Consider the following 48,256-nt stretch of genomic DNA (forward strand, 5'->3'; position numbering starts at 1 on the left):
TTAGGCATGCCGCCAGCGTTCGTCCTGAGCCAGGATCAAACTCTCCAATAAAGTATTGAAAAGAGCGATTAGCTCATTTTGAATCTGACGAGATTGTTAATCTCATTGTTGATCTTGCAAGCAAGATCATTACTCACTCGTTGTTCAGTTTTCAAAGATCAAACTTCGTTTTTTGTCACCATTTTGTCTCAGCGGCGACTTTTATAATATATCATACTTCGTTTGTTTTGGTCAAGCTTTTTTTGAAATTATTTTTTGAAGTTCTTATTGAACTTCATTCATTTCAGTCAAAGCCTGAATCCAAGCAAGCAAAGCAACGAGATATAATGTACCATATAATTTCCCTAATAGTCAACTATGCAAACAAAGAAATTTTCAATCCTAATAAAAGCCCTACACCCGGCAGACCCAAAACCGTAACGGTACCTATCGTAGCAGGGTTTAAAGGTATATACATCCCTGTTATCCATCCTGAATAATTCACAACATATATGCCCGCAGCAGCCATCACTAGATGAACTCCAATTGACGTAAAGACCGATAAGCCCAACCTCTTCCTGAACAGGATAACAACAAGTGCCAGCAGAGACGCAACTAGTACACTCCCCAGAATTACAGTCTTCATAAAACCCACCTCCAGTTATAGTCGTCTGCTCCCAACTGCACAGTGTCACATGCTGACTTTCCGTTCGATGACCTCCTCCTGCACTCCACTCAATCGTTTCGCCTGCTTCAAATGAATCTGGTACTTTCGTTCTGCCGCTTCAAGTACATAGATTGCATAATCAATCTCATCTTTCCCAAGAGCATATTCGAACTGCTTCATCGCCCGCTCCCACTCCTGTCTCGCCTTCTCCACATCCGCATATACTTGAGACTGCTCCTCCTCAAGCTGCCGACTTTCCCTCTTCCCCTTTTCCCCTAGTCTCCGTACTTTTTGCCACATTAACATCAGTGTTCCCTCCCCCATATCATCCATATAGCACACTTTCATACATATCAAGGAAGGGACAAACTTAGAACTTGGACATCCGAATTAATAACAAAAAAAAGAGAGAGCACTTGGCCCTCTCTTGAAGATGATACTATGCTTTTTTTAAAAAAATAATACGAAGTTCTCTCATTTATACTGAAATCACGTAATGAACATCAGCGCATTTCCCTGCGCCCTTCCAACGCCTTCGAGAGTGTAACCTCATCCGCATACTCCAGATCTCCGCCCACAGGCAGTCCATGGGCAATACGGGTTACACTGATTTCAAACGGACGCACCAGACGGGAAATGTACATCGCCGTTGCTTCACCCTCGATATTCGGATTGGTTGCCAAAATCAACTCTTTGACACGCTCATCACTCAATCGGGTTAACAGCTCTTTCAAACGTATATCGTCCGGGCCAATCCCCTCCATCGGAGAGATTGCGCCCTGCAGCACGTGATAATACCCATCGAATTCCTTGGTGCGCTCCATAGCCACAAGATCCTTCGAGTCTTGAACTACACAGATTACCGATACATCTCTCGACTTATCCTGACAGATCCGGCAAGGGTCTGTATCCGTAATATTACAGCACACAGAACAGTAATGAAGATTACGCTTCACACTGACGAGTGCCTTGGCAAAATCAATAACGTCATCTTCCTTCATGTTAAGCACATGAAAAGCTAAACGCGCCGCTGTCTTCGGCCCCACACCCGGCAGACGGGTAAAGGCATCAATCAGCTTGGCTATCGGTTCAGGATAGTGCAATCGGTTGTGTCTCCTTTGGACAGGATCAGTTCAAATTAAAACAGTCCCGGAATTTTCATGCCGCCTGTGAATTTACCCATATCCTGATTTGCAATTTCATCAGCCTTGGTCAAAGCATCATTCACCGCAGTCATGACAAGGTCTTGAAGCATTTCAACATCATCCGGATCAACAGCTTCCGGCTTGATTGTAATAGAAAGCAATTTTTTATGGCCATTCACTTCAGCTGTTACCACACCGCCGCCAGAAGTCCCTTGAACTGTTTTGTCTGCGAGTTCTTCTTGAGCCTTCAGCATTTGCTCCTGCATTTTCTTCACTTGCTTCATCATTTGGTTCATGTTATTCATATCCGTCATCTCCTTTAATATAGTTATCTCAAATTATACACACTGCATTCAGACGTACTACTCTTTAATAACTACAAGATCCTCACCAAATAGCTGGATCGCCTCATCAATCCAAGGTTGCTTATCGCCTGAACCCCCGTCTTCATGCTCAGGTTCAAGCTTAAAGTCCTCCTTTGGCGCATCAGTAGCTCCTTCCATCGCTCCCGTCCAATCCCTGAGCATCATCGTCACAAGCCGTGCCGGACGCCCAAGTTGCTCAGAAAGCACACGCTCAATAACATCACGATTGGCCTGCTTCTCCGTTGTTTCACGGTGGATGTTGTTTTTAAAAGCAACCAGCACATTGTCATCAAGCAGTGATACCGGCTCTCCATCCATAAACCAGGCATGCACCGTGACCTTTTCCTCTTTGACACGCTGCAGAATTTGACTCCACTTTTTGCTGATCTCCGCGAACTCGGGAGACCCCTTGCGCGCAACATATTGATCCAGATGTGCCGGCAGCTTCGCCGGAGCATTAGATCTGGACATTGGCGCACGCGATGCCGGCCTGGAGGGAGCACTTGATGCAGCCTCTCCACCAGACAGACCGCTTTTGAGTGCCCGATCCAGCTTTTTCTCAAGCTCGGCCAACTGCTGCTTGAGTCGGTTAATCTCTCCGCTATCCACCGCTGTCGATGGAGAGGATGCTCCTGCCGCTGCGGCTGCCCCGCCCGAAGGCGGGATACTACACAGTTTAAGCAGCGCGACCTCAAATAATGTCTGCGGCTGAACTGCATATTTCATCTCGCTTTGATACCGATTCAGCGTATCAATCATCTGGAACAGCTGTTCCTTGGTGAATGATTCCGCCATATCTCGAAATGATTCAGGATTCAGCACCCGATCCGTCAGCTTGTCCGCATCCGGCACCATCTTGATCATCAGCAAATCCCGGAAATAATACAGCAGGTTCTCCATACATTTGTCTGCACTTTTGCCTTCATGCATAAAGCCTTCGATCATCTGCAGGATATGGCCGACATCCCCTTTAAGCAAGGAAGCGGCCAGCTTGGCGAATTGCTCCGAAGCAATGCCACCGGTCATATCCATAACCTGTTGATATGTCACTCGTCCATCGGTGAATGAAGAGATTTGATCAAGCACGCTTAGCGCGTCCCTCATCCCCCCATCCGATAACCGAGCAATGTACTGCAGTGCATCATGATCCGCTTCCATGCCTTCCTGTTCACAGATCAAAGCCAGTCTGGCTGTCTGCTCCTCCAAAGATACACGGCGAAAATCAAATCGCTGACACCGTGATATAATGGTCGCTGGCAGACGATGCGGTTCAGTTGTTGCCAAAATAAACATCACATGCGGCGGCGGCTCTTCCAATGTTTTGAGCAAAGCATTGAACGCTTCTGTCGTCAACATATGCACTTCATCAATAATATAAACCTTCTGCCGCACTTCGGTCGGGGCATATTTCACCTTTTCCCGAAGATCACGGATTTCCTCAACACCCCGATTGGATGCAGCATCAATCTCCTGCACATCCATCACAGCGCCGCTCGTTATTCGGCGGCAAGCCTCACATTCGTTACAAGGCTCCGTTGCAGGTCCACGCTCACAGTTTACAGCTTTGGCCAATATTTTGGCGGCACTTGTCTTGCCCGTTCCTCTGGGCCCGCTAAACAAATAGGCATGGGAAGTTCGCTGTTCACGAATCGCATTCTGCAAAGTCTGAATAATGTGCTGTTGTCCCACCATATCCTGGAACGACTGAGGACGCCACGCCCGGTATAACGCGATATGCTCCATGATGCGTTACCTTCCTTCCACTTCGCATTCGAGTCCGTTGTCGTCACCCCATTATACTATATTCCAGAGTGATTCCAAACTCTATCTGACTGATTTCATACGCATTTTAACATTAACATATCAAAAAAGACCCCTGCATTCATACGCTGCAAAGGTCTCTACATTTAAAAGATTAAGCCGTGCACCTGTTATCGATAATTGCGATCCAAGCGGCACCCCTGAACAACAGCTCGGGCTAGGCAACCCTCCGGCACAAGAGTGGTCTCACTTATGGCTGCTTCCTTCCGGACCTGACCAGGTTCATGAGTACTCATTGCGGAGGACCCAACCGTCAACACCGCGTTCAGGGACCAAACCTCACATCGACAAAACCTCTAACAGGAATTCAACCTCGCTATAGCGGATTGCGAGTTACAGGGCACCGCTACCTCCCCATCTAGCACGGTAAGAAATAGTATAACGTAAGCTTGTCATAATTGCAACCGGCAGCAAATGGAACACGTTTTACTCCAAAAATTTATAAAAAATAAAAAACCCCCGCCATAAGGCAGAGGTCGTTGGATGCAATAATTAGACAATCCGTTAGGATTGATTCTATTAGATGCCGTATTTCTTTTTGAAACGATCCACACGGCCGCCAGCATCGATAAACTTCTGTTTACCTGTGAAGAACGGATGGCACGCGGAGCAAATCTCTACACGAAGTCCGTCTTTAACGGAACCAGTCTCAAACGTATTACCGCATGCGCAGGATACTTGACCGATCGTGAATTTAGGATGAATTGCTTCTTTCATTACCTTTCACCTCTTTCCGCCCTGAGCCTCAAGCGGACCCAGAGTAAATGGCACAACACAGCAGATTATAACACGGCATAAAGCTGGTTGCAATCTAATTCATTCAAGAGGTGATCAGCTTTTTGGGACGAGCCATCCCTGCTGGTGGAACATGAGTGTACGAGCCAATCACGACATCTGGCAGTTCTTCTGCAAAGATCTCCAGCATCTGCTTCATCCCCAGAATGTCACCCTGTGCCGGCGGAATCAACTCCAGATAACTCTCCGGATCAATATTCAGATTGCGCATCTGAATCAGGCGCAGGTTGGTGCGGCGCGCAAATTCAATCATCGCTTCAATCTCTTCCTCCCGGTCCGTTACACCCGGGAAGATCAAATAGTTGATGGATGTATACACGCCTTGCTCCGCTGCATATTTCATGGACTTCTCTACATTAGCCAGCGTGTAACCACGAGGTTTGTAGTACGCATTATAATGATCGTCCAGCGCACTGATTGTACTTACACGCATCAGATCAAGACCCGCATCTACAATGCCACGGATATGATCGTTCAGTCCGGCATTGGTATTAATGTTGATATACCCCATATCGGTAATCGAGCGCACTTCCCGAATTGCCTCAATAATGAGCTTGGCCTGCGTGGAAGGTTCGCCTTCACATCCCTGTCCAAAGCTGATAATCGACTCAGGGGTTTTCAGATGCTCCAGCATAACCTCTACAATCTCATCTACACGCGGGCGGAAGTTCATACGTGTCTGCGGGGATACAAAGCCGCTGTCATCCGGTTGCTCTGAAATACAGCCGAAGCAGCCAGCGTTACAGGAGTAAGATACCGGCACGCCACCTTCCCAGCGATTCAAGAACGTATTGGAAGAAGTCAGACATTCATAACCTAGTGCACAGTTCGACAAGTGGGTATACAGACGATTCTCCGGGTATTGTTCGGTCAAACGCTTCACGCCAGAACGCACATCATCACGATCACAGTTCATCGGATTCCATTTGTCCGGAGTATCTGACTGCGAAGCTGTAACGTAGAAGCCTCCATCTTTCCATACGACAGCCGAATATCCAAACAGCGGCAGCTTGTACTCTTTATCCGTCTTTACATAACCAGGCAGACATAAACGGGTAAAGCCTTGCGGAAGCAAAGCTCCAACCGCCTGTGTACCACTCGGCATCGGCATCATCTCACCCGTGTCGGGGTCCATACCAATGGGACGGGTACTTGGAAGACCAACCAACGTTGCACCATCCGGCAGAGGAATCAACTCATCCTCCATAATCTCGACGATCATATCTCCACTACGAGCAAGCCCGTACAGGGAAGGATGATCAAATACATTACCTTTTTCATCTGCGTATACTAAATACATGATGTTCTCCTCACATCTATTAGGTTAAACCTGACGACAAGTGTTCTATTCAACGTTAATTCGATGTTCCTGAAGTAGCAGTTTGTCTTGGCGAGAGGCGAGTTGTTGTTGTTCCCGAGTTGCTGGAGGGACTGTTGCCAGCCGCATCAAAAGCTGCAAGGAACTCGGCATTTGTTTTGCTATTGCGCAGCTTTTTCAGGAATCCTTCAACGAAATCGTGGGAATCATTCATATTTTTGCGAATCGCCCAGATGGTATCCAGTTCTTCCTTACTCAGCAGCACCTCTTCACGACGCGTACCGGAACGGCGAATATCTATCGCAGGGAAGATACGACGTTCAGCCAGCTTACGATCCAGATGAAGCTCCATATTTCCCGTACCTTTAAATTCTTCATAGATAATGTCATCCATACGTGAGCCCGTATCAATCAGCGCTGTAGCCAAAATAGTCAAGCTGCCGCCTTCCTCCACATTACGGGCGGAGCCGAAGAAACGCTTCGGACGGTGGAATGCCGCCGGATCAATACCACCACTCAGCGTACGACCGGATGGCGGAATAACCAGGTTATACGCACGGGCCAAACGAGTAATGCTATCGAGCAGAATAACAACATCCTTCTTTGCCTCAACCAAACGCAGCGCACGTTCCAATACCAGTTCCGCAACCTTGATATGATTCTCAGGCAGCTCATCAAATGTGGAAGCCACAACTTCCCCTTTTACCGAACGAGACATATCCGTTACTTCCTCTGGGCGTTCATCAATCAACAGGACAAATAGTTCAATTTCTGGATTGTTAGTTGAGATGCTGTTGGCAATTTCTTTGAGGAGAAGCGTTTTACCCGCTTTGGGAGGTGCTACGATCAATCCACGCTGTCCCAGCCCTACCGGGGCAAGCACATCCATAATACGTGTGGACAAGTGGCTCGGGGATGTTTCAAGAATCAGTTTCTTCTGCGGATACAGTGGGGTTAATGCCGGGAAGTGAAGTCTCTCCGCAGCTGCTGATGGATTCTCACCATTCACAGCATTGACTTGCAATAAACCGAAATATCTTTCGTTTTCTTTAGGCGTTCTGCATTTGCCTGACACCAGGTCACCCGTTCTAAGATCGAACTTGCGAATCTGTGAAGCCGAGATATAGATGTCTTCTGTACTTGGCAGATAATTGATCGGCCTCAGGAAACCGTACCCTTCAGGTAAAATCTCAAGCACGCCTTCCATAAACATCAGACCGCTTTGTTCCGCTTGTGCACGGAGGATGGCAAAGATTAATTCTTTCTTTTTGAGGGTACCGTAATAAGGAATCTGGTATTTTTTCGCCAGCTTATAGAGGTCCGTTAGTTTCATTTCTTCCAAATCGGAAATTTGTAGATCCATATAATAACCACCTATTCAATTAATGAGTCCGTGAAATGGATAGTTTCGTCAGTTATTTCAGCTAGAGAGCGATTCTGACCCCAATCTCTTCTGTCCATTGTACGGAATGTAACCGTTATAATGCAAATACTTGTCTTTATGTGTAAGTTTCCGGGTGGAATGGCCATAACATGGCATGATCCTGTAATGAGTGAACTCCTAACATGGGGCGATCGATCCGGGAAGACCGGCTATGGAGCGCAGGTTCAAACAAATCCGGGGATTGGAGAAAAGGAATGATTTTCATAAACTTATATAAGGAAATGATGTTCTTAAAGCCATATGATGTTTATTTCAAAAAAAGACCCTCGGAACAAGATATCCATCAAGTTCTATCCTATCCGAAAGAGACTTCAAAATCTATTAGAATAGTTTACCCCATTCGATTACAGGTTATGCAGCACCGCTAAAAAACACGCCTCTGGCGTATGATAAACGATGCTGCCCCATAAAAAAACGTTATTCGGTTTCCCGCCATACGTCCGCACCAAGCAGACGCAGATTGGTTACCAGATGATCGTAACCACGATCAATAAATTCAACACCTGTAACCTCCGTAACACCTTCATTCACGGTAAGTCCCGCAATGACCAGTGCCGCGCCCGCACGAAGATCAGACGCTTTGACTTTGGCCGCATTCAGGGAACTGCCTTCAATAATCGCTGAACGGCCTTCCACACGAATTTTGGCACCCATCCGTACAAGCTCTGGCACATGTTTGAACCGATTGCTGTATACAAAATCACTCAGTACACTTACACCCGTTGCCTGTGTCAGTACACTAGTCATCGGTGATTGCAGATCGGTTGGAAACCCCGGATATACAAGTGCCTTTACATCCACATGGTTATATTTAGGCTGTCCGATTACACGAATGCTTTCATCCAGCTCCTCAATACCTACACCCATCTCCAGCAGCTTGGCTGTTAAAGCCTCCAGATGTTTGGGAATGACATTATCAATCAGGACATCTCCGCGCGTTGCCGCAGCAGCAATCATATACGTGCCTGCCTGAATTCTGTCAGGGATAATAGAATGGCGGCACCCCTTGAGCTCCGACACCCCTTCAATGCGAATGGTTTCTGTTCCTGCACCCTTGATGCTCGCACCCATAGAGTTCAGGAGTGTTGCTACATCTATAATCTCAGGCTCTTTAGCCGCGTTTTCAATAATTGTAGAGCCTTTGGCACGTGTGGCCGCCAGCATAATGTTAATCGTTGCACCGACACTGCTTACATCCAGATATATTTTAGCTCCCCGCAGCTCTTTGGCATGCAGGTGGATAGAGCCATGTTCATTGGTTACCGTTGCGCCAAGCGCTTCAAACCCTTTGATATGCTGATCAATCGGACGAGGCTCAAAATTACAGCCCCCGGGCAAACCTATTGTTGCTTCCTTAAAACGCCCAAGCAGTGCGCCCATCATATAATACGAAGCACGCAGCTTCTTCACCGGGCCATTTGGCATCGGAATGGATTTGATATCGGAAGGATCAATTTTCATCTGACTGCCTTCCCAGGTTACACGTGCTCCGAGTTCCTCCAAAATTTCCGCATATACTGCCACGTCACTAAGTAACGGCAAGTTATCCAACACGACCTCAGACTCGGCAAGCAATGCTGCAGGAATAAGCGCGATGGCGCTGTTTTTGGCGCCGCTTATGGTTACAGTTCCCTGTAACGGACGTCCGCCGCTAATCATTAGTTTTTCCATAAAGCTTAATGTCCCCCTACGTGTTTTGCAGCCGATGAACGGCAATACGTGCTGATGGCTAACGATGTAGAAATAAGGTGTGAAAATGGAAAGACACCGGCTAGGCGGTGTTCTTCCATTTCACAGTATGGAACTGGTAAAGATAAATTACGCTTTGTTGTTGGAACCAAACTCACGGATTTTACCTTTAACGGTTTCTTTGATCGCTTCACGGCCTGGTACGATGAACGTACGTGGATCGTAAGCGTCTGGTTTTGCTGCAAGCACTTCACGAACTGCTTTGGTGAACGAGATTTGGTTCTCTGTGTTCACGTTAATTTTGGAAGTACCCAGGGAGATTGCTTTATCGATATCGTGCTTAGGAATACCAGTACCACCGTGCAGTACGAGTGGAACTTGAACCGCGTCACGAACTTCTTCCATTTCTTTGAAGCCCAGGTTAGGCTCGCCGTGGTAAGGACCATGCACGGAACCAAGAGCTGGCGCCAATGTGTCGATACCTGTTTCTTTAACGATACGGATACACTCGTTCAGGTCAGCATACATGATACCGCCGATAACGTCGTCTTCCTGTCCGCCTACAGTTCCTACTTCAGCTTCTACGGAAACACCTTTAGCGTGTGCATACTCAACCACTTTTTTAGTCATTTCGATGTTCTCATCAATCGGGTGGTGGGAACCGTCGATCATAACGGAAGTAAAGCCAGCATCGATCGCTTCTTTACATTTGTCGAAGCTTGAACCGTGGTCCAGGTGAATGGCAACTGGTACAGTAATTTTCATGTCATGCAAGAGTCCTTCTACCATTTTAACAACAGTAGTAAAGCCGCCCATGTGACGCGCTGCACCTTCGGATACGCCCAGGATTACCGGGGATTTCTCTTCTTCAGCGGCAGCAAGAATCGCTTGAGTCCACTCAAGGTTGTTAATGTTGTATTGACCAACTGCGTATTTTCCTTCAAGTGCTTTGTTCAACATGTCTGTCATAGATACTAATGGCATGGTTTCAATCCTCCTAGGGGTTTGGGTTGTGTCTATGGTTTTTAGCCGAAATCACATACGGGCTTATTATACCACATCCCATGTCAAATACTAAACAAGCATTTGCAAAAATGCTGTGCTTTGCAGCACAGTTTTCAGAGACACAGCAGGATTTCGGTCCCATTTCCAATATTCCCCGCAAAAACAGGTGAAATACCCCAGTTTTCTATGATTCGACACAAAACGAAACATCATTAATAATTGACGCAAAAAAATCCTGTATCTACAGGATTTAGCTGCACTTGTTGGCAGCACCATTGCGAAGCTGCATATTGACGGCTACACGCATCTCATCAATATCAAACGGTTTCGTAAAATGCATGAGCGCACCCAGATCGGTAGCTTCCTTGATCATATCCAGTTCTCCATACGCCGTCATCATAATGACTTTGATCTCCGGGTCAATCTCCTTGATATGTTTCAGAATTTCAAGCCCGTCCATCCCCGGAATTTTCATGTCCAGCAGAACCAGATCCGGCTTGTCCCTGTTAACGATCTCAAGTGCAATTTTGCCATTCGCCGCCTGAAATGTGTTGTATCCTTCGCTGCTGAACACTTCCATGAGTAGAATTCGAATACCATTTTGGTCATCGACAATCAGAACTTTTTTATCTTCCACGCTGTAACCTCCTAGAATTAGGAAAGCATATACACATAACATCTGGATAACTATCCCATAGTCGTCATGATAAGTATTCTACCTCTTCCATTGAAATCCTTCTATTATCTCAAATCATTTCCATAAAAATCCTGTTGTCACATAAAACCTCTTCCTCTAAAATCCTCCCATTCAAACCTCTTCTTCTAAAATCCTCTCATTCAAACCTCTTCTTCTAAAATCCACTCATTCAAGCCTCTTCTTCTAAAATCCTCTCATTATCTAAAAAATAACAACTAAGCAATTTAAGACACGTTTATGCCATAAAACAAAAAGATGCTTCCGCCGCCGCTGCTGGCGGCTGAAAGCATCCTTCTTCGCTTGATTTTCCAATAAAACAAAACAATTATTTCTCCGCATTCTCCAGAGAAGCTTTCACGAACTCACGGAACAACGGTTGCGGACGGTTTGGACGGGAAGTAAATTCCGGGTGGAATTGTACAGCCAGGAACCATGGGTGTCCTGGAAGTTCCACGATCTCAACCAGACGTCCATCCGGTGATGTACCGGAAATAACGAGGCCGGCTTTTTCAATCGCTTCACGATATTCGTTGTTGAACTCGTACCGGTGACGATGTCTCTCATACACCAGTTCATCATCATAACAAGCCATCGCGAGCGAACCTTCCTGAAGCTTGCAAGGGTACAGACCCAGACGCATCGTTCCGCCCAGATTTTCGATATCTTTCTGCTCAGGCAGCAGATCGATTACCGGGAATTCCGTAGCCGGGTTGATCTCGGAGCTGTTAGCACCGTTCAAGCCCACGATGGAGCGTGCATATTCAATAACGGAAACCTGCATCCCCAGACAGATACCGAAGAATGGAATGTTTTTCTCACGAGCATAACGAATTGCCGATACTTTACCTTCAATACCACGGTCACCGAAGCCGCCTGGTACGAGAATACCGCCAACGCCATGCAGCATGTCGCCTACGTTCTCATCCGTAATATCCTCAGAAGGAACCCAGCGGATTTTCACATCTGCATTGGATGCAAATCCCGCATGTGAAAGCGACTCGACAACGCTCAGATACGCGTCATGCAGCGCTACATATTTACCAACGATTGCAATCTCAACCGTACGCTCCAGCTTGCTGATCCGGTTCACCAGACCTTCCCACTCGCTCATATCCGGCGCAGGAGTGGTCAGCTTCAGGTGGTTAACCACGATCTCATCCAGACCTTCTTCACGAAGGTTAAGCGGCACTTCATACAGCGTGCTTGCATCACGGCATTCCACTACAGCATTCTCGTCGATGTCACAGAAGAGTGCAATTTTGGCTTTCATATCTTTGGACAATTCGTATTCCGTACGGCACACGATCACATTAGGCTGAATACCGATGCTGCGTAGTTCCTTAACGCTGTGCTGTGTCGGTTTTGTTTTTACTTCGCCAGCAGCCTTGATATATGGAATCAATGTAACGTGGATGTACATTACGTTGTCACGGCCTACATCGCTCTTGATCTGACGAATAGCTTCAAGGAATGGCAAGCTTTCGATATCGCCTACGGTACCGCCGATCTCTGTAATAACGACATCCGAACCCGCTTCACGTCCAGCGCGGAATACACGCTCTTTGATCTCGTTGGTGATGTGCGGAATAACTTGAACCGTACCGCCCAGGTACTCTCCACGGCGCTCTTTGCTGATTACGGAAGAGTACACTTTACCTGTCGTGACGTTGCTGTTTTTGGAGAGGTTGATGTCGATAAAACGCTCGTAGTGACCCAGATCCAGGTCCGTCTCTGCGCCATCATCGGTTACAAACACCTCACCATGCTGATAAGGACTCATCGTTCCCGGGTCAATGTTGATGTATGGATCGAATTTCTGAATTGTTACTTTGAGTCCTCTGTTCTTCAGCAATCTGCCCAGCGAGGCTGCTGTAATCCCTTTGCCCAGGGAGGACACAACTCCGCCCGTCACGAAAATATACTTTGTCACTGTTATTACCCTCCTAATATAAGTACAGAAATTCAGGCGATATATGGTGTTATCGTAACCCGTTTCTCAGGTAATCATCGTGAAAAAGAGCAATGGCAGAAATTAACTGCATCTGCGGACTACCCTTTCCAGCGAAGACGGTTTAACTACACACATTCCTTGGCATAAATAACGCAAACTTTCCGGGAGCCTTCATCCTTGCTTGTCCTCAAGCCGGGTCTCTTCGGCAGGTTCCATTTCCTTGTTTGAACATACAAAAAAAACAGGCCCAAAAGATTTGGCCGGGAGCAGTCGGAAAAGTAATCGTTTGGCATCATTCTGCCTCTAAAAATACAAAAAGAAAGTACTCCCGCAGGACGGGGCACTTTCTCTAAAAAACATAAATATATTCTCGCTCATTCATAAGCCCATGCAATAGTTTACCCGTTACCCCGTCCGCTGTCAAGGCTGACTGTTCGGGAAAAAACGGGTAACCATTGGTCATCAAAAAGGACTAGCGAACATCGGAATCGTCGTCAAATTCATCCTCGTCTTCAGACTCTTCATCGTCTTCGTCCAGGTCTTCATCTTCCAGATCATCATCTTCAACCAGCACTTCTTCTTCGCTGTCGTCTTCATCAAAGATGTCATCATCATCGTCATCGTCTTCATCTTCGTCCTGATCATCATCTGTGCTGTCGAAGTCTTCGTCACTGTTGTAGCTGTCGTCCTCTTCACCGAAGTCTTCGTCTTCCAGATCATCATCTTCATCGTTGATGATACGTGGACGCTTCGCACCCGTCATGGAATCTTCTGTTCCAGCAACCGGATACCAGCGTTTCAATCCCCAAAGACTTGTACCGACGCAAGCAAAACGGCCATCGATATTAATTTCGGTATACAGCTGGGCGATATACTCGTTGATCTCTTCATCCGTCATTCCGCGCTGCTTTGCTACCTCATTCATCAAATCCCGGTAGTAATACGGCGTATTAGCCGCTTTCAGCACCATAAAGGCCAGATCCACCAAAGGAATCTCTCTTACCTTTTCTTTATCAATTTTCAAATTGAGCGAGGTACTCACTGAAGACACTTCCTCTCACACATAATTCACTTTATATCCCTGCAAACTGGAACGTTACGTATAACATATCCATTAACAAACCTAAGTAAAACCTATTTAGCGTTAAAAAGCAAGTTTTTCTGTAAGCATGTCCCATATTTGCAGAGCTATGCTTCCCCCCTCTTTTGCACGCTGCTCATTTTAAAGGCCGGAATGCATGAATTGCCATATGTTTCTCAACCATGATTGGAGCATAGAACCGTTATTTCAACGTGATTCATATGTAAAAGACGGAGTCCCCTCCGCCTTCTGACTGTATACCCTCGTAGGATTGCTCCTCACCAGGTTCCCCGCAAGAGCCCTCTAGCTCTCCATCCATCATATGTCCCTGCGCCCGTTTTGACACGAAGAGAATGTCTTTTTGTAAAAAAAGGGCAAGTTCCCCATGCGGCGGGATGAACGCATTCATAGAATACCTCAGCATGTTCATCCCGAAGGGGGCCGCCCATAATGGACTATACCGGTTTATTACATCAATTGATTGACGGAATGAGATGCCCCGCGTCTGAACAAGGGGCACGTTATCTGATCCGGTTTGCCAAACCGCAGCAGTACGAGGCCTGTCTTGCTGAATTATCCCGAATGCGAAATGAATTCACCGATCTGGGAGGCGTTCAGGCCTCCAGACTTGCCAGAACCCTCATCGCCCCCGTACCGAACCCGGATATGTTATATCGCTACGGGGACGACATTACAATAGAGGAAGACACTCCAATCTCGCTTCATTCTTCGGCACTTCACAATAAACCGAGCACCGCTCAGGGTATACCTTGGGGAGTGAAGCACATCCGCGCTCCCAAAGTATGGTCTGTATCAACAGGACACCGGATCAAAATCGGCGTCATTGATACAGGGGCAGACTACCATCACCCCGATCTGCGATATTCCCTGGCTCGCGGAATTAATCTATTGAACCGAAGCATGCTTCCCTATGATGACAACGGACATGGCACACATATTGCGGGAACCATCGCTGCAGCGAACAGCACCGCAGGTATGATCGGTGTTGCTCCGCGCTCCGTGATCTATCCGGTTAAAGCATTTGACCATAACGGCTCGGCGTACGTCTCTGACATCGTGCTTGGCATTGACTGGTGTGTGCGCAATAAGGTCGATATCATTAATATGAGCTTTGGCATGAAAACACGCAGTAAATCCTTGCTGGATGTCGTTAACCGCGCATATCATGCCGGCATTGTCATCGTGGCCTCATCAGGAAACGACGGCAAGCGTCGCAGCATTGATTATCCTGCCCGTTATCCGCAAACGATCTCTGTCGGAGCTACTGACAAAAATCGGCGTATTGCGTCATTCAGCAATCGCGGGGCTTATGTGGATGTCTACGCCCCAGGCGACAAAATTGTGTCCTGCTGGGTACAAGGCAAGCATCACGAGATGAGCGGAACATCTATGGCAACCTCTCACGTCAGCGGGGCCATTGCCCTGCTGTTAGCTAAACATCCCGGCCTGTCTCCGGCCGAGATCAAGGCTCTTGTGAAGCGCGCGACCGTTCCACTGCGCGCCCGCAAAAGCGCCACCGCGAAAAGCAAAATTCGCGGTGGAGAAATTGACGCCCTCAAGCTGATGCAGGAGGGCGGGGGGTAACCCGGCGGCAGGCGCTGCTAAGCCGCCGACAGCTGTGCTGCGCAGCAATGGATGCCGGCTGAGGCCGGGCATGCCTTGCGCAGCAAGCACAAGCAAGAGCAGGCGCGAGTGTGCCTGCTCTTGAAGCAGTGCCCTGCGGCTATGCCAGCGCAGGGCACAAAAAAGTCTCCATGCCCGCGCGCAAGCAGAGCTGCTCGCGCGGGCATGGAGACTTTGTGCCTTCGGCCAGGCGGCTGCATGCTGCCCGCCGCTTGGCCGAAGGGATTACATTTTGTCTGGTGCGGATACGCCCACCAGACGCAGCGCTGTCGCGATGACGGTGCGAACGGCACCGATCAGCGCCAGACGCGCCTGGGTCTGCTGCGCGTCTTCGGTAATGACGCGCTCAGCCCGGTAGTAACTATGGAACAGGGATGCCAGTTCGTAGACATAACGAATGATGCGGTGCGGCGCATAACCGGTCGCCGCTGCTGCAATCTCTTCAGGCAGCTCACCCATTTTGCGAAGAAGGTCATATTCGTGCTCGGTTGTCAGCTTGGACAGATCAATCTGAGCCAGCGGCAATAGCTCGATGCCTTGCTCTTCGGCTTGACGATATACACTGCATACACGTGCATGCGCATATTGTACGTAGAACACCGGATTTTCATTGGATGTCGAAATCGCCAGATCCATGTCAAAGTCCAGGTGGGAATCCATGCTGCGCATCGTAAAGAAATAACGGATGGCATCAATGCCGACTTCATCCATCAGATCTTCCATCGTTACCGCTTTGCCCGTACGCTTGGACATTTTCACTTTCTCGCCATTCTGGAACAGGCTGACCATCTGCGCAATCAAGACAACCAGCTTATCCGGGTCATTGCCCAGTGCTTGCATCGCTGCTTTCATGCGTGGAATATATCCATGGTGGTCGGCACCCCAGATGTTGATCATCGTATCGTAACCACGGGAATATTTATCACGGTGATACGCAATATCCGGTGTCAGATAGGTATACGTACCGTCGTTTTTGATTAGTACCCGTTCCTTGTCGTCACCATACTGCATCGTTTTCAGCCAGGTTGCGCCATCTTTTTCATAAATTTCGTTGCGGTCACGCAGCTCGTCCAGCACGCGAAGCACTTCACCGTTATCATAGAGCGACGTTTCACTGAACCAGATGTCAAACTTCACGCGGAAGCGATTGAGGTCACGTTTGATCTTGTCGAGTTCTTTCTCCAGACCATAATCACGGAAATAAGCCGCGCGATCCCCTGGGTGCATGGACAGCAGGCTGTCTCCCTTTTCAGCAACAAGCTCCTTTGCAAAACCTTTGATGTCCTCGCCATGGTAGCCATCTTCCGGCATCTCGGCATCCTGACCAAGCTCCTGCAAATAACGCGCTTCAATGGAACGTGCCAGGTTGAACACCTGATTGCCCGCGTCATTGATATAGTATTCACGAGTTACTTCATATCCTGCATAATCGAGAATGTTGCACAGGGCATCCCCTACAGCTGCTCCCCGGGCATGACCCAGATGCAGACTGCCTGTTGGATTGGCACTGACAAATTCCATCTCAACCTTTTTCCCCGCTCCGGCATCAATTCTTCCGTAATTCTCGCCTTGCTCATGTACCAGTTGAAGCACGGGATAGAGATAACTTTTGTCCAATTTGAAGTTGATGAATCCCGGTCCCGCAATCTCGGCCTTCTCTATGCCCGCATCAGCAAGATTCAGGTTAGCGATAATCTCCTCGGCGATCTGGCGCGGATTGCGCTTGGCGATTTTGGTCAATTGCATCGCCGCATTGGTGGCAAGGTCACCGTGAGATTTGTCGCGCGGCACCTCCAGCGTAATGGCAGGAAGCTGTTCCTGTGTTACGATGCCAGCCGCCACAATGGCGCTGCCAATCGCTGTACTTACCCGTTCGTTAATTGTGTCTAGTGGATTACGTGTCATGAATTTGGTTCCTCCTGTATATGCAAACTAATCGCAAAATGTCCGGCTTCTTCATCAAAGCGGTAAAAGTCGTAGCTCCACGCGGCGCGTGCGCTCAATCCCTGAATGGAAAGTTCCAGCTTTTGTGTATAAGTGGACAGGGCAAACGACATATATGGCGAACGGTAGAAACCCGGCAGCTTTCGGTTTAATTCGAACGTCTGCTCCGACTCCACCTCACCATGACGTATAATCTTGATGGATTGTCCGCCCAGCTTCAATGTTGTACGGGTCATGCCTCCCTCGGGTCCGGCCTGCGGCTCTTCGTAACGGACATACAGATATGCCCCTTTTACCACAGCTTCTCCCTGCATTTCCTGCAGTACATCTTCCCCTTCATAACGGCTGTGCAGCCGGATCTGAACCGGTCGCATCTTCGACATGAATGTTAACCTCCATTATATTCGAGGCGACGCAAAACAGGACGGCTGGTGAGATCAGCCCTTCCTGTATCATTGTGCCGCTATACACGCTTATATTCCGAATAACTTGCTCTCCTACACTCTACTGTATAACTATATCCAGTTCACCCGCTCAATTCAAATCCAAATTCAGAGTTTTTTTCTCTCAGCATCAAAAAGAAGAGCCGCACCCTTATCGGCGGCCCTCCTTTATTTCGCATTTATTTCATCACCTGCATTAATCATCTTTCCTTCTTACTTCTATCATTCCTGCCCTGTTACTTCTATCATTCCTGGCCCTTTTAATTAAATCTTCCTGTCCTCTTGCTTCATTATAATGAAACAGATTCATCCTGCTTCAGGCCAAAAGAGGGAGCTGATTATTATGCCCACTGCGATGCATAAGGATAAGGACACGTAGACTCGGCCAGCTTGGCGCGCACCTGTACAAGACAGCCGCAATGACGGCATGTCGTCCCGTACTGCAGATCAGGACAGGCAGAGCAGATCGCAAGCCGCCGTCCATACTCCTCATCCTCTACTGTGGCGCGGGAGCGTGAAGCGATCTCCACCAGCCGGGCCATTTTGGCATCACTGATATGAATATCATATTGACTGTCACACCCTTTACAAGGGGCATTTCTCCCCTCGTTTGACCGCTGTTGTTCATAGCTGAAGGACTTCATGCCTTAACCCTTAACAGCAATTACACCAACGGAAGCCGGAGGAAGTACGAAGCGTAATGTATTTTTTTCCAGAACAAGCCCTTCCCAAGCTGCAGGTTTCACCTCTTCTGGCTGTTCAAACGTATTAAACGCCCCAAAGTCAGTGTGATGAAGAACCTGCCCCGACACACTCGCCGCCTGACCTGCCTCAAGCTGGCATACCACTTCAAGCTCATCTGTATGACTCAGATTACATGCTGTCACATGAATAACTCCGTCTTTGTTGCGTGATGCAGACAAGCTAAGCTGAGGGATCGTTTCGTCTCCGAACGTATATCCCGGGCTCTCATAGCTGAGATCCAGACGCTGTGCATCCATATGAACCTGATACATGTCGAACACATGATACGTAGGCGTCAGGAGCATTTTATCTCCTTCGGTGAGTACCAGTGACTGCAGCACATTCACGATCTGAGCCAGATTCGCCATATGCACCCGTTTGTTATGCTGATTGAAAATATTCAGGTTCACCGCAGCCAGTACGGCATCCCGCATCGTATTTTGCTGGTAAAGGAAGCCCGGATTCGTTCCCGGCTCAACGTTGTACCACGTCCCCCACTCATCTACGATAATGCCGACCCGGCCCTCAGGATCATATTTGTCCATGATCTCAGAGTGCTTCACTAGTAATTCATCCATAAACAAGGTCTTCTTCAGCGTGGTAAACCATTCTGCTTCTCCAAAACCGGTTGCGTTCCCCTTATCTTCCCATACGCCTGTCGGAATGGTGTAATAATGCAGACTGATGCCATCCATGAAACGAGCCGCTTCACGCATCAGCACTTCCATCCACTCATAGTTGCTATCGTTCGGTCCACATGCGATTTTGTAGACCTGATTCCCTGAATAATTACGTACATATGTAGCATAACGTCTGTATTCATCCGCATAATACTCTGGACGCATGTTGCCACCACAGCCCCAGTTCTCGTTACCCACACCAAAATATTTCAGCTTCCACGGCTCTTCGCGGCCGTTCTGCTTCCGCCAGTTCGCCATAGGGGACTCGCCGTCAAACGTAATGTACTCTACCCATTCCTGCATCTCCTGGACGGTTCCACTGCCAAGGTTGCCGCTGATGTACGGCTCTGCACCAAGCAGTTCACACAGTCTCATAAATTCATGTGTGCCAAAATGATTGTTCTCCTCTACGCCGCCCCAGTGCGTATTAATCATACGTGCACGCTGACTCTTTGGCCCTACCCCATCTTTCCAGTGATACTCATCGGCAAAGCATCCTCCCGGCCAGCGAAGTACAGGAATGTTCAGCTTCTGGAGCGCGCCAAGCACATCGTTACGAATACCTTCCGTGTTCGGAATAAGCGATTCCTCCCCTACCCACAACCCTTCATAGATACAACGTCCAAGATGCTCGGAGAAATGACCATAAATATTGCGATTTATTAATCCATTGTCTGAATCAGCCTTTAAAATAACATTAACCATAATTTCAACCTCCCTGAATGATGTTGTTATCGCTTACAATACCCTGTTTCAAGGAAGGTTTCAACTCTTTTATTTCCGAAACAAAAGACCCTTTTCCATTTCAACATTCAGGAAAAGAGCCTGTTTATCACCATAATGACGCCAATAGACGCCATAACGCATGTGAAACCATCTTTCTTTGGAATCATAATCTTATTAATTCATAATCAAATTTATTAATTCTGTTCTCATTAAAATGAAATTTTTGGTGACCATGTATTGCCCCCGTCTGTCGTCTCATAGATGCAGCGCTGGCATCAGATAATGTATGCGCTGGCCCCAGTCCCCACATCAGGGTGAGAGATAGCGCCATTGCACCGATCCGTTTCCATGTTTTAAGCATCTTGTTATTCTTGATGTTTCTGGTGTTCTTCGTTGATGGATTTGCCATTCGCTAAACACCTTCTGTTATCGTTTTACCCTATTTTGTGCATCTTTACGTAACAATCCGATAAAACCGGATGACAATTTCGCAAGAAAAAAACCACTTTTACCCATGATGTCGTTCATCAGGATAAAGGTGGTTTCACACCATAGAGTAATAGGAACGTATGTGCTATAATCAGAGGTATGGGCTTATGATTGAGTGTGGATGTTTTCTGACCACGGCGTTGCTGTCCGAGAGGGGGTGACGTCGATGGTCAAACTTGTGGCGTTGCTTGATGTAATCCGGTGGATTGCTGCGATCCTCAGCATTGTGCTGAGTGGACGAAGGCTTTACCGTTGGTTGCGCAAAAAGTTTCGTAACAAGCAAAAACCCACCTCATAAGGTTGAGCGCCTGACGGTGGGTTCGCTTGAATAGCATTATTTAATTCTTGCACGCCGTGGCAATCCACAGCCTTTCAGGTCCTAAGAGTCATTATCGTTGGCGCGATGATGACTCTTTATTTAGTATATGGTCGAACCTGCAAACCCTATACTTCACGGCTGTAATATATTAATTCATATATTACTAAACTCTTATGTTCCCAGTATAACATAGCCCAAATCATAAGTTAAGTTAACTTGATTTAACTTTTTCAGCCACCATCGTCTATAAAAACAAAAACTCGTCTGTACAGATCTTCACATCTGCACAGACGAGGATTTCATAATCGCTTTATACGTTTAGATACATCAGCATTGCACAACGTTTACTTCACGAACCCAAGCAGCATTTCACGAATCAACTTCGCAGCTACGATCTGTGTCTGTTGCGTCGGGTCATAGATCGGTGCTACTTCAACCAAGTCACAGCCTACAACATTCACATCGGATCCTGCGATCATATGAACGGCTTCAAGCAGCTCCTTAGATGTAATGCCACCCGCTTCTGCTGTTCCTGTCCCCGGTGCAGCAGATGGATCAAGCACGTCAATATCAATGGTTACATAAACTGGACGGTTGCCCATTTTCGGCAGTGCTTCCTTCATTGGAGCCGCTACTTCAAACGGGTAGAAGTTAATATTCTCGCGTCCATACTGGAATTCCTCACGGGAGCCGGAACGGATACCGAATTGATAAATATTTTGACCGCCCATCAGTTCAGCCGCTTTGCGCACAGGTGTAGAGTGGGACAACGGCTCGCCTTCATAGCTTTCGCGAAGGTCAGCATGTGCATCAATGTGGATCAAAATCAGATCGGGATACTTCTTGTACATCTGTTGAATAACAGGCCAAGTCACCAGATGCTCGCCGCCAAGACCGATCGGGAATTTGTCATCGGCCAGCAGACTTCCGATGTACTCATGGATGACCTCAAGGCTGCGTCCTGCGTTACCGAACGGCAGAAGCAGATCTCCCGCATCAAAATACGTCATATCCACGATGCTTTTATCAAGGTATGGGCTGTACTCTTCAAGCCCAACCGATGCCTGACGGATATGAGCCGGACCGAAACGGGAACCCGGACGGAAGCTGACGGTGTAGTCCATTGGCATACCGTAGATAACGGCTTTTGAATTTTCATAATCTTCAGAGCTGCAAATAAATACGTTTCCTGAATAAGCTTGATCCAGTTTCATCTTGATATCCCCTTTTATTTCGTTAAATCTTCCACGAATTTCGGAAGTACAAATGCCGCTTTGTGCAGACGCGGAGAATAATACTTGGTATCCATCTCCGGAATTTGAGTCTCATCCACCGCAAGTGGATCATACGTTTTGCTGCCCATGGTAAATGTCCACAGACCACTTGGGTAGGTTGGAATATTACAGCCGTACACATGTACGATCGGGAAGATTTCTTTGACGTCTTTGTTCACCTTCTGGATCAGATCCGCCTTGAACCAAGGGTTGTCCGTCTGGGCGACGAAGATGCCGTCTTCTTTGAGCGCTTCATAAATGCCCTGATAGAAACCGCGCTCGAAGAGCGGAGCAGCCGGGCCTACAGGTTCTGTAGAGTCTACGATAATGACGTCGTATTCATCTTTATGTTCAATAATATGCATATAGCCATCGTTAACGAGCACCTCAACGTTAGGCTCGTCCAGCTTGCCTGCAATTTCAGGCAAATATTGTTTGGAGTATTCAATCACTTTACCGTCGATTTCAACGAGAACTGCTTTTTCCACGGCATCATGTTTGATGACTTCACGGATTACGCCACCGTCGCCGCCGCCAACCACCAGTACTTTTTTCGGATCAGGGTGAGTGTTCAAGGCAGGATGTGCTGCCATTTCATGATATACAAACTCGTCCTTCACCGTTGTCATCACCATGCCGTCCAATACCAGCATGTTGCCAAACTCCTCGGTTTCAATCATTGCAAGGTCCTGAAAATCCGTTTGCTCCGTGACGTAAGTCTGCTTGATCTTTGCGGTAATTCCGAATACAGGGGTCTGTTTCTCCGTAAACCACAGTTCCATGATCGCTACCTTCTCTCCGTAAAAGTAATTAGTGATCACATGACAATGCATAATCACTGGTATGTTCGTCCATACACGCTTTAGTATGTTGTGCCGAACCCTACCTTTTCATTACCCTTTTGCATTATACGCGATAGACGAATCAACTGCAAAACGGTTTTCACGCTGAAATGGGCTACAATTTGTTTACTTCGAAGGCAGATTGAATATCCCTGTTAATCACGTCCCATACTGGAAAGAAAAGAGAGGAGCCCGTTCCATGAACAAGCAGAATACCAAGACCCGCAAAAGCGGGTTCCGTGTACGCACATTATTTAAAAATCTGTCCATCCTTACCGCTCTCGGTCTGATTGCCAGCGCTGCGATTTTGGTATATCTATACGCAACCAGCCTGCCTCTGGCCGACTCGGATCGCAACTCCAGATTGCTGGACAGCAAGGGCGAAGTCATTGCTACCTTCTCTGCTGGCGGCAAGGATTCCATCCCGGTCCAGCTTCAGAATATCGCGCCTGATCTGGTGAACGCCACACTCGCTGTAGAGGATCGCAAGTTCCGGGATCATCTCGGCTTTGACATTCAGGGCATGGGAAGAGCGGTCCTTGTAAATATACAGCATATGCGCATGTCTCAGGGAGCAAGCACTTTGACGCAGCAGCTGGCGCGAAATCTCTATCTATCTCACGAAAAAACATGGACGCGCAAAGCCAAGGAAGCGATGTACACCGCACAACTGGAGATGAAGTACAGTAAGGATGAGATTTTACAGATGTACCTGAACGAAATTTACTATGGACATGGCGCTTATGGTATTGAAGCTGCGGCTCAGATGTATTTTGGCAAATCGGCCAAACAGCTCGATCTGGCGGAAAGCGCCATGCTGGCAGGTATCCCGAAGGGCCCCACTTATTATTCGCCATACAATCATATGAAAAATGCCAAGGACCGACAGCGCATTGTACTCAAAGCGATGATCGAAACCGGGAATATTACACAAAAGCAGGCCGATGCTGCCTATGAGGAATTGCTCCATTTCAAACCGGAGAGCGAACGCAAAACGGTGGAAAGTGCGCCTTATTTTCGCGATTATATTCGAAACATCGCTGTGAAGGAACTGGGCATCAGTGAAGCGATGCTGGATCACGGCGGGCTGAACATTTATACCACACTGGATCTGCGTGTACAAAAGGCTGCGGAACAGGCTGTTGCGCAAGGAATGGACGCAAAAAGCGAGCTGGAAACGGCTCTCGTGTCCATCGACCCACGCACAGGCTATATTAAAGCGATGGTTGGCGGCAAAAATTATCGCACCAATCAGATTAACCACGTGCTGGCTACAACACGCCAGCCGGGATCGGCTTTTAAACCCATCATGTATCTGGCTGCGCTGGAGTCGAAGCAGCTTACCAGTGCATCCATTTTCAATAGCCAGCCTACGCTGTTCCATTATGACAATGACCGCAAAACTTACAAACCCGGCAATTTCGGGGATAAATATCTGGGTGAGATTGATCTGCGGCAAGCCATTGCGGCTTCTGATAATATCTACGCGGTAAACACCATAATGAAGATTGGTCCTGAGAAAGTGGTCAGCATGGCCCAGAATCTCGGCATCACAAGCAAGCTCAGCCCGGTGCCTTCACTCGCGCTTGGTACCTCACCTGTAAGTCCGCTGGAGATGGCCTCGGCCTTCTCGGTCATCGCAGCCGGGGGACAGCGGATACCACCGATTGCCATTTTGCAAATCACCGATGCTGCCGGGCATGTAATATACGAATCCCCTCAGACCAAGGCCGAAACGGTCGTAGAGCCGGCAGCAGCTTATGTACTGACTCGTTTAATGGAAAGTGTGTTTGAGAACGGGGGCACCGGCAATCGGGTATCCGCTGCGATCAAGCGTCCGGTGGCAGGCAAGACCGGGACCACAAACACCGACGGCTGGATGGTTGGCTTCACACCTGAGCTATCCACAGCTGTATGGGTTGGATATGATCAGGGCAAGGCGATATCCACATCAGACGGTCGCCGGGCGGCTCCTATATTCGCCCAATTCACGGAACAGGCTCTGGCAAGTGTGCCGCCCAAAATCTTTTCCGTGCCGGATCAGGTCGTGAGTGTCTACATTAACCCGGAGACGGGCAAGCTGGCCGGCAACGGCTGTGAAGACAAACGCCTGGAAGTGTTTATTGAGGGCACCGAGCCTACGGAAGTCTGCTATGGAAATACAGAAATGCAGGATTCACCGCAGGATAAAAAAGCACTTGAGGTACAGAATCAAAAAGGAATACAGGAGCAGAAACATTCCTGGTGGAGTGATTTCAAACGCTGGTGGGTAGAGTGATGCATCTTTAAACACCAAATGAATAAAGAAGCCCCGAGTCCAGATTATCCGGTTCGGGGCTTCTTTGCATTGTTCTTTTTCCAGGCAGTCTAGGCAAGTGCCTCTTTCAACTCATCCGGGGATGCGTTCCACCACTCTTCATTGTGTGAGATGAGAAGTGTCTTCAACGCTGCTTTCTCTTCCGGGCCCAGCTCATCCAGCATAAAGCGGCGTTTCATGGCGTAATCCATCCGATTGACGTGATCCGCGAGCAGCTTCCAGCCCCGCTTTGCTTCTGTATCAATCCACATCTCGCAAGCCGTTGCTCCGCCATACAGCTGTCCTTGCTCGGTACGGTCTACCGCAACCCAAACCAGCCACACCTGACGTCCATTCGGAACATCTTCACGATTCGTTGAAAATTTGATGCCGCGCTCCACTTTACTCTTCGCATGCATTGCCCCAATGTCAATCTTCGCTTCGCCCTGATCAATGATGACCGGGGAAAGGTTGTTCAGATCAATGGAGCCTGCGCCAAAGCCTTTATGTTTGCTTTTTGAACTCACGATATTCAAGGCAATCTGTTTCTTGCCGTTTTGCTCATTTTGGTCCATGTTTCCAGCCTCCAAGAGTTGATACAAATATTTTAACTAATAATTGGCCCATTGCAAACATATACATGCTGTAGATGCTTGTCAACGGGAGGTATTTATCGATGATTCCACGACGCGCCAAGAGCTGGCTCACCGCATCCCTGGCCTTTTGTTTGCTTGCCGGAGGATTATGGATCACGCTCGGTTATAATCGCACCACTTCATCTGAATTGCCTGTGCTCGCTCCGGAATCGGGCAAGCCCCAGACCAATGCCGCAGCGCCCGCTCCCCCGGAAAGCGTACAGTCTCCTACGGCTGAGGTATACAGTAACCGTGTGGTGGAATACCACATGGATGTGAAGCTGACCGATGGAAACTTGCTGCAAGGCGCTCAGACGATCACCTGGACCCATCCAGGCAAAAAAACGGTGAACGAGCTATATTTTCATATGTACCCTAACGCATTCTCCTCAGCAGATTCTACATTTATGAAGGAATCCGGCGGAAAGCTCCGCGGGGATGTGATGCCAGCGAACGGTTATGGCTCCATGAAAATAGTGGATATGCAAACGGAGGACGGGCTCTCCCTGCTGCACCGGATGCAGTATGTACAGCCTGACGACGGAAACATCAAAGACAAAACACTGATTAAGGTTCGGCTGCCGAAACCGGTCAAAGGTGGGGAAAGCATCACGATCCGCACCAAATTCGAAGTTACTTTGCCGAAAATTTTTGCACGCATGGGCAAAACGGATGATTTTGTGATGGCAGGCCAGTGGTTCCCCAAGCTCAGTGCGTATGAACCGGCAGGCAGACGGGGCCGTACAACCGAAGGCTGGAACCTGCACCAGTATCATGGCAATTCCGAATTTTATGCTGACTTTGGCATCTATAGTGTGCGTATTCGGGTACCTGAAACATACAAGGTGGCCTCAACCGGCTTCCCGACCCAACAGGCAATCTTGAAAAACGGCGAGAAAATCTATCAATTTTATGCCGATGATGTGCATGACTTCGCTTGGGCAGCCTCACCCGACTTCGTCTATGCCGAAGAGCCCTTCTCCGCCCCCAACGTACCAGGTGTTCGCATTAAACTGTATCTCGACCCGGCACACCAGGATTTGAAGGAACGTTATCTCTTTGCCGCCAAGGCGGCATTGTCCAATTACAGCAAGTGGTTCGGTCCCTATCCGTATGCCACCTTGTCCATCGTTGTCCCGCCCAAAGCGGCAAACGGCGCAGGCGGGATGGAGTATCCGACCTTGATTACAGCCTTTGGCGCGGATGATTCAACACCGGGTTATGATCTGGAGCGCACGGTTGTACATGAAATCGGGCATCAATACTTCTATGGCATGGTTGCGAGCAATGAATTCGAAGAGGCCTGGCTGGACGAAGGCTTCACTTCGTACGCAGAAGACAAGTTGATGGAGCAAGAATACGGGCTGATTCCGAACCTGCCTGTACAATCGGGGTTGATCACTTCTCCCGCTCCCTTAACGCAGCCTTCCTGGCAATTCGACTCCCAGAATCAATACGCTTCCAACGTCTATACCCGAGGCAAGCTTGTGCTGCTTGGTATTGAACAGCAAGTCGGAACCAAAAAAATGGAACGCATCCTCTCCACCTATGTCAAAAAATATCGTTTTAAACATCCTTCAACAGCTGATTTCCAAAAGGTAGTCGAGCAAGTCACTGCCACCTCTTGGGCAGATTACTTTGACCAATACATCTATAACAACGGCATGGCTGACTTCGCCGTGGAGAGAATTCAGGTGGCCCCTCTTCAGAAAGACGGCAAGACACTGTATGAGTCGGCAGTCACTATCGCCAAAAAAGGCAGTGATTATCCAGACATCCCGATTCGAATCACCTTTGAAGACGGTCATACCCTAACCAAGCAGTGGGACGGCAAGGAGGAACGTATCACCTATAAGCTTACGTATACCTATCCTGTCAGCTGGGCGATGACTGACCCTTTGTACGACATCGTGCTGGAGAATCGACACATGAACAATTTTTTGAGAGCCGGACTGGACGAGAAAACCAAATCCCGCTGGAGCATGAGCGCTGCGAAATTCATTGAAGTTATATTCGGAGGTCTGTCATGGTGAGGTGGAGAGATGAAAGGTAAAATTCGTGAAGGCTGGTTTCTCGTCCGTCAGCATATGTTCATTGCCGCGCTTCTATTTATCTATCAGCTCATATGGGGTTACTTTATTTACCGGCTGATTCAATCAGCGATGGTTCCTCTCCTGCTGCGTTATCCTACAGAGGATGCGGGGGAACTGAGCACACTTTTGTTCAAAATGGAGAGTCAGTTGAGCCTGTCCGGCCCCGAGGTTCAGCGCTATCTGTGGATTCTGGGCGGTATGCTGCTGCTTCGCATGCTGGTCAGTCCCCTCTTCCAGGCTGGTTTGCTCTATTCCCTGCAGCATTTTAATGCATCAGAAGAACGAATTCCTTTTATCCGTGGCATTAAACAGTTATGGAAACCGATGCTGCTCCTGCACACCGTACGTACGTTGCTGTTATTTCTTCCGGCATACTGGCTCATACCGAAGCTGTATTCCATACTAATGGACAGCTTTCATTCTCTTCATTTACTTCTGCCAGCACTTCCTTATGCAGCGGGGTGGATCATCTATGGCTGGATTGTACATCATACGATGCTCTATATGCAGTTTGGCGCTTCGGCTCCGGAAGGGGAGGGCGGTATTCATGGAACGTTCAAGGGCCTATGGGTTGCTGTACGCCGCACCTTAACGATTATCGGGATTGCACTGATGCTGGGACTCATTCATCTACTCATCTTTGGTGCATTCACATCGGCGTCATGGTTCCTGACCGGTCTTACCGGGCTGATCCTGCAGCAGTCTTATCCACTTGCCCGCAGCCTGCTCAGCTTATGGAAAGTATGTACCCACTTCCGCGTATGGCAGTCCACATTTTCCAAGGATGAACGATAAACCGTTTACAAAATGAAAAATTGTTACCATCTCATGTTAAACTACTCATGCTTTATTTCGTATAAATACGCAAACCTCGACCTTTCCCCGTCAAAGGTCGAGGTTTTTTTTGCTAATTTTACTGCTAAACGTTGCCAAAGCCCCACTCCTCTGGTACAATAAGCGCAGTGAGTTTTTAGTAACAACTTTGTAATCTTTAAATCCTTATTTGTAACAACTTAAAATTAAATCCTTAAAATTAAATTATCGTTCGTTTTTTCAGGTGCATAACTAGCATAGCCAAATTCCTGGCACCTGGGAAGCGGGGGAACCAGTTATGGGTGAATTGATCTTGATACAGAGGGATCATAGGGGACCTTCAACCGAATCCTTAAGCTAACCTCGCAGGCGTTGGAAGGGGTATATCACTTGTTTAAGAAGAAATTGACCGCAGCAGTACTTAGCCTCACATTTGCATTATCACTTGGTGCAGGCAGCGCATTTGCAGATTCTAAGATGGATAAAGTTATTGATTCAGCAATGGGAACTACATACAAAAGCGGAGGCACAACGCTTGACGGTTTTGACTGCTCCGGATTTACACGGTATGTATTCGACAAACTAGGTATTGATTTGGCTCGCCAATCCAGCTCTCAATATGACATGGGTGATTCCGTATCCCGCATGGAGATGAGACCTGGTGATCTGGTATTCTTCAACACAACAGGTAAAGGCGTATCTCACGTAGGTATTTTCGTAGGGAATGGTAAATTTGCACATTCTTCTTCTTCTAAAGGTGTAACCATCAGCTCTTTAAGTGAAAATTACTGGGCTAACCGTTACATTGGCGCTAAACGGATTATGAGCACGGACGCATATGAGTCACTGGCCCTCGAATAGGGACAAGCTGTAATCAACATGATGCTGGAATCATGAACTATACTGGAACGAAATACGAAACAACCAATCGAACCGCCCGGTACATTCTCCACAGGAATGTATCCGGCGGTTTTTTTGTGCTTCCTGATCCTGTGTGGTAGCTGATGCAGCAACTCATGTGCGCTCTTGAACCAACACATTCATTTTATTTCGTCTGTCCGTGCCCTTATGATGTTTTTACCCATCCCGTTATAATATAAACGGAATGAGTCTGACTTTTGTTTCACTTTTTTTTGGTCTGAACGTGAGTCTTGTCAAATGAAGCGCTCTTTTGTAGAGTGAACAGAGAATGAGTAACAACGGAAGGAGTGTGCATTGTTATATGAATGGAACCCCTGTGGCGTTTCATGTCGTACCTATGGAGGAGACACACGCAGAACTTATATGTGGATGGCAATACGATCCGCCTTACAATATTTACAGCTGGCTTCCCTGGGAGCAGATGAAAGCGTTGGAAGTCGAATTTGGAGATGCACAACTTCGTCAGGAGCAGTATGCCATCGTTCTGGATGAACAAGAGCAGGTCTGTGGATTCACGCAATTTTTCCCTCTCCAGGGCGTGACACGTATCGGCCTCGGCATGCATCCTGAGAAGTGCGGTCAAGGTCTAGGGAGCGCTTTTGTCGCTGCAATAGTACAGGAAGCTATACGCCGGAATCCGTCCAATGAGATCGATCTTGAAGTGCTAACCTGGAACAATCGTGCCATCCGTGTTTATCAGAAGAGCGGCTTTGTCATCCATGATACATATGAACGTCAAACACCAAGTGGTCTAAAGCCCTTTCACTGCATGGTATATGAGGGTCCGAGGACGCAAATGAATAACTAAAATCGTTTCAATTTATCTCTCTTTTGTGATTCGTTCAAAAAATTACCACAAAATGCTATGATGTATCGACAGCTTCCGTTATAATGATAGGGATAGTTTGGGTTAGATGATCTTACATTCTGGAGGGGACATAAGGGATGCACAAATGGATCATGAGCGGGGTATTTTTTGCAGCATGTGCTTTAGCTATTGTTTTAATGTTTACGCTTCCAGGTAAAGAGGAAGTGGCTCAAGAAGCCAAGCCCACCATGCCTGAAGTCACTATGGACGCTGGACAGGCCGAGACACTGGTGAAAGCCAACTGTATTTCCTGTCATGGTGACCAGCTTCAAGGTGGCGTAGGCCCGGCTCTTGCAAACATTGGCAGTAAAGACGATGTAGAGAAAATCTATTCTACTATTGTCAAAGGTAAAGGCGGCATGCCTTCCTTCAAAGGCCGACTGCAGGATGAGGAAATTGCCCACATCGCCATGTGGCTCGCAGAGAAGAAATAAACCCGTCCTTCATACGGGTAGCCCAAAGGCCCTCATTTCCCAACCGGGAGACAAGGGCCTTTGGGCTGTTTGCTCTGAACATCTTCCCGCAGATCGATGCTGCGGCAGCTTATTCTGTTCTCATTTTTTCAAAAGCTTCATTGTATTGCTCTGCTTCTTTAATGTCGACCGATGTAATGCCGCCTTCATCCCATGAAGTCAGACGCAGCGTAACGGTTGTATAATCAATGGTGATAAAAGGATGATGATTGAATGCTTCCGAGATCGCTGCGACCTCGTCTACAAATGCAATCCCTTTCATATAGTTAGAGAACACGAATTTACGGACAATCCACCGTCCCTCTTCCAGTTCCCAGCCTTCCAGCCTTCCCAGATGAGCTTCGACTTCCTCTTGCGAAAAAACCATGCGTTATCTTCCTCCCCATATGATGAGACATCGCGGATTTGCATCCACATGACCATCGACACCTTTTCTGCTGCTGATGCAGCCCTAAAGGCAGGCTCCGCCCTGCGAAAGCCTTTTTTCATGAGTATCATCTTATCACGTCAAAGCGTCAAAATCCATAGAACAGACGGCTCAGAGCCTTGAAGTATAAGGCATGTTGTAAATCCGTTACGATATTCAGATCAAAGGTACAAACGTAAGCTCTTCTTCTCCAATCAAAATATGAATCCGGTGCTGGTCCTTATCATAAATTACGACACCGCTCCCCACTGGAATAACTGACTCTTCACCGAGCGCATAGAATAAATCTTCGGCCAGTGCCTCATCCACTTCAAGCTGCTCTGGCTCCCCCAGCCTTCCCCACTCTTCTGCATCCATCTCGAAGAAAACATAGCGATCCGGTATACGTCCGATGGCCGCTGTTAAATCTGTCAATATTCCTTCATAATCACGTCCATGCTTTACGCCCATTGACTTTTCACTCCTACTGGCTCCCGAAGGTGCGGATTTGATCTTATTATACCTGAAAATAACCCTTAAAAAAAAAGGCCATTTGGTCGATAAATACTATACATGACCGTTTCAATCGTTTTGGCTGCCCTAAGGGGCGTCAGACATGCAGCGGATTGCGGCGTTTGCGTTCGTCCGGAAGCCCGAATTCAGCCGCTTGAAAGGATTCAATTTTATCTCATGGATGAGGTGTATGATGGAAATTTCAACGATTATCGGACTAGTTTTGGGTTTGGTCTCCCTTGTACTTGGTATGTTCCTGAAAGGAGCACCCCTGATCAACCTGGTTAATAACCCTGCTGCTTACGTCATTATCTTTGTTGGTACAGCAGGAACCATCTTTATGGCGTTCCCTATGTCTGAGGTTAAGAAGATCCCGAAGCTTTTCGGTATCCTTTTCAAAAAGCAACAACTGATTGATCGCGTCTCTTTGATTGGCACATTTATGGATTGGGCTTCCACCACCCGTCGTGAAGGCTTGCTTGCACTGGAATCAAAAGTAGAAGAGATCGATGATCAGTTCCTTCGCAGCGGTATGCGTATGATCATTGATGGTAACGACCAGGAATTCGTCAGTGATGTACTGATGGAAGATATTCATGCAACGGAAGAAAGGCACCGCGGCGGTGCACTGATCTTCGCCCAGGCGGGGATGTATGCACCAACACTAGGGGTTCTCGGGGCCGTCGTTGGTCTCATTGCCGCACTGGCCGACCTGAGTGACATGGAGAAGCTCTCTCATGCAATTGCGGCTGCCTTTATCGCAACCCTTCTCGGTATCTTTAGTGGTTATGTATTGTGGCACCCGATGTCCAACAAGCTGAAGCGGATGTCCAAGAAAGAGATGGAGATCAAGCTAATGATGGTTGAGGGACTTTTGTCTATCCAATCCGGTGTGTCTACCATCGCCATTAATCAGAAGTTATCTGTATTCCTGACACCTTCCGAACGTAAACAACTGGAAGAGAAGGAGGGATCATCAGGTGAAAAAGGCTAAAAAGCATGAACCACATGAGGAGCATATTGACGAAAGTTGGCTGCTTCCCTACTCTGACTTGATGACTCTGCTGCTGGCTTTGTTTATTACCCTGTTCTCCATGAGTTCGCTTGATGCGGCCAAATTTGAGCAGATGGCATCGGCATTAAGCAGCGCACTGAACGGCGGCTCTGGCGTTCTGGATCATACTTCGATGAATCCGACGGACTCCAGTACCGATCTCGGCAAGAACAAGGAAATCCCGAAGGAAATTACAAAGAAAACACCTGCTCAGATTACAGATGCCCAGATGGCTCAGAAGGAACAGGAAGATCTGGAGAAGCTAAAGAAGCAGCTCGACAAGTATATTGCTTCCAATGGACTTTCAGACCAGCTGAACACCAAGCTTAATCAGTCTGAGCTGAAAATCACCATCAGTGACAAGGCCCTGTTCTCCTCAGGTCGAGCAGATGTAAAGCCTGAATCACGTTCCCTTGCCAAGGCGATCTCCAGCATGTTGCAGGAGTTCCCGGAATATGAGGTTGTCGTATCGGGTCATACAGATAATGTACCCATTTCGAATAACCAATATAAGGATAACTGGGACCTGAGTGCAGATCGAGCGCTGAATTTCCTGAAAATTTTGCTGCTTAACCCTCAGTTGGACCCCTCCAAGTTCACACCTAGTGGATATGGAGAGTATCATCCGGTTGCAAGTAATGACACAAATGCCGGAAGATCACAGAATCGCCGTGTAGAAGTGTCTATCATCCGGAAGTATCAAAGTAACAATACCAATGTAAAATCCGTTGGAGGCGCCAATTAGACGCTCTCAGCACGTATGGCATGGCAAACCGTTCTCCTTGGGTACAAGGGAGAGCGGTTTTTTTGTTTTCACATGATGAGATGACGCTCCCTCCATTGAGGGTGTTCAACCACATGGTGCCGCCAAACCAAAAAGCACCGTCCCTTTAAGGGAACAGTGCTTCGTCTTTGAATTCATTCCGAGCTCGACGAGCCAGAAATCATATTTCCATATGCTCTACATTTCTTTATTCCAGCTTATAGTTCAGCAAACCGCCCAGCTCAGACTTCTCCGCAGCAGTAAGCTCTCTCCATGATCCTGTTGCCTGTTCTCCAAGATGAATATTCATAATACGCACCCGCTTCAGCTTGCGAACCTCATAGCCAAATGCACTGCACATGCGCCTGATCTGTCGATTCTTTCCTTCTGTCAAAATAATGCGAAATACCCGGTCTGTCATTCGGGTCACCGTACAAGGCAGAGTCATCTCGCCTAAAATCTTGACTCCTGTACTCATACCTCGCAGGAAGCTCGGCGTAATGGTTCGATCCACCGTAACGATATATTCCTTCTCGTGTCGGCCCTCTGCTCTCAGAATCCGATTAACGATGTCCCCGTCATTGGTCATTAGAATTAAACCTTCTGAATCCTTGTCCAAACGGCCTATAGGAAAAATTCGTTCATCGTGACCCACAAAATCAACGATATTCCCTTGAATATGCTGCTCTGTTGTACTTGTAATGCCTACTGGTTTGTTCAACGCAATATATACATGTTTTTTCTTCTCGCTGATCGGCTTGCCATTGATACGTACATCATCGCCTTCTTCTGCCTGACTGCCAAGCTCTGCCTGGATGCCGTTAATGGTCACCTGACCGCTTTCGATCAGCTTATCAGCTGCTCTCCTGGAGCAGTAGCCTGTCTCACTAATAAATTTATTAATACGCAAAAGGTCATCTCACCTCATCTAGTTCTCTTCATCTGATTGTTGTTCTTCCGCAGGCTGATCTGCCTCCGGTAATGATGTCTGCTGCTCGGAGGCCGGCAGTTCAATAATAACAGTTGTACCCCTGTTAAGGGCGCTCTTAATATCCATCATGCCCTTATGGGATTGAATAATGCGCTGGCTCACCATAAGACCAAGCCCTGTACCTGATTCCTTGTTGGTGAAAAACGGCTCTCCCAGCTTTGGCATCATTTCTTCCGGGATACCGATTCCTTCATCTCTGATTTCGATTCGCACCCGTTTCGCCTGCTCATCGAGCTTCAGTTTGATATAGATGCTTCCTCCGTTAGGCATAGCCTCCATACCATTTTTCAGCACATTGATAAATACTTGCTTGAGCTGATTCTCTTCACAGTGTACCATAGCCGAATCCGATGAAGCACGCAGTACAAACTCCACCCCATGCAGATGGGCCTGACTGTCCAGCAGCGAGATAACATCTCCTAGAATAAAGCGAACATCCCTGTCCTGAAAATGAACCGCCTGTGGCTTCGCCAGAATCAGAAACTCGCCCACAATCAGGTTGATCCGGTCAAGCTCGGATAACATCAGATCCAGATGACGGTGATTCAGCTTGTTGCTTTGCTGTTGGAGCTGCAAGAAACCACGCAGCGTTGTAAGCGGGTTGCGAATCTCATGGGCTACTCCAGCAGCAAGCTGACCCACAGTGGTCAACTTCTCCGACCGTCTCAGCAGCTCTTCCATGCGATTGCGGTTAGTAATATCCCTTGAGACACTGATGAGCGCTGTAATCTCCCCTGCCTCATCACGAACAGGGGCTGTACTTACACTCACCTCTACTCGTGTCCCGTCTTTTTTCATCCAGACGGTTTCATTCGACGTAATCGATAGCCCCTCAATCAGTTGAGCATGCTGACGTGCCATCTCTTCCGCAGCCTCTGGTGGAATGATCTTCAGCAGGCGTCCTTCCACTTCGCGGCTCCGAAAGCCGTATAGTTGTTCAAATGCGCGGTTGACCCTGAGCACTTTTCCTTCAAGATCCGTAATATGAATCGCATCTGCCGTTTGATTAATGATAGACTCCAGATGTTCCTTGACCGCCCGATTCTCTTCATACATCTGTTTCAGACGGCTTGTATAGTGGCCCAGGTTTCGAATCATCGCGTTAATCCGATTGGCGAGCTGACCCAGCTCGTCCTTGCGCTTGATTTTCAGACGGAAATCAAAATGTCCATCCGCCACATCGTTAACCTTGCCCAGAATGGACTGGATCGGACGTGTAATGTACCCTGCGAGCAAGTAGCTACCAAAGATCACAATCTCCAGCAAAACAAGTGATATCGACGCATGGCTGACCAATTGCTCCGACACCATGGAGGATATTTGTTTGTAGTCCATGACAATACTGATGACATAAGAGGGCTTATTCGGTGTGAAAATCGGAATGAAATTCTTCAGCACCTTCTGGTCATGAGTTTCACTAACAAATGATACATTCTGCCCGGTGCGAACAGCACGTACCACAGCCCGATGGTCTTCGTCTACCGAGCCATACTGATACGTACCAAAACGAATCGGTCTGTTATTCAGCTTGCTAAAGTTTGTATCTCTCCCGTCTTCACTCATATCCGGGCTGGCAAAAGTGAGCGGATTAATGCCTGTAATCTCCAGTATGGAAGGATTGACTTCACGAATTTTGTTCAATATCTCATCCGGACTTGAGATTTTCACATAGTCATCAACTTCAGTATTATTATAGAAGGGATTGATTATGTAGTTCCTCTTTCCATCATGGTAATATCCCCAGATGTCAATATCTGTCGGACTGGAAGTCGAATACTCGAAACCGTCTGACCAGAAATGATCCAGCTTCTGCCCTTCAGGAATCGTCACCTGCTGCTTGTCAAATAACTGCTTAAAAGCCTGATACCAGTATGACATCGATTTTGTAGACAATCCGATCTCTCTTGGGTCAGAAGAACGGCTAACAACGATGTCATCATCTGTCTGTTCCAGAAGTGATATATGGGAGACTCCTACCTTGTGACTTAAACGCACCAAATCTTCATTCGTAATATTTTGGATGTCGGGATCCAGTTCATTTGCTGCCATCATGGAAGCAAGCCACAGATTGTTGCCAATCTGTCGTTTGACATAATCCGAGCTGTATTGATTCTGTTCTACAGAAATAGCGATTTGCTTCGCGGTAAGCACCATCTTGTTCTCGCTATCCTGCCTCAGATTCTCTTCTGTAGTATAATAACTCAGTGCAATATTTAATATCAAAATAACAAGCACCGAGCACGACATAATCATGGATAATTTCGTTTTAATAGACAAATTCGCTGTTCACCTCTTGGCTTATGCCCTCTGGCGATATATGGCAAAACCTATATCCATCATAACGCTTGTATGACTATTTGAAAAGGAGAATCGCCCTTTGTCCAGAAGTTACCGCTCCAGCGGCAACATCGAATTTCGTAGTATTTTGCGATTGTTATAATCTACAAAGAAATAAATCACTGATTTTGTACACAAATCCACAGGCTTGTGGATAGTATGTTTATAACTATGTGTGCAACTACTCAGTTATCCACAGTTCTATGCACAGTATGTTAACAACCCGAATATTTGTTCGTTGTATAAACGTTATTAGAAGGAGTTTTTTATCCATGAATGACCCATTTTTCCAGTCTAAGCTTACAGAACAAGAACAGCACGAGCATTGGATGAGGCAGGCTATTGCAGAAGCGCAGAAAGCGGAAGCGCTTGGTGAGGTGCCCATCGGTGCTGTCATCGTGCGAAACAATGAAATTATCGGCCGCGGCTATAATCTGCGGGAAACAACACTGGATTCAACCGCCCATGCCGAGATGGTAGCAATCCGTCAAGCCAGCGAAGCCATTGGTGCCTGGCGGTTATTAGATTGCTCTCTCTATGTTACTCTTGAACCTTGCCCGATGTGTGCCGGAGCGATTGTCCAGTCCAGAGTCCCCCGTGTTATCTTCGGTACAGCTGATCCCAAGGCGGGTTGTGCAGGAACGTTAATGAATCTGCTCCAGGAACCGCGGTTTAACCACCGTACCGAAGTCATCCCGGACGTACTTAAGCCGGAATGCTCAACGATGCTCACTCAATTTTTTAGAAAGTTGCGAAAAAAAGTATAACCTTGTAACATAAGAAAACACTATGCACAAGAAAGGATGTTTACTGCAATGGCCATCACACTGTATGATACCGCCCACGGCATAAGCCTTCGGCTGCTTGATGTTCAGGATGCACAAGCCTATCTCGAGTTGGTTCAGCATACACGTATCCCTTATCAGCCGGTTGAACCGGTTCGGGATGATGAGTTTTATACGCTGGATGCACAGATGCGGCGGATTAAGGATCGGATGAAAGCTGCTGACGAGGGTACGGGTTATCAGTTCGGCATTTTCACAATTAAGGATGATCTGCTTATAGGGCAAGTCAGTCTGAACAATGTGGTACTTGGTGTTGCCAACTACGCAGACATGGGATATTTCATCCATCCAGATTATCAGGGCGGTGGACGCATGACAGCTGCTGTTAAGCTCGCGGTGGCGTACGGCTTTCGTGCCTTGAAGCTGAACCGGATTCAGGCCGCAGTATTGCCTGCCAATAAAGGCTCTCAGCGTGTTCTGGAGAAGAACGGATTCCAGCCTGAAGGAATCGCTCGTAAATATCTGAAAATTAATGGCATGTATCAGGATCACCAAGTCTATGCTGTGCTTGCAGAGGATTTGGAAGAGGTGCAGCAGCCGTAATGGCTGAAACAGTTGTTCAAGTTAGGGTTCTACATATTAAAACCGCACCATTCCTCGGTAGAGGGACCGTGCGGTTTTTAAATACGAAAAAACCGCCTGGATACCAGGCGGGAGAAATGCATTTCTCCGCTTGAATATCCGGGCGGTTTCGCCAAGAGTTCAGATATTAATATCCGTAGGAGGAATTCAACAGCTCCTCGAACTCTTCCATTGTAATTACATCGTCACCCGTTGGGATGTTGATTTTAAATTCCGGCTTTTGGTTGATCTTCGTGTATGTGTTGGAACCTGTAAAAGCCAGCTTCATTTCGTCTTTGGTATCTTCCGGTTTGATCAGCATGTCAGCGACCATTTTTTGATATACCGGGAAATCATTTTTATCCAAAGCAAAATCAATGTTAAATTTGTTAATCGTGAGAACGTTGTTCAGCTTATCCAGATCTTTGGTCATTTCAGCTTGATCCGCTGCGTTCATCTTCAGATCTTCTTTCGCTTTGTCGATGTCCTCTTGGCTCAGCTGCAGCATATCCCGATATTCTTCTTTGGATACAATGTCCATTACCTTAGGCATCGCTTTAGTTACCAGTACAGTAATAGCTTCCTTCACATTGTCATTGTTCACCGAGAATTGTACAACCTGTTTGGCATCTACACCCTCAGGCAATTTTGCATCTTTGGTATCCAGGTTTTTGAAAAATTTAGCTTGATCATACTCACCCAATACCGCATCCATTAGCTCATTGCTCAGCTTCTGAGTTTTGGCTGCATCCAGTGCATCCGGGTTCCATTCTGTACCCTCTTGCTCAGCAAGTTTTTTCAGATCAAATTCAATGAATTTGTTAACGATATTTTCCGGAATCGGGAAGAACGGAATGTTTGGTACTTTGACGTACAATTTCTCTTTGGTCAGAACCATAGGAATGTTAAACGTCATACCCATATCGCCTTTAAGCTCGATGCCAACGGTCATCTCTGTCTGCATTGGCTCGCTTTGATATACACCCGTTACGTTCAACTGTGCATCCTTCAACATACTCATAAATTGAGTCATGCTTGGATCTGTCTGAGATGCATCACCAGGTTTATAGCTCAATTCATTAATTGTAAAATTGGAACTCATCTCATACGACGTTAATTTGGAAGCATTCGCTGCTGCTGTCTTCAATGCTTCCTTTGGTTCCTGCTTGCTGCTACATGCTGTTAAAGCCAAAGATACAGTTAACAACAATGTAAGAAGAAGCGCCCCCATGCGTTTAGTCATTTGTTTCTCTCCTCTCGTGATAACCCCAAAAAAGTAACTCAATATCAATGATATACCATCCGGGCAGATACTGAAACCTAATTTGGGAAAATTGTGATTGTTCCTCTTTAAAATGGCTATAAAGACCTATGTCAGGTACGGGATGATCTGACTGCTAGTCTTTCCATTATGTATGAATACGCAAAAGCCCCCTGTTTGGTAACAAGGGACTTTCAGATTTGTTCAATTCTGTTATGTCATGCCACCGTATTCGGCAGCAATGAATGGAATTACCCTTGTGGATTCAGGTGATCCACATGGTTCTGATTTTTGACCTTTTTGGAGCCAGACAAGGGTTCCTGCATCGAGGAGCGTTTGGATGAATGACGATGCTGCTGGTTATCCTGAGCTTCCGGTACAGGGACTGCTTTCGGTTTACTCATATAGAAGCCTCCTCATCATAGTATTTAGGAATGGGATGGGTCCCGGTCTTCCGTCTTATCGTGATTTAACTCATCCTGATGGCGACGATCATTGGTATCTTGCTGAATTTGCTGGGTATGATGGCTGTTCACACCCGTCTGTTCAAGATCTTCAACGACATTTTGCAAATTTTTATCTACGCCTGCCTTCGCTTTGGTCAATGTACTTCCAACTCCTTCAGGTTCCATTAGGAATTTGTTATGGATTGCAGGGACTGAGCACATTCATGAATATGTCTGGTGTAGTCATGGGCGAGCTCTTGAATAGGCTCTGTGCGTTCATCTGTTGTCCGCCCATCCCGTTCCACATCAACCAGCTCAACACTAACCTCGCGAGAATCAACATATTGGCATTTAAAATCAAAAGAGTACATCTCGTGCCCTGCTGTTGCAATGTGTATCCGAATCGCTTGTTCATCGGCCTCATCGGCCATCACCTGCGCCTGATCTCCTGCATTCAGGACTTGTGGCAAACGATCCTGCCATGCACCTACAAGTTCGTTCTGATCTATGTTTAGCTCGCGGTTCATCTTAACCACCTCCACTTCTATAACGTGCGGCAATAAAGCCGTTTTTATGCATGCTGCAAGCTCTTGATCGGAGCGGTACTGAACTGCTTCTATGTTTAACCATTGTTTTGGAAAAATCAAAAAAGGACCCGAGCATGATCGCTCGAATCCTTGTTATAAGTGTAGTATGGCGGAGAGGGTGGGATTCGAACCCACGTGGGCTTGCACCCTAACGGTTTTCAAGACCGCCCCGTTATGACCGCTTCGGTACCTCTCCATATATTCATTTTATAAACTTGCCACGAAAATTATCATACCATAGATTAATGATGTAATGCAAGTTTTTTATTTAATTTTATGTTAGTACCTGATTTTAACAGCCGTCAGCACTGTAACACATCATCCGTTCCACCCGCCACCCTCAAATGGCGAATGGAGTTAAGATGATTCGTTGATTATGCTATCTCAAACATCGACTATTTACGGCGAGCGATGACTTCAAGTCCGCCCATATATGGACGCAATGCTTCTGGAATAATCACCGTACCGTCTTCTTGCTGATAGTTCTCCAGAATGGCTGCTACCGTACGTCCTACTGCCAATCCTGAACCGTTCAGTGTATGCACAAATTCAGGCTTCGCCTTAGGCTCTCTGCGGAAACGAATATTGGCACGACGTGCCTGGAAATCTTCACAGTTGGAGCAGGAAGAAATTTCACGGTACGTGTTGCTCTCTGGCAACCATACCTCGATATCATACGTTTTAGCTGAAGTGAAGCCTATATCTGCTGTACAGAGCGTCAACACACGGTATGGCAATCCCAGCAGCTGCAATACACGCTCTGCATTCTGTGTCATTTTCTCCAGCTCATCATACGATGTCTCCGGTGTAGACAGCTTAAGCAGCTCTACCTTGTTGAACTGATGCTGACGAATTAAGCCGCGAGTATCACGTCCTGCCGAACCGGCCTCCGAGCGGAAGCATGAGCTGTACGCCACAAAATGCTTCGGCAAATCATCCGCATTCAAAATCTCTTCGCGATGGTAGTTCGTTACCGGCACTTCTGCTGTAGGAATCAGATAATACTCCGTATCTCTCAGCTTGAACAGATCCTCTTCAAACTTCGGCAGCTGCCCTGTGCCAAACAGGCTGTCCCGATTGACGATATATGGAGGCAGAATCTCTTCATACCCATGCTGGTCACTGTGCAAATCCATCATAAAGTTAATCAGTGCACGCTCCAGACGCGCCCCAAGTCCTTTGTAAAAGGTAAAGCGAGACCCCGTGACTTTAGCGGCTGCTTCAAAATCAAGGATATCCAGCTCCTGTGCAATCTCCCAATGCGCCTTGGGAGTGAAGGCAAACGACCTTGGCTCTTCCCAGCGACGAATTTCGACATTGTCCTCTTCAGATGCTCCCACAGGTACACTCTCATTAGGAATGTTGGGGATCGCCATTGTCAGATCGTTAATCTTCACTTCAAGCTCACGGACTTCTTCGTCCATCGCTTTGATGCGATCGGAAACTTCGCGCATTTCAACAATAAGGTCATCCGCGTTCTCACGATTTTTTTTCAATCTGGCTACTTCTGCTGACACTGTATTACGACGGCTCTTCAGGTTCTCACTCTCCTGCAGCAATTCCCGGCGCTTAGCGTCCAATTCGGTAAATCCTGCAATCAGATCAACTGATTTACCGCGGTTATTCAATGCTTCTTCTACTCGTGCATACTCATTCCGCAATATTTTTACATCAAGCACTACGTACCCCTCCTAGATAAGCCCTCATATCAGGCCTCATGTCAAACCTATAAGTAGAACTCTTATTAAATATACAATATATCTATTATAACCTAATCCGTGCCAATAACCGAAAAAACAACCTATGTCCCCGGTGTCGCCTTCCGCTGCGATTCCCGCTATGCAGCAGTTACAAGCAACATGAGGCATCCGTCCAGATTCAGCTGCCGCAGCGGCCTTGAACAGACGGCTGAGGAGTGATCCGAGGACCGGGAGATCATAGGTTGTACATCATACTTTATTTTGCTTCTACAGATTGTTTGTAAGCTCTAGCCATGTCTACAAAATAAGCATGCAAACGATAGTCGTCTGTTAACTCGGGATGATATGAGCACGCAAGCAAGTGACCCTGGCGCGCTGTCACAATCTCATCGTTATATGTTGACAGCACCTCTACTCCATCGCCAACACTCTCAATCAACGGTGCGCGTATAAATACAGCACGTACCGTCTCATCAATGCCTTTGACGGGCAGATCGGTCTCAAAGCTCTCTCTCTGTCTTCCAAACGCATTGCGGGACACGGTCATATCCATGAGCTCCAGATGAGCCTCATCCTGCCCCTGAATATGCTTAGCCATAACAATCAAACCCGCACAGGTTCCGAATACCGGCTTGCCTTCTGCGGCAAAAGCACGAATCGCTTCCATAAATCCGTACTTGCGCATCAGCTTGCCGATTGTTGTGCTCTCGCCACCTGGCAGAATCAGGCCATCCAGTTCTTCTAACTGCTGAATTTGCTTGATAGCTATACCTTCTGCCCCAGCACGTTCAATACTTCTGATATGCTCCGTAACAGCACCCTGAAGTGCCAAAACACCGATCTTCATCTGTGAATTCCCCTTCTCTTACCAGCCGCGATCCTGCATACGCTCGGAAGGTGCAAGTTTGGAAATTTCGATGCCTTTCATTGGCGCTCCAAGATTTTTGGAAACTTCTGCAATCAATTTGTAGTCTGTGTAATGAGTCGTTGCTTCTACAATCGCACGAGCGAACTTCTCAGGGCTGTCGGATTTGAAAATACCGGAACCTACGAACACCCCATCCGCTCCAAGGTGCATCATAAGTGCAGCATCTGCCGGAGTGGCTACGCCACCCGCTGCAAAGTTAACCACTGGCAATTTTCCATTCTCATGCACATCCAGCAAAAGCTCGTAAGCTACGCCCAGGTTTTTCGCTTCCGCATACAGCTCGTCCTTAGACATATTCGTCACTTTACGAATCTGGCTGTTAATGAAACGCATGTGGCGTACCGCTTCAACAATGTTACCTGTTCCCGGCTCACCTTTGGTACGAATCATGGACGCACCTTCACCAATACGACGAAGGGCTTCACCCAAGTCTTTCGCTCCACATACAAACGGTACAGTGAACTCATGTTTATCAATATGGAATACTTCATCCGCAGGAGTAAGTACCTCACTCTCATCGAGGTAATCCACACCCAGCGACTCAAGCACTTTAGCTTCTACATAGTGACCGATACGAGCTTTAGCCATAACAGGAATCGTTACAACCTTCATTACTTCTTCCACAATTGTTGGATCGGCCATACGAGCCACTCCACCTGCTGCACGAATATCGGAAGGAACACGCTCAAGTGCCATTACTGCTGTTGCACCTGCAGCTTCCGCAATTTTAGCTTGCTCAGCGTTCATGACGTCCATGATAACGCCGCCTTTTTGCATTTCAGCCATACCTCTTTTAACGCGTGATGTTCCCGTTTCCATATTCCAAGCCCCCCGTAGTGTATGTGTTGTCTCCCATTTTCAATAAGCATTGAACTGCTTGTTTCCTTATGAAAGAACCTTAGACTTTTTTACTTTAATACGTCGAATTCTAACTTGATATTTTACCGTAAAAAACGTAAATATACAATCCATTCATTCGGTAATAGTTTGTATTTTTCGGTTAGAACAGGTTTTTGATTCCGTCAAACAGATCAACGAAGAAATCTTTAATGGCACGGAAGAACAAACGGAACCAGCCGCCCTTTTCCGCCTCTTCAGCAGTAATCAGGTTCACCGTTTTCTCCTGCGGTTCCATTCCCTCTGCTTTGTAAGTGTACGTTACCGTACCAACCTTGGTGCCCGCTTTGATCGGTGCCACCAGTTTGTCCGCTTCAGTTACACTTGCTTTGAATGTAACCTCCAGGTTCTGAGTTCCTTTAGGCACGACAAAACTTACCGCATTATCTGTAACAACCGGGACGGAGGTCTCTTTCCCTTTTTTCAAAGGTACTGATTCCCAGCCTGTTACTTTTGTTTTACCTGCAACGGCTTGTTTAACCTCGAAATTGTCGAATCCATAGTCCAGCACCTTTTTAGTCTCTCTAAAACGAGCAGATTCCGAATCGGTGCCCATAACTACGCTGATCAGACGCATGCCGTTACGTTCAGCCGTACCTGTAAAGTTATTACCTGCGTTGCTTGTATGACCTGTTTTCATGCCATCCAGACCTTCGTAGGCGTAGCTTTTGAAGTTGGTTATATTTTTATTCGCTTCCAGCATCCAGTTATAGTTGATAATCGGCGCTTTATCGTTAGGACGGAATTTGTAGGATTGAATTGTTGTGAAATCCTTGTAGTCCGGGTGATCTCTTACAATATATCTGCACAGAATCGCTGCATCCATCGCAGACATCACCGTTTCCTTGTCTTCTGCTGGACGAAATTCAGCTGGCATATCTTTTCGGTCCAGGCCGGTGGAATTAATGAAGTGAGTATCCTTCATCCCCATGCGCTGAGCTTCTTCATTCATCATTTTCACGAACTCTTGCTCCGAACCTGCAACATACTCAGCGAGCGCAACAGTAGCGTCATTTGCTGAACCAACCGCCATCGCGATATACAGATCCTTCACTGTGTGCTTGTCACCTTCAGCCAGGAAAATACGTGACCCGATACTTTCCGCTGCGTTCTTACCAACTGTAACTACAGTATCCCAGCCAAACTTACCCTGCTTAACCTGTTCAGCAACGATATATTCTGTCATCATTTTGGTCATACTCGCTGGCGGCATTGCTTTATCTGCATTAACCGACAAAAGGATCTCGCCTGTGGAAGCTTCCATCAGGACTGCTGACCTCACATCAAGTCCAAGCGAATCGACTGACGGAATGCTCACAGCCTTTGCTGATGTTTTTGTAGTAGTTGCCGCTGCCGTCAGAACCTGACCAGAGTTGTTTGCTGCCGCCATCACAGGCATTACCGCAGACATACACAGCATGTTAAGCAGCATAACGGAGGCTACGCTCTTTTTGAGGATTTGACGTTTCTTCTTATTCATGTGTTTGGCTTTCAATTGATGAATACTCCCTTCGATCCGAAGCTTCTGAATGAGATGCCTCAGTGCAGCTGAAGCTGCCCATTTTCTTAATCCCTGTCCATGTGTAATTGGATGTGTATCTGTGTTATATGCGCTGTATCGAAATGAGCAAGTTCTTTGCTCTAACGTCCAGATCTATTATCACTTCGTTCGCATCTTGCCGATTGCTTATGTACCTTAATCAGACATCGGCTCTTCTTGTCGTGGATATGTCAAACCGGACTCCACTTAGATATAAATAGTACAGCAATGAATCACATCAAAAAATCGCCGCATCGCCCATATCCATCCTTGGACGGTCACCGCTTGTTCTATTCTATCACAGGGGTATCCGCAAAAAAAGACAAGCCCGGCGAAAATCGCCGGGCTTGTCATGGAAATGATTAACTCTCTTCGGATTACAACGAATAGTTGGGTGCTTCTTTGGTAATCTGTACATCATGCGGATGGCTCTCACGAAGACCAGCGCCTGTAATACGGATAAAGCTTGTATCGTTGCGCAATTGATCCAGGTTGCTTGTTCCGCAATATCCCATACCCGAACGCAGACCGCCGATCAATTGATGAATCGTATCAGACAAAGGTCCTTTGTAAGCTACACGACCCTCAATGCCTTCAGGAACCAGTTTTTTGTCGTCGTCCTGGAAGTAACGGTCTTTACTGCCTTGTTTCATTGCAGCCATCGAACCCATACCACGATATACTTTGTAACTGCGTCCCTGGAAGATTTCCGTTTCTCCCGGACTTTCTGCTGTTCCTGCGAACAGGCTTCCCAGCATGACTGCATGAGCGCCCGCTGCAAGAGCCTTGGTGATCTCACCAGAGTATTTAATACCGCCGTCAGCGATAATAGGTACACCGTACTCACGTGCTACGGTAGCACAGTCATATACTGCTGTAACTTGCGGAACCCCGATACCTGCAATAACACGAGTTGTACAGATGGAGCCTGGTCCAATACCGACTTTAACGACAGATGCACCCGCTTCAATCAGATCACGTGTTGCTTCCCCTGTAGCAACGTTACCTGCAACGATGGTCAGATCAGGGAAACGTTCACGCAGCTGACGAACCGCGTCGATGATGTTAATGTGATGTCCATGTGCCGAGTCAACCGTAATCAGATCCACACCCGCTTTAACAAGAGCGTCTGCACGTTCAAAAGTATCTTTCGAGATACCAATCGCTGCACCAACCAGAAGACGACCTTGCGCATCCTTGGCAGCTTGCGGGAACTGAATTGCTTTCTCAATATCTTTAATGGTGATAAGACCCTTCAATGTGTTGGACTCATCCACCAATGGAAGTTTTTCGATTTTATGCTTCTGCAAAATAACTTCAGCCTCTTGCAAAGTCGTACCAACTGGCGCTGTTACCAGATTTTCATGCGTCATAACTTCACTGATCTTGATATTGAAATCATGAATAAAACGCAAGTCACGGTTCGTCAGGATACCTACAAGCTTCTGGTCGCCTTCAACAATAGGCACACCAGAAATCCGGTATTTTGCCATAACTGCTTCAGCATCAGATACCAGATGGTCCGCAGTCAATGAAAATGGATTAGTAATAACTCCGCTTTCTGAGCGTTTAACCCGATCTACCTCTTCCGCTTGTTGTTCAACAGACATATTTTTATGAATAATACCAATACCGCCCTCGCGTGCAATTGCAATTGCCAACGTCGCTTCTGTAACAGTATCCATCCCTGCGCTAATCAATGGAATGTTCAATTTGACGTTATCGCTCAAACGAACGGATACGTCTACTTCTTTTGGCAGTGTCTCGGATTTCCGCGGCACTAGCAATACATCATCAAAGGTGAAGCCTTCCTTACCAAATTTATCTTCCCACACGCAAGTGTTCCTCCTTATGTTTGCTCAGCTTTACGGACCAAAACCCGAAGATTCCAGGCTGTATTTTATGCCGAAAATACGTTTTCTGAAAATATATTATTGTCCATCTTAGCAAAGCGATATTTAGAATGTCAAGGGAAACTCCTTGGATATATCAGGTGTAGTATCCCATGTACACAACTGTGTTCCTTGTGTGGACATGCTTTGATAATATAACAAAAAAAGCGCCCATTCATTCAGACTGGCACGCCTACTTCAATTGTTATTTAAGTTAGGATTTCCTGAAATGTACAGTTTTATGTTGCATTTAATTAGCATAAGGATGCATAACTATGGCATAAAAAATAAAAACCACCACCGAATATCATCGGCAGTGGTTCTTTGCTTGGCGGCGTCCTACTCTCCCAGGACCCTGCGGTCCAAGTACCATC

Annotated in this window: 46 protein-coding genes, 1 tRNA gene, 1 other RNA gene and 1 riboswitch; of the genes, 12 read left to right on the forward strand and 36 right to left on the reverse strand. The window is 47.2% G+C overall.

The genetic code is table 11. The features are described 5' to 3' along the window. Positions 1-355: 355 nt before the first annotated feature. The 14 genes from HNR77_RS26670 to rpoE all read right to left on the reverse strand — a co-directional run bounded on the left by HNR77_RS26670 (position 356) and on the right by rpoE (position 13,918). On the reverse strand, positions 356-625 hold the full coding sequence (locus tag HNR77_RS26670) for a pro-sigmaK processing inhibitor BofA family protein (protein WP_184190738.1): 270 nt from the start codon (positions 623-625) through the stop codon (positions 356-358). 45 nt (positions 626-670) lie between these two features. Next, a complete protein-coding gene (locus HNR77_RS26675) occupies positions 671-952 on the reverse strand; it encodes a DUF2508 family protein (RefSeq protein WP_260410933.1) in 282 nt (93 codons plus the stop codon). Between the two features lie 197 nt (positions 953-1,149). Continuing rightward, positions 1,150-1,749 (reverse strand): recombination mediator RecR, encoded by a 600-nt coding sequence (recR, locus tag HNR77_RS26680; RefSeq protein WP_111273524.1) that lies wholly within the window; start codon positions 1,747-1,749, stop codon positions 1,150-1,152. 35 nt (positions 1,750-1,784) lie between these two features. Then, complete coding sequence (locus HNR77_RS26685; RefSeq protein WP_111273525.1) at positions 1,785-2,096, reverse strand: YbaB/EbfC family nucleoid-associated protein; 312 nt, start codon at positions 2,094-2,096, stop codon at positions 1,785-1,787. A 57-nt stretch (positions 2,097-2,153) separates the two neighbouring features. After that, positions 2,154-3,899 carry a DNA polymerase III subunit gamma/tau gene (dnaX, locus tag HNR77_RS26690; RefSeq protein WP_184190740.1) on the reverse strand — a complete coding sequence of 582 codons (1,746 nt, stop codon included), beginning with the start codon at positions 3,897-3,899 and terminating at the stop codon, positions 2,154-2,156. Positions 3,900-4,076: 177 nt separating this feature from the next. Next, positions 4,077-4,344, reverse strand: an RNA gene (gene ffs, locus HNR77_RS26695) — signal recognition particle sRNA large type. A 152-nt stretch (positions 4,345-4,496) separates the two neighbouring features. After that, complete coding sequence (rpmE, locus tag HNR77_RS26700) at positions 4,497-4,694, reverse strand: 50S ribosomal protein L31 (protein ID WP_145406672.1); 198 nt, start codon at positions 4,692-4,694, stop codon at positions 4,497-4,499. Between the two features lie 103 nt (positions 4,695-4,797). Continuing rightward, positions 4,798-6,072 (reverse strand): radical SAM family protein, encoded by a 1,275-nt coding sequence (locus HNR77_RS26705; protein WP_184190742.1) that lies wholly within the window; start codon positions 6,070-6,072, stop codon positions 4,798-4,800. 55 nt (positions 6,073-6,127) lie between these two features. Further along, positions 6,128-7,453 carry a transcription termination factor Rho gene (rho, locus tag HNR77_RS26710; protein WP_184190744.1) on the reverse strand — a complete coding sequence of 442 codons (1,326 nt, stop codon included), beginning with the start codon at positions 7,451-7,453 and terminating at the stop codon, positions 6,128-6,130. A 498-nt stretch (positions 7,454-7,951) separates the two neighbouring features. Next, positions 7,952-9,205, reverse strand: coding sequence for a UDP-N-acetylglucosamine 1-carboxyvinyltransferase (locus HNR77_RS26715; protein WP_110899530.1), 1,254 nt, complete (start codon positions 9,203-9,205; stop codon positions 7,952-7,954). 147 nt (positions 9,206-9,352) lie between these two features. Continuing rightward, positions 9,353-10,207: a class II fructose-1,6-bisphosphate aldolase gene (fba, locus tag HNR77_RS26720; RefSeq protein ID WP_111273530.1), complete on the reverse strand. Its 855-nt coding sequence runs from the start codon at positions 10,205-10,207 to the stop codon at positions 9,353-9,355. A 271-nt stretch (positions 10,208-10,478) separates the two neighbouring features. Then, positions 10,479-10,865 (reverse strand): response regulator, encoded by a 387-nt coding sequence (locus tag HNR77_RS26725; protein ID WP_111273531.1) that lies wholly within the window; start codon positions 10,863-10,865, stop codon positions 10,479-10,481. Positions 10,866-11,250: 385 nt separating this feature from the next. Next, positions 11,251-12,855, reverse strand: coding sequence for a CTP synthase (locus HNR77_RS26730; RefSeq protein ID WP_110899527.1), 1,605 nt, complete (start codon positions 12,853-12,855; stop codon positions 11,251-11,253). Positions 12,856-13,348: 493 nt separating this feature from the next. Further along, positions 13,349-13,918 carry a DNA-directed RNA polymerase subunit delta gene (gene rpoE, locus HNR77_RS26735; protein WP_184190746.1) on the reverse strand — a complete coding sequence of 190 codons (570 nt, stop codon included), beginning with the start codon at positions 13,916-13,918 and terminating at the stop codon, positions 13,349-13,351. A gap of 489 nt (positions 13,919-14,407) precedes the next feature. On the opposite strand from rpoE, the gene HNR77_RS26740 reads away from it, so the two are divergent. Beyond that, the gene (locus tag HNR77_RS26740; protein WP_184190748.1) at positions 14,408-15,562 is read left to right on the forward strand and encodes a S8 family peptidase; all 1,155 of its coding nucleotides are present in this window, start codon (positions 14,408-14,410) and stop codon (positions 15,560-15,562) included. 264 nt (positions 15,563-15,826) lie between these two features. Here the strand turns inward: HNR77_RS26740 and argS are convergent, their stop codons facing one another. From argS to HNR77_RS26765, 5 genes are all read right to left on the reverse strand, one after another. Continuing rightward, the gene (gene argS, locus HNR77_RS26745) at positions 15,827-17,506 is read right to left on the reverse strand and encodes an arginine--tRNA ligase (RefSeq protein ID WP_184190750.1); all 1,680 of its coding nucleotides are present in this window, start codon (positions 17,504-17,506) and stop codon (positions 15,827-15,829) included. Next, complete coding sequence (locus HNR77_RS26750; RefSeq protein WP_184190752.1) at positions 17,503-17,928, reverse strand: YwiB family protein; 426 nt, start codon at positions 17,926-17,928, stop codon at positions 17,503-17,505. Before HNR77_RS26750 ends, argS begins: the two co-directional genes overlap by 4 nt. Positions 17,929-18,329: 401 nt before the next feature. Further along, positions 18,330-18,632, reverse strand: a complete 303-nt coding sequence (locus HNR77_RS26755) for a DUF6171 family protein (RefSeq protein WP_221444016.1) — start codon at positions 18,630-18,632, stop codon at positions 18,330-18,332. Positions 18,633-18,635: 3 nt separating this feature from the next. Further along, complete coding sequence (locus HNR77_RS26760) at positions 18,636-20,117, reverse strand: alpha-N-arabinofuranosidase (protein WP_184190754.1); 1,482 nt, start codon at positions 20,115-20,117, stop codon at positions 18,636-18,638. Positions 20,118-20,301: 184 nt separating this feature from the next. Then, entirely contained in the window at positions 20,302-20,547 is a 246-nt protein-coding gene (locus HNR77_RS26765) for a hypothetical protein (protein ID WP_184190756.1), read from the reverse strand. A gap of 246 nt (positions 20,548-20,793) precedes the next feature. On the opposite strand from HNR77_RS26765, the gene HNR77_RS30465 reads away from it, so the two are divergent. Then, complete coding sequence (locus HNR77_RS30465) at positions 20,794-20,925, forward strand: hypothetical protein (protein WP_260410934.1); 132 nt, start codon at positions 20,794-20,796, stop codon at positions 20,923-20,925. Between the two features lie 365 nt (positions 20,926-21,290). On the opposite strand, the gene speB is transcribed toward HNR77_RS30465, so the two are convergent. Continuing rightward, on the reverse strand, positions 21,291-22,160 hold the full coding sequence (speB, locus tag HNR77_RS26770; protein ID WP_145406675.1) for an agmatinase: 870 nt from the start codon (positions 22,158-22,160) through the stop codon (positions 21,291-21,293). A gap of 14 nt (positions 22,161-22,174) precedes the next feature. Continuing rightward, positions 22,175-23,002, reverse strand: coding sequence for a polyamine aminopropyltransferase (gene speE / locus HNR77_RS26775; protein WP_184190758.1), 828 nt, complete (start codon positions 23,000-23,002; stop codon positions 22,175-22,177). A 259-nt stretch (positions 23,003-23,261) separates the two neighbouring features. Here speE and HNR77_RS26780 point away from each other — a divergent pair, with 259 nt between their 5' ends. Continuing rightward, positions 23,262-25,340: a transglycosylase domain-containing protein gene (locus HNR77_RS26780; RefSeq protein WP_184190760.1), complete on the forward strand. Its 2,079-nt coding sequence runs from the start codon at positions 23,262-23,264 to the stop codon at positions 25,338-25,340. Positions 25,341-25,429: 89 nt separating this feature from the next. Here the strand turns inward: HNR77_RS26780 and HNR77_RS26785 are convergent, their stop codons facing one another. Then, positions 25,430-25,933: a YwhD family protein gene (locus tag HNR77_RS26785; protein WP_184190762.1), complete on the reverse strand. Its 504-nt coding sequence runs from the start codon at positions 25,931-25,933 to the stop codon at positions 25,430-25,432. Positions 25,934-26,034: 101 nt separating this feature from the next. On the opposite strand from HNR77_RS26785, the gene HNR77_RS26790 reads away from it, so the two are divergent. The 5 genes from HNR77_RS26790 (at position 26,035) to HNR77_RS26810 (ending at position 31,122) form a co-directional block, all read left to right on the forward strand. Continuing rightward, the gene (locus HNR77_RS26790) at positions 26,035-28,026 is read left to right on the forward strand and encodes a M1 family metallopeptidase (RefSeq protein WP_184190764.1); all 1,992 of its coding nucleotides are present in this window, start codon (positions 26,035-26,037) and stop codon (positions 28,024-28,026) included. Positions 28,027-28,035: 9 nt separating this feature from the next. Then, positions 28,036-28,881 carry a hypothetical protein gene (locus HNR77_RS26795; RefSeq protein ID WP_184190766.1) on the forward strand — a complete coding sequence of 282 codons (846 nt, stop codon included), beginning with the start codon at positions 28,036-28,038 and terminating at the stop codon, positions 28,879-28,881. 267 nt (positions 28,882-29,148) lie between these two features. Next, a riboswitch (cyclic di-AMP (ydaO/yuaA leader) is annotated at positions 29,149-29,286 on the forward strand. 3 nt (positions 29,287-29,289) lie between these two features. Next, positions 29,290-29,760: a C40 family peptidase gene (locus HNR77_RS26800; protein WP_184190768.1), complete on the forward strand. Its 471-nt coding sequence runs from the start codon at positions 29,290-29,292 to the stop codon at positions 29,758-29,760. Positions 29,761-30,121: 361 nt separating this feature from the next. Then, positions 30,122-30,628 carry a GNAT family N-acetyltransferase gene (locus HNR77_RS26805; RefSeq protein WP_184190770.1) on the forward strand — a complete coding sequence of 169 codons (507 nt, stop codon included), beginning with the start codon at positions 30,122-30,124 and terminating at the stop codon, positions 30,626-30,628. 137 nt (positions 30,629-30,765) lie between these two features. Beyond that, positions 30,766-31,122 carry a c-type cytochrome gene (locus HNR77_RS26810; RefSeq protein WP_111272737.1) on the forward strand — a complete coding sequence of 119 codons (357 nt, stop codon included), beginning with the start codon at positions 30,766-30,768 and terminating at the stop codon, positions 31,120-31,122. Positions 31,123-31,231: 109 nt separating this feature from the next. On the opposite strand, the gene HNR77_RS26815 is transcribed toward HNR77_RS26810, so the two are convergent. Further along, complete coding sequence (locus HNR77_RS26815; protein WP_111272736.1) at positions 31,232-31,528, reverse strand: 4a-hydroxytetrahydrobiopterin dehydratase; 297 nt, start codon at positions 31,526-31,528, stop codon at positions 31,232-31,234. 216 nt (positions 31,529-31,744) lie between these two features. Continuing rightward, positions 31,745-32,038, reverse strand: coding sequence for a hypothetical protein (locus HNR77_RS26820; protein WP_111272735.1), 294 nt, complete (start codon positions 32,036-32,038; stop codon positions 31,745-31,747). A gap of 235 nt (positions 32,039-32,273) precedes the next feature. Between HNR77_RS26820 and motA the strand changes: the two genes are divergently transcribed. Then, positions 32,274-33,074: a flagellar motor stator protein MotA gene (gene motA, locus HNR77_RS26825; protein ID WP_110899509.1), complete on the forward strand. Its 801-nt coding sequence runs from the start codon at positions 32,274-32,276 to the stop codon at positions 33,072-33,074. Then, positions 33,061-33,879 (forward strand): flagellar motor protein MotB, encoded by an 819-nt coding sequence (motB, locus tag HNR77_RS26830; RefSeq protein ID WP_184190772.1) that lies wholly within the window; start codon positions 33,061-33,063, stop codon positions 33,877-33,879. Before motA ends, motB begins: the two co-directional genes overlap by 14 nt. Positions 33,880-34,105: 226 nt before the next feature. On the opposite strand, the gene HNR77_RS26835 is transcribed toward motB, so the two are convergent. Both HNR77_RS26835 and HNR77_RS26840 read right to left on the reverse strand, forming a co-directional pair. Continuing rightward, a complete protein-coding gene (locus HNR77_RS26835) occupies positions 34,106-34,807 on the reverse strand; it encodes a pseudouridine synthase (protein WP_184190774.1) in 702 nt (233 codons plus the stop codon). Positions 34,808-34,825: 18 nt separating this feature from the next. Continuing rightward, positions 34,826-37,165: a sensor histidine kinase gene (locus tag HNR77_RS26840; protein ID WP_184190776.1), complete on the reverse strand. Its 2,340-nt coding sequence runs from the start codon at positions 37,163-37,165 to the stop codon at positions 34,826-34,828. A gap of 332 nt (positions 37,166-37,497) precedes the next feature. Here HNR77_RS26840 and tadA point away from each other — a divergent pair, with 332 nt between their 5' ends. Beyond that, entirely contained in the window at positions 37,498-37,992 is a 495-nt protein-coding gene (gene tadA, locus HNR77_RS26845; protein ID WP_184190778.1) for a tRNA adenosine(34) deaminase TadA, read from the forward strand. 48 nt (positions 37,993-38,040) lie between these two features. After that, the gene (locus HNR77_RS26850; RefSeq protein WP_184190780.1) at positions 38,041-38,613 is read left to right on the forward strand and encodes a GNAT family N-acetyltransferase; all 573 of its coding nucleotides are present in this window, start codon (positions 38,041-38,043) and stop codon (positions 38,611-38,613) included. A gap of 166 nt (positions 38,614-38,779) precedes the next feature. On the opposite strand, the gene HNR77_RS26855 is transcribed toward HNR77_RS26850, so the two are convergent. The 10 genes from HNR77_RS26855 to guaB form a co-directional block, all read right to left on the reverse strand. Further along, positions 38,780-39,874, reverse strand: coding sequence for a hypothetical protein (locus HNR77_RS26855; RefSeq protein WP_184190782.1), 1,095 nt, complete (start codon positions 39,872-39,874; stop codon positions 38,780-38,782). A 269-nt stretch (positions 39,875-40,143) separates the two neighbouring features. After that, positions 40,144-40,296, reverse strand: a complete 153-nt coding sequence (locus HNR77_RS26860) for a small acid-soluble spore protein P (protein WP_111272727.1) — start codon at positions 40,294-40,296, stop codon at positions 40,144-40,146. A gap of 24 nt (positions 40,297-40,320) precedes the next feature. After that, positions 40,321-40,497 carry a hypothetical protein gene (locus HNR77_RS26865; RefSeq protein WP_184190784.1) on the reverse strand — a complete coding sequence of 59 codons (177 nt, stop codon included), beginning with the start codon at positions 40,495-40,497 and terminating at the stop codon, positions 40,321-40,323. Positions 40,498-40,523: 26 nt separating this feature from the next. Next, on the reverse strand, positions 40,524-40,865 hold the full coding sequence (locus HNR77_RS26870) for a hypothetical protein (RefSeq protein ID WP_111272726.1): 342 nt from the start codon (positions 40,863-40,865) through the stop codon (positions 40,524-40,526). 167 nt (positions 40,866-41,032) lie between these two features. Further along, positions 41,033-41,121: transfer RNA gene (locus tag HNR77_RS26875), tRNA-Ser, on the reverse strand. A gap of 199 nt (positions 41,122-41,320) precedes the next feature. Beyond that, positions 41,321-42,604, reverse strand: a complete 1,284-nt coding sequence (serS, locus tag HNR77_RS26880) for a serine--tRNA ligase (protein WP_184190786.1) — start codon at positions 42,602-42,604, stop codon at positions 41,321-41,323. A gap of 277 nt (positions 42,605-42,881) precedes the next feature. Then, positions 42,882-43,472: a pyridoxal 5'-phosphate synthase glutaminase subunit PdxT gene (gene pdxT, locus HNR77_RS26885; RefSeq protein ID WP_184190788.1), complete on the reverse strand. Its 591-nt coding sequence runs from the start codon at positions 43,470-43,472 to the stop codon at positions 42,882-42,884. 18 nt (positions 43,473-43,490) lie between these two features. Next, complete coding sequence (gene pdxS, locus HNR77_RS26890) at positions 43,491-44,372, reverse strand: pyridoxal 5'-phosphate synthase lyase subunit PdxS (RefSeq protein WP_062329598.1); 882 nt, start codon at positions 44,370-44,372, stop codon at positions 43,491-43,493. A 181-nt stretch (positions 44,373-44,553) separates the two neighbouring features. Continuing rightward, on the reverse strand, positions 44,554-45,945 hold the full coding sequence (locus tag HNR77_RS26895) for a D-alanyl-D-alanine carboxypeptidase family protein (RefSeq protein ID WP_184190789.1): 1,392 nt from the start codon (positions 45,943-45,945) through the stop codon (positions 44,554-44,556). Positions 45,946-46,367: 422 nt separating this feature from the next. Next, positions 46,368-47,825, reverse strand: a complete 1,458-nt coding sequence (gene guaB, locus HNR77_RS26900; RefSeq protein ID WP_184190791.1) for an IMP dehydrogenase — start codon at positions 47,823-47,825, stop codon at positions 46,368-46,370. Positions 47,826-48,256: the final 431 nt, after the last annotated feature.

Origin of the sequence: Paenibacillus sp. JGP012 (assembly GCF_014203995.1) — a bacterium.
In the GTDB taxonomy this organism is placed as follows: Bacteria; Bacillota; Bacilli; order Paenibacillales; family Paenibacillaceae; genus Paenibacillus; species Paenibacillus silvae.

Bases quoted from the DNA above. Each gene is read 5' to 3' on its own strand.
- HNR77_RS26670 (WP_184190738.1), bottom strand. From the start codon at position 625: ATGAAGACTGTAATTCTGGGGAGTGTACTAGTTGCGTCTCTGCTGGCA.
- HNR77_RS26805 (WP_184190770.1), top strand. From the start codon at position 30,122: ATGAATGGAACCCCTGTGGCGTTTCATGTCGTACCTATGGAGGAGACA.
- HNR77_RS26820 (WP_111272735.1), bottom strand. From the start codon at position 32,038: ATGGGCGTAAAGCATGGACGTGATTATGAAGGAATATTGACAGATTTA.
- HNR77_RS26795 (WP_184190766.1), top strand. From the start codon at position 28,036: ATGAAAGGTAAAATTCGTGAAGGCTGGTTTCTCGTCCGTCAGCATATG.
- tadA (WP_184190778.1), top strand. From the start codon at position 37,498: ATGAATGACCCATTTTTCCAGTCTAAGCTTACAGAACAAGAACAGCAC.
- argS (WP_184190750.1), bottom strand. From the start codon at position 17,506: ATGACACGTAATCCACTAGACACAATTAACGAACGGGTAAGTACAGCG.
- HNR77_RS26850 (WP_184190780.1), top strand. From the start codon at position 38,041: ATGGCCATCACACTGTATGATACCGCCCACGGCATAAGCCTTCGGCTG.
- HNR77_RS26780 (WP_184190760.1), top strand. From the start codon at position 23,262: ATGAACAAGCAGAATACCAAGACCCGCAAAAGCGGGTTCCGTGTACGC.
- HNR77_RS26790 (WP_184190764.1), top strand. From the start codon at position 26,035: ATGATTCCACGACGCGCCAAGAGCTGGCTCACCGCATCCCTGGCCTTT.
- HNR77_RS26715 (WP_110899530.1), bottom strand. From the start codon at position 9,205: ATGGAAAAACTAATGATTAGCGGCGGACGTCCGTTACAGGGAACTGTA.
- speB (WP_145406675.1), bottom strand. From the start codon at position 22,160: ATGAAACTGGATCAAGCTTATTCAGGAAACGTATTTATTTGCAGCTCT.
- HNR77_RS26685 (WP_111273525.1), bottom strand. From the start codon at position 2,096: ATGAATAACATGAACCAAATGATGAAGCAAGTGAAGAAAATGCAGGAG.
- motA (WP_110899509.1), top strand. From the start codon at position 32,274: ATGGAAATTTCAACGATTATCGGACTAGTTTTGGGTTTGGTCTCCCTT.
- HNR77_RS26760 (WP_184190754.1), bottom strand. From the start codon at position 20,117: ATGGTTAATGTTATTTTAAAGGCTGATTCAGACAATGGATTAATAAAT.
- speE (WP_184190758.1), bottom strand. From the start codon at position 23,002: ATGGAACTGTGGTTTACGGAGAAACAGACCCCTGTATTCGGAATTACC.
- HNR77_RS26750 (WP_184190752.1), bottom strand. From the start codon at position 17,928: ATGTCGAAGATGCGACCGGTTCAGATCCGGCTGCACAGCCGTTATGAA.
- HNR77_RS26705 (WP_184190742.1), bottom strand. From the start codon at position 6,072: ATGTATTTAGTATACGCAGATGAAAAAGGTAATGTATTTGATCATCCT.
- fba (WP_111273530.1), bottom strand. From the start codon at position 10,207: ATGCCATTAGTATCTATGACAGACATGTTGAACAAAGCACTTGAAGGA.
- rho (WP_184190744.1), bottom strand. From the start codon at position 7,453: ATGGATCTACAAATTTCCGATTTGGAAGAAATGAAACTAACGGACCTC.
- HNR77_RS26860 (WP_111272727.1), bottom strand. From the start codon at position 40,296: ATGAGTAAACCGAAAGCAGTCCCTGTACCGGAAGCTCAGGATAACCAG.
- HNR77_RS26810 (WP_111272737.1), top strand. From the start codon at position 30,766: ATGCACAAATGGATCATGAGCGGGGTATTTTTTGCAGCATGTGCTTTA.
- HNR77_RS30465 (WP_260410934.1), top strand. From the start codon at position 20,794: ATGGTCAAACTTGTGGCGTTGCTTGATGTAATCCGGTGGATTGCTGCG.
- rpmE (WP_145406672.1), bottom strand. From the start codon at position 4,694: ATGAAAGAAGCAATTCATCCTAAATTCACGATCGGTCAAGTATCCTGC.
- HNR77_RS26855 (WP_184190782.1), bottom strand. From the start codon at position 39,874: ATGACTAAACGCATGGGGGCGCTTCTTCTTACATTGTTGTTAACTGTA.
- HNR77_RS26765 (WP_184190756.1), bottom strand. From the start codon at position 20,547: ATGGCAAATCCATCAACGAAGAACACCAGAAACATCAAGAATAACAAG.
- pdxT (WP_184190788.1), bottom strand. From the start codon at position 43,472: ATGAAGATCGGTGTTTTGGCACTTCAGGGTGCTGTTACGGAGCATATC.
- HNR77_RS26740 (WP_184190748.1), top strand. From the start codon at position 14,408: ATGGACTATACCGGTTTATTACATCAATTGATTGACGGAATGAGATGC.
- HNR77_RS26785 (WP_184190762.1), bottom strand. From the start codon at position 25,933: ATGGACCAAAATGAGCAAAACGGCAAGAAACAGATTGCCTTGAATATC.
- HNR77_RS26755 (WP_221444016.1), bottom strand. From the start codon at position 18,632: ATGAAGTCCTTCAGCTATGAACAACAGCGGTCAAACGAGGGGAGAAAT.
- pdxS (WP_062329598.1), bottom strand. From the start codon at position 44,372: ATGGAAACGGGAACATCACGCGTTAAAAGAGGTATGGCTGAAATGCAA.
- HNR77_RS26870 (WP_111272726.1), bottom strand. From the start codon at position 40,865: ATGAACCGCGAGCTAAACATAGATCAGAACGAACTTGTAGGTGCATGG.
- HNR77_RS26675 (WP_260410933.1), bottom strand. From the start codon at position 952: ATGTTAATGTGGCAAAAAGTACGGAGACTAGGGGAAAAGGGGAAGAGG.
- dnaX (WP_184190740.1), bottom strand. From the start codon at position 3,899: ATGGAGCATATCGCGTTATACCGGGCGTGGCGTCCTCAGTCGTTCCAG.
- HNR77_RS26815 (WP_111272736.1), bottom strand. From the start codon at position 31,528: ATGGTTTTTTCGCAAGAGGAAGTCGAAGCTCATCTGGGAAGGCTGGAA.